Genomic DNA, 57,143 nt, shown 5'->3' on the forward strand with positions numbered 1-57,143 from the left:
GGCTACATCACGTGCCAGGCGATAGCCGTTGGTGGTCACCGCCAGGGTTCGGATCGCTGGGTTTTCGCGCACGGCGGCAATGATGTCGGTAAAATCGCGGCGTAAAGAAGGCTCACCGCCGGTCAGGCGTACCTTTTCGGTACCCAGTTCGGCAAAGGCTCGGCTGACGCGCCGAATTTCATCCAGAGAGAGGAAGGTCTTGGGGCTGCCGCTCGGCTTATAGCCATCCGGCAGACAGTAGGTGCAACGAAAGTTACACACGTCGGTGATCGATAGGCGCAAATAGTAAAATTTGCGCTCAAAAGCATCAATAAGTTGCGGCACCTGTAACACCTTCCAAATACGGGAGATGCGAGCGTTTCCACTCTGCACCCTGGTGGCTGACTTCGCCACGGCCAGGATACCCTATCGCTCCAAAGAACAACGTAGGTACCAAGGCTAGGAGTTTTGATCCCATTCCCGCTACCTCAAGTAGCCGGAACGAAACCGTGGTTTTCCCGAGAATTCTAGCGCTAAACAGCCGCGATAGCCAATGTGGATTCACGCTATATACTTGTGTATACAGCGGTTTTTCACCCTCTCAGGTCTGGATAACCATAATAAACAACCGTTATGCCAGCGAATTGACCAGAATCACGCAAATCGCACTCTTTATCGCGTTTTTGTGCCAAATCCGCTACTTTATGCAGGCAGTCTACCTACCCTGAGTTAAGGAATTTTATGCGCAACCGTACCCTGGCCGATCTTGATCGCGTCGTGGCATTAGGTGGTGGTCACGGCCTTGGCCGTGTGATGTCTTCGCTGTCGTCGTTGGGCTCTCGCCTGACCGGCATTGTCACCACCACCGATAACGGCGGTTCTACCGGCCGCATCCGCCGTTCTGAAGGCGGCATTGCCTGGGGTGACACCCGTAATTGCCTCAATCAGCTGATTACCGAGCCTAGCGTCGCCTCAGCGATGTTTGAATACCGTTTTAGCGGCAACGGGGAGCTGGCGGGGCATAACCTGGGGAATCTGATGCTGAAAGCCTTGGATCATCTGAGCGTGCGCCCGCTGGAGGCGATCAATCTGGTGCGTAGTCTGCTGAAGATCGACGCGGCGCTGATCCCGATGTCGGAACAGCCGGTCGATCTGATGGCCCACGATCATGAGGGGCACCAGGTCTACGGCGAAGTGAATATCGATCAGCTAAGGATCATGCCACAAGAGCTGATGCTCTCGCCGCCGGTACACGCCACCCGTGAAGCGGTTGAGGCGATCGCGCAGGCCGATCTGATCCTGATCGGGCCAGGCAGTTTTCTTACCAGCCTGATGCCACTGTTGCTGCTTGAGGATCTGACTCAGGCTCTGCGACGCAGCAGCGCCAATATGGTGTATATCGGTAATCTGGGCCGCGAACTGAGCGTCGCGGCAGCCGCACTGACGCTGCAAGACAAACTGGCGCTGATGGAAGAGAAGATCGGCCGTAAAATGATTGACGCAGTGATCGTTGGCCCGGCGGTGGATACCAGCGCCATGCAGGATCGCATTGTGGTGCAACAACCGCTGGAAGCCAGCGATATCCCGTATCGCCACGATCGCCTGCTATTACGCCAGGCGCTGGATACCGCGTTGGTGCAGCTAGCTAGCCGCGATTAATCTTGGCCACGGAGCCAAGGATTATCGCTAACGCTGTCGATGTAGAGATCTTCCACCTGCTTGCGTGCCCACGGGGTGCGGCGCAAGAACTTGAGGCTGGATTTGATGCTCGGATCGCTGCTGAAGCAGTTGATGCGAATACGCTCTGCCAGCCCGTTCCAGCCATATTGGGCTACCAGCTTGTTCAGCAGTTGCTCCAGCGTAATACCGTGTAACGGGTCTTTGGATGGGGATGGGGTTGCGGTCATGGCGGCTACTCGTCTCAATACTTGGGGCGCACACCTTAATCAGCAAACGGGCGTACGGCAAGAAAATTTACCGGGGCGCGCATACCACGCCCCTTGGGTTCACTATGATAGCGCGATAAACTGCTCGCGCAGTTGGTGGATTTCATCACGCACCGCAGCGGCCTGTTCGAACTCCAGATTCTGCGCATGGGAATACATCTGTGCCTCCAATTCCTGGATTTTTTGCTCCAGCGCTTTGGGGGTGAGCAGTTTGTATTGCGCCGCGCTCTCTGCCGCTTTGCCCTTCCCTTTGTGCTTGCCACGGCTGCTTGGTTGCCCAAGTTGCAGAATATCCGAAACCTTCTTGTTCAGGCCCTGAGGTACGATACCGTTGGCTTCGTTATGCGCCTGCTGCTTGGCGCGGCGGCGTTCGGTTTCGCCGATTGCCTTGGCCATTGAATCGGTGATCCTGTCACCATACAGGATCGCTTTACCGTTGAGGTTACGCGCCGCTCGGCCAATGGTCTGGATCAGTGAGCGCTCAGAACGCAGGAACCCTTCCTTGTCCGCGTCCAGGATCGCCACCAGCGATACCTCTGGCATGTCCAGGCCTTCCCTTAACAGGTTGATTCCCACCAGCACGTCAAACTCGCCCAGGCGCAAATCACGGATGATTTCGACACGTTCTACCGTATCGATGTCCGAGTGCAGGTAACGCACCCGCTCCCCGTGCTCTTCCAGGTATTCCGTCAGGTCTTCTGCCATACGCTTGGTCAACGTGGTGACCAGTACGCGCTCGTTGATGGCCACGCGCTTGCGGATCTCAGAAAGCAGATCGTCCACCTGAGTGGTCACCGGGCGCACTTCGACGATCGGATCCAGCAGGCCGGTTGGGCGCACCACCTGATCGATAATATCGCCGCCGGATTTCTCCAGCTCATATTTGCCCGGCGTGGCGGACACGTAGATAGTTTGCGGTGCCGCAGCGGCAAACTCTTCAAAACGCATCGGCCGGTTATCCAGCGCCGAAGGCAAACGGAAGCCGTACTCCACCAGCGTCTCTTTACGCGAGCGGTCGCCTTTGAACATACCGCCGATCTGCGGGATGGTGACGTGGGATTCATCCACTACCAGCAATCCGTCTGCGGGCAGGTAGTCGAACAGGGTTGGCGGTGGCTCGCCCTCACCGCGCCCGGAAAGATAGCGCGAGTAGTTTTCGATACCGGAGCAGTAACCCAGCTCGTTCATCATTTCCAGATCGAACTGGGTACGCTGCGTCAAACGCTGTTCTTCCAACAGCTTGTTGTTTTCCAGCAGCACTTTACGCCGCTGGGCCAGTTCTACCTTGATCTCTTCCATCGCCTGCACGATACGTTCACGCGGGGTAACGTAGTGAGATTTGGGGTAGATGGTAAAGCGTGGCACCACCTGCTCAATCTGGCCGGTTAGCGGATCGAACAGCGACAGGCGTTCGACCTCTTCGTCGAACAGCTCAACGCGCAGCGCCAACTCGTCCGATTCTGCCGGGAAAATGTCGATCACTTCGCCACGCACGCGGAAGGTGGCGCGTTGGAAAGCCTGATCGTTGCGGGTATATTGCAGCTCGGCCAGACGGCGCAGGATCGAACGCTGATCGATGATCATGCCCTTGGTCAGGTGCAGCATCATTTTCAGGTACAAATCCGGATCGCCCAGGCCGTAGATCGCGGAAACCGAAGCCACCACCACTACGTCACGCCGCTCCAGCAACGCTTTGGTGGCCGACAGGCGCATCTGCTCGATATGTTCGTTGACCGAGGCGTCTTTCTCGATAAAGGTATCGGAGCTAGGCACATAGGCTTCTGGCTGGTAGTAATCGTAGTAGGAGACAAAATATTCCACCGCATTCTCGGGAAAGAACTCTTTCATCTCGCCATACAGCTGCGCCGCCAGGGTCTTGTTGGGCGCCAGCACCATGGTGGGCCGGTTGAGATCGGCGATCACATTGGCGATGGTAAAGGTTTTACCCGAGCCGGTCACGCCCAGCAGCGTTTGGTGCGCCAGGCCGTCTTCCAGGCCCTCTTCCAGCTTTTGGATGGCTTGCGGCTGATCGCCGGCCGGTTTGAATTCGGAATGCAGTTTGAAATGTTTGCTCATATCCCCATCATCTTTCAGGTTTGCGGCCAGACGGTAGCGGCCTAATTATGGAAAGACCGGAAGATTTCCGCCAGTGCCCATGATACTGGATATAAAACCAGCTTCAAGCGGATTTACGCTATTGCGTCCGTTAACGGGGCGCGAACGCACCGGCAAGGTGACAATACCATGACATTTTTATTGTCAATCACCCTGTTATCCCCAGATTGCGTCACGAATTAACTTTTGGCCGTCAATACGCTAAAAAATCGCCCATCGGTACGTTAACGGTATCCGCTGGCTTGATTTTAATTAACTTATTGATATTAAATATATTTAATAAAAAGACGAGAATGCGGACAACCTGCACACAACCCGCGCCCGCTCTCTGTTCACACCGCTTTTCTAAGTATAATGCACAAGGTTATCCACAGGAATAGTGGATAACTCTCACTACCCCACGGGGGGCGGGAGTTGCGGAAAGAACGCTTTTCCCGATGAAACGTCAACGGAGCCGGTTTTTTAGTTATTTTTTGACAATATTATCGCTTTGGTTATGCCGATTAATGCTAAAAGCCGTGATAACAAAATTCTTCTTTTACCTATTTCGCTTGCCAGGGGTTGCAAGTTGCGGCAACAACCTTTAGGGCTTGCACCAACAGCTTGCCATGCCGCACGGTAACGGTGCAAAAAACGCCCAGGTTAACCTTCTGGCCTTGGCAGAGCCCTCTGAGCACTGGACAAAATCAGTTAACAAAGCAATAACAAACCGCCTTTTTTGTTGCGCAACGCGTGATGGCCTGGGAATTGCATTTCCTGTTTCGGGGCGTTACTTGCAGAAGAACCGGCACATTCTGGCTAAAACCGGCCGGAGCCAGCTCGGTTATCTTCGGCGAAAAAGTTCATTGCATACCAAAAAGCCCCCCTAGAGCCGCCAAACGACCGGTAGCCGCCATTTTCCAATTTTTTAGCCTGAGCCGCGATTAGGGTAATCAGCACAGCATTTGCCACACCCGGGAGAGACACCGCTTGCTGCGGACAACGTTATCCATACGTGAATATCGGTCTTGGAGGAGATGCCAAATGTTAAGCTTACGGGCGGTTAACCAATATTATGGGCAACAGCATACGCTATGGGATGTCAGCCTTGAGTTGCCTCGTGGGCAATGCACCCTGTTGCTTGGCCGTAATGGGGTGGGCAAAACTACGCTGATCAATTGCATCATGGGACACCTGCCGATCGTCAGCGGCAGTATGACCTGGCAGTTGGCGGATGAGCCACCGCAAAACCTGTTGCCACAGCCGGTAGAAAACCGGGCATTACTGGGCATTGGTTACGTGCCACAAGGGCGCCAAATTTTTTCCCAACTGAGCGTAGAAGAGAACCTGCAGGTGGCCTTGCTGGCCGGGCGTGGCAAGGTTCGCCGTATGCCCCCCCTCATTTACAATCTGTTCCCCCGGCTGCAGGCGATGCGTATGCGCCGTGCGGGCGACCTGTGCCAAAGTGAGCAACAGCAGTTGGCCTTAGGCCGCGCTCTGATGCTGGAACCGGAACTGCTGATCCTGGATGAACCCACCGCCGGTATGTCACCTTCCCTGGCGACGGAGATCGGCCTGGTGCTCCGTAAGCTGAATCAGGAGCTGGGCATGACCATTTTGCTGGTTGAGCACCAACTCCCCTTTGCCCGCCATCTGGCTGACCGCTTCTGTCTGATGGATAAAGGCCGTAACGTGGCCAATGGCACGCTGGGGCAGTTGGATGAGGGGCTGATTGATGCCTATCTGACGGACTGATTCTGGCCCCTCCGTGGGCCATCAGGTTAAGGGTTCAACCTGGTTAAATCGAGATACTGTCCCAATGCCTGCTGCTCTACCTGCGGTAAATGTGGGATCTTGCCCAACAGGGGCGCGGGCAATAGGCGGCAAAGAGTGGCAAGGTACTCTTGATGTCGTTTTCCCGGCGGAGTGACGTCATTGGCGATCCAGCCTGCCAGGGTCAGACCTGACTGTTGGATCGCCAGCGCAGTCAATAGAGCATGATTGATGCAGCCCAGCTTGATGCCCACCACCAGGATCACCGGCAGTTGCTCCTGCTGCACCCAGTCGGCAAAGGTTTCATGCTCAGAAAGCGGCGTAAACCACCCGCCTGCGCCCTCGACTAAAAGCCAGTCTGCACGTTGCTCAAGATGACGTAAACCGGTAGAAAGCCGTGTTAGCGAGATGGGCCGCCCTTCGGCCTGGCTGACGATATGCGGCGAGGTCGGTTCTGCAAAGGTGTAAGGGTTCACTACGGCGTAATCCAGCGCTACGCTGCTGTTTCTCTGCAGTGCCAACGCATCGCTGTTACGTAACCCTTCATCGGTCATCTCACTGCCTGACGCTACCGGTTTATAACCAGCACAGCGCCATCCTGCCGCGCGGGCGGCCTGTAGCAAGGCACTGCTGGCCACGGTTTTGCCCACTTCGGTGTCGGTTCCGGTGACGAACCAGCGCTTAATCACGATAAATCACTCCATAAGCCAGATGATAACTGAGAGGAAACTGCCCGTCCCGGCAAGGATAAGCAGCCTGCAACGCGGCAAGCCTTTGGCGTGAAAGCAGGCCAGCCTCGCGCCCTTGATGCAGGTGAGTCGCACCGATGCCCTTTAGCGATCGCATCAGCGTCATCACGTCGGGATAATTAAGCGTTTGCCAATCTGCCGTAAGCTGGTGCCGGTAGGGATGACAGGCGGCGGCGATGTGAGCTGGCGGCAGGAAGTCATTAACATGACGCTCACCATCGACTTGCTGCCAAGCGTCGCCTAACTCGTGTAAAGCCCCTTCAGCCAAAGTAGAAAACAGGATCAGTCCGCCGGGCCGCGTCACCCGATACAACTCTGCCAACGCAAGAGGCAGGTCGCTGCACCACTGCACCACCAGGCTGCTAAAACAGATATCCACCGAGGCGGTCGGCAAAGGGATGTGCTCGATATCCCCCAGCAGATAGCGATCCGCCGCTTGCTGCTGGCGGGCAAAAGCCAGCATGCCCGGAGCCAGATCCAGCGCGCTGACCTGCTTGCCCAGCTCGCGCCAACGACGGCTGAAATAGCCCGTGCCGCAACCGGCATCCAATACCTGTTGGCCTGGATGAGACAGCCCCATCCCCAGTAAGCGTTCACCAACCTCCCGTTGCAGCACCGCTGCGGTATCGTAGCTCGCCGCTGCCCGGCTGAAGGCCGCCGCCACCGCCTGCTTGTTCACCGTATCAATGGCAGACGTCATGCAATACCTCCAGCAAGCGATCGATATCCTGTGGCTGGTGTGCCGCAGTGAGCGTAATGCGTAACCGCGCGCCCCCCGGTGGTACCGTCGGTGGACGGATGGCGCTGACCCACAACCCCTGCTCTCGCAGGCGCTGCGCCAAATCCAGCGCCTGTTGGTTATCCCCCACCAACAACGGTTGGATAGCGGTATCCGACGCGGTTAGCGTTAACGGCAGACCCGCCACTCCGGCACGAAAATGCTGAATGTGTTTTTGCAGCCGACTACGTAATTCATCCCCTTGCTGAATACAGCTTAAGGCCGCTTGCAAGGCACAGGCTTGAGCGGGCGGCATCGCGGTGCTGTAAATCAGATGACGGGCGAATTGCAGCAGATACTCAGCCAACGGTTCATCGCAGAGGATCGCCGCACCGCTGACGCCGAATGCCTTGCCAAAGGTGACGACCAACACCTCCGGGCGTACACCTTGCTGCCAGCAACTGCCGCGCCCTTGCTCGCCACGAACACCAATCCCGTGCGCATCATCCACCATCAGCCAGGCACCTGCCTGCTGCGTCAACCGATGGAGTTCGGCCAGCGGTGCGCTATCACCGTCCATGCTGAACACCCCTTCGGTGATCGCCAACTGTTGGCCTGCACACTCTTTTTGCAGCAAGGTGGCCAATGCCTGGGGCTGGTTATGGCGAAAACGCCGCAGTTGCGCCGGTGAGTGAGTGGCCGCTTCCAATATAGAGGCGTGGCTGAGCTTATCCGCCAGAATGCGATCGTCGGCCTGTATCAGGGCAGCCAACAATGCCTGATTGGCCGCATAGCCGGAGATAAACAGCAACGCACGCGGGTAACCGAGCCACTCCGCCAGTTGCTGCTCCAGCTCATGATGAGCGTGGCAAAAACCGGTGACGTGGCCAGAACCGCCGCTGCCAACACCATAGCGCTGTGCCCCCTGCTGCCAGGCGGCGATCACCTCAGGATGTTGGCTCAGGCCCAGATAGTCGTTGCCGGAAAAATTCACATAGCGCTGGCCGTCAAGCTGCAGATAACGGCCATTACCGCCTTGATTCACTTGACGTTGCCGATAAGCAGCAGCTCCTCGCCGCTCCTCCAGCGCCTGTTCGATCCGTTGCTGCCAGCTCATTACAGCGCCGCGTTGTAGAATTCGGCGGTATCGGCGTGCAGCAACTGCTCGGTCAGCACCTGCTGTTGCTGATTGTCGCCCTGTTCGGTGGCGGTTTGCTGCGGATTCAGGCCCAGCTTGCGGAACAGTTGCAGATCCTTGTCCTCTTCCGGGTTGGGCGTGGTTAACAGCTTGCAGCCATAGAAGATGGAGTTGGCTCCGGCCATAAAGCACATCGCCTGAGTCTGCTCGCTCATCTGTTCACGGCCTGCCGAAAGGCGGACGTAGGACGTTGGCATCATGATGCGGGCAATGGCAATGGTGCGGATAAAGTCGAACGGATCGACGTCGTCATTATCGGCCAATGGCGTACCTTTCACCTTCACCAGCATATTGATCGGCACGCTCTCCGGCGGCTTGGGCAGATTGGCCAATTGCACCAACAGCCCAGCGCGATCACGTACCGTTTCGCCCAGCCCGACAATCCCACCGGAGCAGACTTTGATCCCGGCGTTACGCACCTTATCCAAGGTATCCAGGCGTTCCTGATAGCTGCGGGTAGTGATGATGTTGCCGTAGAATTCCGGCGAGGTGTCCAGGTTATGGTTGTAATAATCCAGCCCCGCTTCGGCCAGCCGTTCGGCCTGCGCACCATCCAGCGTGCCCAGCGTCATGCAGGTTTCCATCCCCATAGCCTTGACGCCCTGCACCATCTGTTGCAGATAAGGCATATCGCGCTCGTGCGGGTTTTTCCAGGCAGCCCCCATACAGAAACGGCTCGAACCGGCCGCTTTAGCCTTGCGCGCCGATTCCAGCACTTGTTCCACCTGCATTAGCCGTTCGGATTCCAGGCCAGTTTTATAGCGCGAGCTTTGCGGGCAGTACTTACAGTCTTCCGGGCAGGCACCGGTTTTGATCGACAGCAGCGTGCTGACCTGCACCTGTTGCGGATCAAAATGTTGGCGGTGAACGGTCTGTGCTTCGAACAGCAGTTCGAGTAAGGGTTTATCAAACAGGGCCTGGGCTTGCCCCACTGTCCAGCGAATGCGATCGGCCATTTACGGCGTCTCCAAAAGGGAAAAAAGTGTCGTCAGTGTAAAGTTTGCGATTATACTGTCAACCATTCCATTAAAATTTGGTTTACGGTTAATGTCTGTCTCTCCCTGCGATATTGAATTCGATCGACGCCACATCTGGCATCCTTACACCTCCATGACCCAACCCTTGCCTTGCTATCCGGTGGTGTCCGCCAGCGGTGTCGAGCTGCAACTGGACGATGGCCGCCTGCTGGTGGATGGCATGTCTTCCTGGTGGGCGGCGATCCACGGTTACAATCATCCGCACCTGAATCAGGCCGCCGTGCAGCAGTTGGAGAAAATGTCGCACGTGATGTTCGGCGGCATCACTCATCCCGCCGCTATTGAACTGTGCCGCAAGCTGGTAACGATGACGCCGGAAGCTTTGCAGTGCGTATTCCTGGCAGATTCTGGCTCGGTGGCGGTTGAAGTGGCGTTAAAAATGGCGCTGCAATATTGGCAGTCCCGTGGCGAACGGCGGCAGCGCATCCTGACCTTACGCCATGGCTATCATGGCGATACCTTTGGCGCAATGTCGGTCTGCGATCCGGACAACTCCATGCACAGTCTGTATCAGGGCTATTTGGCCACCCACCTGTTTGCCACCGCGCCGCAGTGCCGTTTTGACCAGCCTTGGGACGAACAGGACATTGTTCCGTTTGCCGAATTACTGGAGCAGCACGCCGGGGAAATTGCCGCCGTGATCCTGGAGCCGGTGGTGCAAGGAGCCGGTGGGATGCGCATCTATCATCCAACCTATCTGCAACGCGTGCGGGAACTGTGCGATCGCTACCAGATCCTGCTGATCGCCGACGAGATCGCCACCGGTTTTGGCCGCACCGGCAAACTGTTTGCCTGTGAACATGCCGACGTGGTGCCGGATATTCTCTGCCTGGGCAAAGCGCTAACCGGTGGCTATATGACCCTTTCCGCCACCCTGACCACGCGCCACATTGCAGAAACGATCAGTAACGGGGCCGCAGGCTGCTTTATGCATGGTCCAACCTTTATGGGTAACCCGCTGGCCTGTGCCGTCGCCTGCGCCAGCCTGTCCTTGCTGGAGGAAAATCGCTGGCAACATCAGGTCGCCGCCATTGAAGCACAGCTTAAACAGCAGCTCTTACCGCTGGTAGTTTCACCCAAAGTGGCCGACGTGCGGGTGCTTGGGGCAATTGGCGTGGTGGAAATGCATCAGCCGGTGGATGTGGCGTTGCTGCAACGCGGATTTGTCGAACGCGGCGTGTGGATCCGGCCCTTCGGTAAACTGATCTACCTGATGCCGCCTTATGTCATCACGCCAGAACAGCTCACCCGGCTAACGGCAGCGATCGCCGCGGCGGTGGAGTAACGGTTTTAAGGTTGTATTGTGCCGGCAAACCGATCTAGCTTAGGGGTTCGGTATTTCAGACAACTGGGAGTCATTATGGCTTTTCGTTTGTACAGCAACGATCTGCAAGACGGCGCAAAAATGCCTGAGCGGCAGGTATTTAACGGCATGGGCTACCACGGGGACAACCTCTCCCCTCATCTGGCCTGGGAAGATGCACCTGCGGGCACCAAGAGCTTTGCCATCACGGTTTACGATCCCGATGCCCCTACCGGCTCCGGCTGGTGGCACTGGGTGGTCGCCAATATCCCGGCAAACGTGCATGAACTGCCGCAAGGTGCGGGTTCCGGCAAACCGGGGCTACCTGCTGGCGCAGTGCAAACCCGTACCGATTTCGGTAAAGCCGGTTACGGTGGCGCGGCTCCGCCGCAGGGGGAAAGCCATCGTTATCAGTTCACCGTGCATGCGTTGGACGTGGAAAGCATTCCAGTGGACGCAGAGGCGAGCGGCGCAATGGTCGGTTTTAACATCCACTTCCATAGCCTTGGCAAAGCGACGTTGACGGTAAAATACAGCTGAGAATCCTTGAGGGGCGAAGCGCTTCGCCCCATTTTTTAACCCACTATTTTGCCAGCACGCTCACCCACATAGGGCCTTTACCCACCGGGTAACGCGCCACGTCCGTCAGCTCACCGCTGTCTTGGTCAATCTGATACACACCGATATGGCCAGATTTCTGCCCTGCCGCAATCACGAAGCGACCGCTGTGATCGATATTGAAACCACGCGGCTGTTCTTCTGTGGCATGGTGGCCAACCACCGCAATCTTGCCGCCGTCTTCCGAGACGCTGAATACGGTCAGGATGCTGGCGGTGCGATCGCTGGTATACAGGAAACGGCCGTTTGGCGTGAGGTGGATATCCGCCGCCCAACGGGTGCCGGTGAAATCGGCAGGCATCATGTCCAGGCTTTGCACCAGCGTATATTTGCCACCGTTGGCTTCGATGGCGAATACGTCCACCGTGCCATCCAATTCATTAACGCAGTAAGCAAATTTATCGTTGCCATGGAATGCCATATGGCGCGGGCCCGCTCCGCTTGCCGTCGCTACGGCTTCTTGGCCGTGTGGCGTCAGTTGGCCCTGCTGGCTCAGATTAAACAGGCGGATGCGGTCCTCTTTCAAGCACGGCACCAGCAGCAATTGATTGGTAGGGTCAATATTGGCTGAATGCGGCGCGGTCAGGCCATCGATCTGCTGGGTAGGCGCCAGCACTACGCCATCATGGCCAATCGGGCTGATGCTGGCACAGTTGCCGCTGTAAGACGCCGAGAACAGATAACGCCCCTGCAAATCGGTGGAAATATGGGTTGGGCTGCCTGGCAAAGGTGCCATCCCTGCCTCATGCAACGTGCCATCTTCCGCGATACGGTAGCTGACAATGCCAAACGCCGGGCGTACCCCAACATACAGATGGGTGTTATCCGGATGGATCGCCATCGGCTGTACCTGCCCCGCCACCTCGACCGTTTGCAGCAGTGTCAGTGCGCCCTTGTCGTCTAACTGCCATACGTGGATCTGCTGGCTCTCCGGGCTGGCGACATAAACGATTTGCTTCATTTGCTCTCCTTAATGAGAAAGGGTAACCGGTTTCAGTTTGTTCTAGCTTACGCGACATTTGTGACATGGCAACCCTAGGCTGCGTCCCTCAACGCGGTTTTATCGAATGGTTATCCGGTGTACCATCGAGGTAATTTTCTTGCTAACTATAATGAGACCGCTATGAGCTACCGTGTTATTGCCCTCGATTTAGACGGCACTTTGCTAGACAACCAGAAACGTATCTTACCGCAGTCGCTAGCCGCGCTGGAGGAAGCCCGTGCCGCCGGAGTGAAAGTCGTGGTGGTCACCGGCCGCCATCACGTGGCTATCCACCCGTTCTATCAGGCGCTGCAAATCGATACGCCAGCCATTTGTTGTAACGGCACCTATCTGTATGACTTCCAGCAGAAAAAGGTACTGGCCTCCGATCCGCTGGCAAAAGAGCAGGCCAAGCAGGTACTGCAACTGCTCAAGCAAAACGATATTCACGGCCTGATGTATGTGGACGACGCCATGCTGTATCAGGAGACAAGCGGTCATGTGAGCCGTTCTCTAGCCTGGTCAGAGACTTTGCCGGTAGCCCAGCGCCCAACATTGTTGCAGGTCAACAGCCTGATGCAGGCGGCGGATGAGGCGCAGGCCATCTGGAAGTTTGCCACTTCACATAGCGATCTCCCGGCGCTACGCAGCTTTGCCGAAATGGTAGAAAAAGAGCTGGGCCTGGCCTGTGAATGGTCCTGGCACGATCAGGTGGACATTGCCAAAGGCGGCAACAGCAAGGGTAAACGCCTGCAGCAGTGGGTGGAGTCACAGGGATTGAGCATGGATCAGGTGGTCGCCTTTGGTGACAACTACAACGACCTGAGCATGCTTGAAGCCGTTGGGCTGGGCGTTGCCATGGGTAATGCCGATAATGCCATCAAGGAACGTGCTGATCTGGTGATTGCCGATCACCTGCAGCCGGGGATTGCCGAGGTGATCCGTTCTCGCGTGCTGAATTAGAAAGATACCCCTCACCCTAACCCTCTCCCACAGGGAGAGGGAACCGATCGAGTGGGCTGAAAGTATCGTGATTCTTCATGAGCACCGGCAGATTCAGCTTGGTTGAGAAGGCGATCGAGTTTGCTGAGGTGACCTCTTTATTTCCAAAAGAGCAGGGGCTAATAGCTCCCTCTCCTTTTTGGGAACCGATCGAGCTTGCTGAGGTGACCTCTTTACTTCCAAAAGAGCAGGGGCTAATAGCTCCCTCTCCTTTTGGGAACCGATCGAGCTTGCTGAGGTGACCTCTTTACTTCCAAAAGAGCAGGGGCTAATAGCTCCCTCTCCTTTTTGGGGGCCGATCGAGCTTGCTGAGGTGACCTCTTTACTTCCAAAAGAGCAGGGGCTAATAGCTCCCTCTCCCTGTGGGAGAGGGTTGGGGTGAGGGGCCATCGCGGCTGATCGACACGCTCTTGACCTGTGCATACAGCCACTGGCCGGGCCTGATAGCCAGATCGTCACGAGCCCATGGGGTGATCCGCGCCCAGAGAATGTTTTCCCCGACCGTCAGCTTCACCTCAACCTGCCCTGCTACATCGAGACACTCCACCACCTTGGCGGGCAGAATATTACGGATGCTGCTGTTGGCTGGCGGTTGTAGCACTAAAGAAACGTCGGCGGCGTTGATACGAATACGCATTTGGCTGCCCACCGGCGCCTCAATACCGCCGACCCACAGCCGCTGATCGCCCAGTGCCAGCGCGGTCATGGCATAGCGCGGGTGATGCTCAATCACGCTTACACTCAACACGCTGCTCTGATCTTCACGCTGTAGCCAAGGCCGCAGCGCGCTGCTGGCCCAAACCTCCTCCAACCCACCGTACGCCCGCACCTGGCCGTGATCCAACACCATCACTTGCTCTGCAAGGCGCAAGATCTCGTCCATGCTGTGGCTGACATAGAGGATGGGGATGTTGACGTCCTGCGCCAGTCGCTCCAGATATGGCAGCAGTTCACGCTTGCGCGGCATATCGAGTGAGGCCAGCGGCTCATCCATCAGCAACAGTTCCGGCGCTGTCAGCAGCGCCCGACCAATCGCGACGCGCTGTTTCTCACCGCCGGACAGGGTCAAAGGCAAGCGGTTCAGCAAAGGCGCAATCCCTAACAGCTCGACAATGCTGTCAAACTGGCCGCGCATACTGGCCGCCATGCCGTATTGCAGGTTGCCGCGTACGCGATAATGCGGGAACAGGCGCGCATCCTGGAAAACATAGCCAACCCGGCGTTTTTCCGGTGGCAAACAGACACCGCTGGCGGTATCCACCAGCGTGCGGCCATTCAGCACAATACGCCCCTGCTGCACCAGCGTCAGGCCACCGATGGCATTGATCAAGGAGGTTTTGCCGGCCCCGGAAAGCCCGAAGATCGCCGTGATCCCCTGAGCCGGCAGATTAGCCTGCACATTGAGATTGAGATCGCCAAGCTGCTGGGAGAAATCCAGTTCTAACATCTATAAGCCCATACGCTTGCGGCCCCAGCGGGCCAGCCATTCAGAAACCATCAGGGCAGCCAGTGCCAGCACGATGGCAATCACGCACAAACGCGCTGCCGCCGATTCGGCCCCTGGCGTTTCGATCAGGGTGTACATTGCCAGCGGGATGGTACGGGTTTCACCGGGGATATTGGAAACAAAGGTGATAGTAGCGCCAAACTCGCCCAAAGAGCGGGCAAAGGCCAGCACCACGCCAACGATCACGCCGGGCAGCGAAAGCGGTAAGGTGATGGTGAAAAACACCCGCCACGGGTTGGCGCCCAAGGTGCGGGCCGCCTGTTCCAAACGGGTATCCACCGCTTCCAGCGACATGCGGATAGCCCGCACCATCAGCGGGAATGCCACCACCGCCGAAGCCAAGGCAGCACCACGCCAGCTGAAACTGAAGCTGAAACCAAACCAGTTGTACAGCCATTCGCCGATAAAGCCGCGCCGCCCCATGGCGATCAGCAGCAGATAGCCCACCACCACCGGTGGCAGGACTAACGGCAGATGAATAATGCTATCCAACAACGATTTACCGGGAAAATTGCAGCGAACCAGGATCCAGGCCATCAAAATACCCAGCGGCAAACTGCAGATCACCGCCAGGCTGGACACTTTCAGGCTCAGTTCAACCGCCTGCCATTCATACTCACTTAATATCATTTACGCGGGGTGAATCCATAACGTTCGAAGATAGCCGCAGCGGCTGGGGTCTTCAGGTAATCGTAGAAAGCCGTCACGGCTGGCGTCTGGTGATCTTTAACGATGGCCATTGGATACTCAACCGGCTTGTGGCTGTCTTCCGGGAAGATGGCAATCACTTTGACCTTGTCGCTGGCCACGGCGTCAGAGCCGTAAACGATGCCCAACGGGGCTTCTTCACGCTCAACCATGGCCATGGCGCTACGCACATTATTAGCCCGCGCCAGCTGAGGTTCCAGCGTGGTCCATGCCCCCAGGTTCTGCAACGCTTCTTTGGCGTAGATGCCCGCAGGTACATGATCCGGATCGCCTACGGACAGGCGGCCACCGTTGAGCAATTTGGCCCAGTCGGTTTGCTTGTTGATAGTGATTTTATCTTGTTTGGCTGCTTTGGCGGCGATCAGCACCAGTTCGTTTCCCAACAGGGTATAACGGGTGTCTTTCACCATCTGCTGCTTATCGATGGCGTAATCCATCCATTGCTGATCGGCAGAGATAAACATGTCCGCAGGCGCCCCTTGCTCAATCTGGCGTGCCAGCGTTGAGGAGGAAGCAAAAGAGGAGACGACTTCGACGTCTTTGCCTTTCTGGTATTCGGTGGCGATATCCTGTAAGGCGTTGGTCAGCGAAGCCGCGGCAAACACGGTGATTTTCTCTGCCGCAGAAACCTGTGCCACCAGCCCGCAAGCCAATGCCACACCGCCAACCCAGTTAATCCATTGCTGTTTCATTGTTTTCTCCGCAAGTTAACTCTCATCACATCGCTATGTAAAAAATAATATAACGCAGCGAGAACGATTGTCATGCGGTTTATCGGCAAAGCGAGAGATAACTTGAGAAATACCCGCCAAGAGAGCTCAGCGGGCATTTGGGAGGGGGATTAGCTGCGGTTTTCTTTAGGATGGCCAACTTTGGAGAAGATGTTGAACACCTCGCCCAAGCCATAAATCAAGCCTAAAATAATGGCCATCACTACTGGCACCATTACCACGGCAAACAACAGACTTTTCAATAATTCTAACATCGTAGCCTCACTTGACTGCTTTAAACCGCTGCGTAGGTTTCACTGTAAACCAAAACGCAGGCGAAAACGCGGTTATTTTACCGACTGCGGGAAATTTGTAACCGGCTAAACGTGCTCAGTTGGCGCTTTGCGGCAAATCGGCGACAATAGCCTGACTTACTGCCTTATAAGGACCCATCATGCAGGCCGAGATCCTCCTTACCTTAAAGCTGCAGCAGAAACTGTTCGCTGACCCACGCCGCATCGCGCTGCTCAAGCAAGTGGTGCATACCGGCTCGATCAGCCAGGGAGCCAAGCTGGCGGGGATCAGCTACAAAAGCGCCTGGGATGCCATCAACGAGATGAATCAGCTGGCCGAGCAAACGGTGGTCGAACGCGCTACCGGCGGCAAAGGCGGCGGTGGCGCGCAGGTGACCCGTTATGGCCTGCGGCTGATCCAACTTTACGATCTGCTGGGCCAAATCCAGCAGAAGGCCTTTGACGTGTTGCAGCAAGACAATTTGCCGTTGGACAGCCTGTTGGCCGCCATCGCCCGTTTCTCGTTGCAAACCAGCGCCCGCAACCAGTTTTTCGGCACCGTGATTGAACGCGACCACCAGCAGGTCCAACAGCATATCAGCCTGCTGCTGGCCGACGGCCACACCCGCCTGACCGCTGCCGTCACTCAGCAAAGCGCCGACCGGTTACAGCTGACGCCGGGCAAAGAGGTGTTGGCCCTGATTAAAGCGCCTTGGGTGAAACTCAGTACCGATCCGGCGTCGACCGGCCTGGCCGATAACGCGCTGCCGGGTTGCATTGCCAGCATTCAGCCGGGTAGCGATCACAGTGAGGTTCTGGTGACGCTCAACGGCGGAGAAACGCTGTGCGCCACCGTCAGCAACCAGGAACTGGCGCAGTTGAAACTGAGCGTCGGCACGCCGGTACACGCCCTGTTCAACGCCGATCGGGTGATTGTCGCGACGTTGTGTTAAACGCAACGTCACGTTGCAGTATTGCCGATTGACATCTTTTACGCTTGCGCCTATTTCTAAAGCGAAACATTGCAGAATAGGGATTAGAAGATGTCGTCGTTGCACATTTCGCAAGGTTCATTTCGTTTAAGCGATACCCGCACGCTGGAGCTGGATCGGCTTGATATTCAGTCCGGCGATAGCTGGGCGTTCGTCGGGGCTAACGGCAGTGGGAAATCTGCGCTAGCCCGGGCGCTGGCCGGTGAGCTGACGTTGCTGAAAGGCGAGCGCCACAGTGATTTTCGCCACGTAGTACGGATCTCCTTTGAGCAGTTGCAAAAGCTGGTCAGCGATGAATGGCAGCGCAACAATACCGATCTGCTCAGCGTGGACGAAGACGACACCGGCCGCACCACGGCAGAAATCATTCAGGAAGAGCTCAACGATCCCGCTCGCTGCACGCAGTTGGCCGAGCAGTTTGGCATCACGCCCCTGCTTACGCGCCGTTTCAAATATCTCTCTACCGGTGAGACCCGCAAAACCCTGCTGTGCCGTGCCCTGATGGCCCAACCCGATTTATTGATCCTCGATGAGCCGTTCGACGGACTAGACGTCAATTCACGTGCTCAGCTCGCCACCCTGCTTGGCGAACTATCACAGCAGGGTTATACCTTGGTCCTGGTACTCAACCGGTTTGATGAAATTCCAGGCTTCATTGAGCAGGTCGGCGTGCTGGCCGATTGTACCCTCACCAGCCAAGGGCCACGGGAGCAGGTGATGGCCGACGCGCTGGTCGCTCAACTGGCGCACAGTGAAAATCTCAACGGCTTGACGTTGCCAGAAACCGAAGATCCCACCCAGGTCATCAGGCTGCCGGACGATCGGCCACTGATCGTCCTGCGTGATGGCGTAGTAAGCTATAACGATCGCCCCATCCTCAACCAACTCAGTTGGCAGGTTAACCCCGGTGAACACTGGCAGATCGTCGGCCCGAATGGGGCGGGAAAATCCACCCTGCTCAGCCTGATCACCGGCGATCATCCGCAAGGCTACAGCAACGATCTGACGCTGTTTGGCCGCCGACGCGGCAGCGGGGAAACCATCTGGGATATCAAACGCCATATCGGCTACGTCAGCAGCAGCCTGCATCTGGACTACCGTGTCAGCTCCAGCGTGCGTAACGTGATCCTGTCCGGTTTCTTTGATTCGATAGGCATTTATCAGGCGGTTTCCGATCGTCAGCATCAGTTGACGTCGCAATGGCTGGCTCTGCTCGGGCTTGGCGCTATGGGCGATGCTCCCTTCCATAGCTTGTCCTGGGGCCAGCAACGCTTGGCTCTTATCGCCCGGGCGTTAGTCAAACATCCGGCGCTGCTGATCCTCGATGAGCCACTGCAGGGCCTGGATCCGCTAAACCGCCAGTTGGTAAGGCGCTTCGTGGATGTGCTGATCCAACAGGGCTCGACGCAGTTGCTGTTTGTTTCACACCACGCAGAAGATGCGCCGCAATGCATCACCCACCGTTTCTCCTTCATCCCTGAAGGCGATGGCTACCGTTATCAGCAAGACGTTTTGGCTTAACCTACTCGGGATGAGTGCTACAGCGCTCATCCTGGGGACATATCCGGCAACACTTCCTTCACAACGCATCACATTTGGCCTTTTATCATTAAAGGGTACAGAGACGTTTTTGGAGAAGGTATGTCCGCCGCGTTGATTATTATTGACCTGATTGAAGATCTGGCTGGCCCTAAAGGGCGGGCGAATCACTGCCGCGAACACATCGTAACGCGTGATGTGATCGCGCACGTCAATGCTGCTGCGGCCTACGCTCGGGTGCGTAAAATCCCGGTGATTTGGTTACGCACCGGTTTTGCCGACAATTACCACGATATTCCCCGACACTCGCCACTGTTCAATCAGCTCAAACATATCGGTGCGCTGCGCTTAAGTAACGGGGGATGTCATTGGCTGGCCGGTCTGGAGGTAAAAACCGAGGATTTGTGCCTGGAAAAGAAAGGGCTTAGCGCCTTTGCCGGTAACAATTTGTTAACCTGGTTACAGCAGCATCGCTGCCACCACCTGCTATTGGGCGGGATCAGCACCCCGCTAGCCATTGAGAGCACCGCCCGGCAGGCGCACGATGCAGGTTTACAGGTAACGGTGCTACAAGATTTATGCGCCGCCCCAACGGACGAGATCCACCAGCAAAGCCTGGAAACCTTGCAGAACCTCGGGGAGGTTATGCGTTCGCAAGCCTGGATGAAGGGTTAAAACCGTTTCCGCACGATTAACTACTGTCCCGACCTTTAAATTCACCCTGTTGTGCTACTATCCCAATTAGTGCTCGTTTAACCAGACATTAACACGCCGGATTTCCGGCATTGAGCGCCGTGTATCTATTTAAAGGGATAGCTATTATGTGGGGCGTACTTTCGGCTTCGTTGTTTTTTTTGCCATTTAACCGGCTGATTGCCTCGGTAGTATTGGCTGCGGCCGCCGCAATGGGGGTTTACCATCATGTCCTGACGCCCGTTGGGCTGGGTTATCTGGCGGTTATCGCCATTGCCATCTGGCTTCATCAGCACTATCGCCAGCAGCGCAGCATCGCGCTAGCGCTGGAAGTGTTTTTAGTCGCCTGCTCAATCGCGCTGTTTTATCACCTGATACCGGGCTTCAATAACCAATTGATGGTCGATCAGGACAAAGTGGGCCCGAAGAGCTCGCTGTATTCCATGTATTACAACTTCGATAAGGCACTGGTGCCCTTTCTGCTGTTAGCCTGCCTGCCAACGCTGTTTAACGCTGGCAAGCCTGACAAGCAAGTCGGCGTCAGCGCCTGGCTGATCCTGGTGCTCTGCATCCCTGCGGTGCTGCTGTTGGCGGTGGCGCTCGGTGGGCTGAAAGTTGAGCTGCACCTGCCCTCCTGGATCCTGGCTTTCATTATGGCCAACCTGTTTTTTGTTTCGATGGCCGAAGAAGCGCTGTTCCGTGGCTATTTGCAGCAGCGTCTGCGCCAGTGGCTGGGGGCTTATCCGGCACTGATTATCACCGCCCTGCTGTTTGGTGCCGCCCACTTTGCCGGTGGCACGTTGATGATGGCATTTGCCACGCTGGCGGGGGTTATTTATGGCCTGGCCTGGATGTGGAGCGGCCGCCTGTGGGTGCCCATTCTCTTCCACTTTGGGCTAAATCTGGTCCATTTGCTGTTCTTTACCTACCCGGCTTACCAATATTAGTCCCCCTCCAGGCCGGTAGATTGCTCTGCCGGCCTGCGTAGTGTAACCGCTACCACTTAACACACCCCATCGCCTTCCCTATCTCAACCGGATTATAGCCTCAATCGATGTAAGCGATTCCATTTTTCGCGCTAGATCACCTTTTTCTCACCGCGACCATGCTATCTTCTAGCCATTATTTTCCAAATGCACTCGGCTATAGTCGGTCACGCAGCAAGTGAAAGCGATTACAATTAGCCCCGTTGCGAGATAAAGGAAGCGCAATGCCTGATTTCAATCCTATCGATCATCCACATCGCCGTTTTAATCCCCTTACCGGGCAATGGGTGCTGGTATCTCCGCACCGGGCCAAACGCCCGTGGCAAGGCCAGCAGGAATCCCCCGCTCAGGAAACACTGCCAGCCCACGATCCCGACTGCTTCCTTTGCCCTGGCAACACGCGCGTGACCGGTGATAAAAACCCTGACTTTCCGGGCACCTACGTGTTCACCAATGATTTTGCCGCCCTGATGCAGGATACCCCGCAGGCGCCGGAAAGTGACGATCCACTGATGCGTTGCCAAAGCGCCCGTGGCACCAGCCGGGTGATCTGCTTCTCCCCCGACCACAGTAAAACGCTACCGCAGCTGACACTACCCGCGCTGGAACAGGTGATCGCCGCCTGGCAGGAACAGACCGCCGATCTGGGGCGCAGCTACCCCTGGGTGCAGGTGTTTGAAAATAAAGGTGCCGCGATGGGCTGTTCCAATCCTCACCCACACGGTCAGGTATGGGCCAACAGCTTCCTACCGAATGAAGCCGAACGAGAAGATCGCCTGCAACAGGAGTATTTCAGCCAGCATCAGTCCGCCATGCTGGTGGACTATGCTCAGCGCGAGCAGGCCGACGGCAGCCGTACGGTGGTGGAAACCGAGCACTGGTTGGCGATTGTTCCTTACTGGGCAGCCTGGCCGTTTGAAACGCTGCTGCTGCCAAAAGCGCCGGTACAACGACTGACCGAGCTTAGTGCAGCACAAAGCCGCGATCTGGCCATCGCGCTGAAGAAACTCACCAGCCGCTATGACAACCTGTTCCAATGCTCTTTCCCTTATTCCATGGGCTGGCACGGCGCGCCCTTCAACCAGGCCGATAACCGCCACTGGCAACTGCATGCCCACTTCTATCCGCCGTTACTGCGCAGCGCCACGGTACGCAAATTTATGGTGGGTTATGAAATGCTGGCGGAAACCCAACGCGACCTGACCGCAGAACAAGCCGCTGAACGCCTGCGTGCGGTCAGTGATATCCATTACCGCGAAGCCGGAGTGAAATAATGAGTCTGAAGCAACTTACCCAAGCCCTGTTTACCGAACACTTTGGCTACGCACCCGCCCTGACGATCCAGGCGCCGGGACGAGTCAATCTGATCGGTGAGCACACCGATTACAACGACGGCTTCGTCCTTCCCTGCGCCATTGATTATCAAACCGTGATCAGCGGGGCTCCACGTAACGATCGCCAGATCCGCGTATTGGCCGCCGATTACGAGAACCAGCAGGATCAGTTTTCGCTGGATGAGCCGATCGTCAGCCACGCCAATCTGCGCTGGGCCGATTATGTACGCGGCGTGGTGAAACACCTGCAGACCCGCGATGCCAGTTTTGGCGGTGCCGATCTGGTGATCAGCGGCAACGTCCCGCAGGGCGCCGGGCTTAGCTCTTCAGCCTCACTGGAAGTGGCTGTCGGACAGGTGTTGCAGGCACTCTATCAACTGCCGCTGGACGGCGTAGCGCTGGCGCTGAATGGCCAGGAAGCGGAAAACCAGTTTGTCGGCTGCAACTGCGGCATTATGGATCAGCTGATTTCTGCGTTGGGCAAGAAAGATCACGCCCTGCTGATTGACTGCCGATCTCTGGAAACGCGCGCAGTGCCGATGCCAGCCGATGTCGCGGTGGTGATCATCAACTCCAACGTTAAACGCGGCCTGGTCGACAGCGAATACAACACCCGCCGGCAACAGTGCGAAGCGGCGGCTCGCTTCTTCGGCGTCAAGGCGCTGCGCGACGTCAGTCCGGATCTGTTTTTCCCGATCCTGCATGAGCTGGATCCGATCGTGGCCAAACGGGCGCGCCATGTGATCACCGAAAACGATCGCACCTTGGCCGCTGCCGATGCCTTGGCCGCTGGCAACCTGAAGCTGATGGGCAAACTGATGGCGGAATCGCACGCGTCAATGCGTGATGACTTTGCCATCACCGTGCCCCCTATCGATACGCTGGTCGAGATTGTTAAAGAGGTCATTGGCGAACGTGGCGGTGTGCGCATGACCGGAGGGGGCTTCGGGGGGTGCATCGTGGCCCTGATGCCGCAGGATCTGGTAGAGTCGGTACGTACGGCGGTAGCTCGCGAGTATCCACTGCGGACCAACGGCCTGCAAGAAACCTTCTACGTCTGCAAAGCTTCACAAGGATCCGGTCTATGCTGAGCGATAACTCCGCCGTTGCCCCAGACGGCCAGCCCTTTATTCTCACCACCCTGCGAAATGCCGCGGGAATGACGGTCACGTTTATGGATTGGGGCGCAACCTGGCTTTCCGCCTTGCTGCCCTTGAAATCAGGGGAACAACGTGAGCTGCTGCTGGGGTGCCAAACTCCGCAGGACTATCTGCACCAAGGGGCCTATCTGGGGGCCACGGTCGGGCGCTATGCCAACCGTATTGCACATGCCAGCCTGAACATCGCTGGCAAGCCACACCCGCTGATCGCCAATCAAGGGGAGCATCAACTGCACGGCGGGCCAAACGGCTTCCACGCTCGCCGCTGGCAGATTGTGAAGCAGGATGAGCAGCAGGTGATTTATCAGCTCCATTCGCCAGATGGCGACCAGGGCTTCCCTGGCAACCTCGACGTGACGCTGAGCTACCGGCTAACCGCCGATCACCGGCTGGAGATTGAGTATCAGGCACAGACCGATCGCGCCTGCCCGGTCAATCTGACCAACCATGCTTATTTCAATCTGGATGGCGCAGGCCACGACGCCCGACAACAGCGCTTGCAGCTGTTCGCCGACCGTTATCTGCCCGTGGACGGCGATGGCATTCCCAGTGCCGATCTGACGGCGGTTGCCGGTACCGGGATGGATTTCCGCCAGCCGAAAACCCTGCAGCAAGATTTATTGCGCGATCGCGATCAGCAACGGGTTAAGGGTTACGACCATGCTTACCTGTTGCACGATACCTGCCACGGATTGGCAAGCCCGGCGGCTCACCTGTGGTCTGCCGATGGCAAGGTCGCGATGACGGTGTTCACCACCGCGCCAGCACTCCAGCTTTACAGCGGTAATTATCTGGGTGGCACACCGGCACGCGACGGCGGTAGTTACCAAAATTATGCAGGCGTGGCGCTGGAAAGCGAGTTCCTGCCGGACAGCCCGAACCACCCCGAATGGCCACAGCCGGATTGTTGGCTACAGCCTGGTCAGCGTTATCAGAGCGCAACGCACTATCAGCTTATTCCTATCTGAGCCGCCACGCCCCTTGTCATGCGGTAAGGGGCGTGATTGTTATAATTGCTTACATTGCACCCCCAGGCCGTTACCTTTCCTTATTGCCAACCCCGCACTAGAATCAGGCTACCGTGGTATGCACAAGCCCGTGAGTGATATCACAATTTTCGGCCTGCTGGCCGTTCAATAGCTGAAGGAACACCTAATGCGTCTGATCACTGCACTTCCATTACTGGCAGGTTTACTGCTGAGCACCAACCTGATGGCTGCCGACACCGCAGCAAAAACGCCTTCTCCGGCGCAGGCTGCCCAGCAAAAACGCATGACCGATTGTAATCAACAGGCTACCACCCAATCGCTGAAAGGTTCTGACCGCACCACCTTCATGAGCACCTGCCTGAAGGCCGAAGGCCACCATACCGAGAAGGCCCTGACGCCACAGCAGCAGAAGATGAAAGACTGTAATGCCGACGCTGCTAAAAAGAGCCTGAAAGGTGACGAGCGCAAAACCTTTATGAGTAGCTGCCTGAAAAAAACCGCCTGATCGCCTTAACGCTGTGGCGCGAGTGAATAGCTCTCATTCGCGCCCTTCGACCAGCCTGAACGATTCAGCTTTTTCCTTTGCGCCCCTCTTACCTTGCAGCCAAAAATTGGCTATGGTTAACACTATGCCCAGTGGCAGTAAGGGTTAGACAATGTCGCGCGTCGTACGAAACCCTCGACTTTTAGTGGATATATTCACGGGTATATCGATTGCCGAGTGAGTAGCAGCGGAATATAATGATATTCGTTATCATTAAACCTTCAGATTATTAAGGAGTTAAGCTATGGCTGTAACTAAGCTGGTTCTGGTGCGCCACGGCGAAAGCCAGTGGAACAACGAAAACCGCTTCACCGGTTGGTATGATGTCGATCTGTCCGACAAAGGCCGTACCGAAGCAAAAGCAGCGGGCAAGCTGTTGAAAGACGAAGGGTTCTCTTTCGATTTCGCTTACACCTCCGTACTGAAGCGTGCTATCCACACTCTGTGGAACATTCTGGACGAGTTGGACCAGGCCTGGCTGCCTACCGAAAAGTCCTGGAAGCTGAACGAGCGCCATTATGGCGCGCTGCAGGGTCTGAACAAGGCTGAAACCGCAGAAAAATACGGTGACGAGCAGGTCAAACAATGGCGCCGCGGCTTCGCAGTCACTCCACCAGAGCTGACCAAAGAAGATGAGCGCTACCCGGGCCACGATCCGCGTTATTCAGCGCTGAGCGATAAAGAGTTGCCGCTGACCGAAAGCCTGGCGTTGACCATCGATCGCGTTATCCCTTACTGGGACGAAGAGATCCTGCCACGCATCAAGAGCGGCGAACGCGTGATCGTCGCGGCTCACGGTAACTCCCTGCGTGCGCTGGTGAAATATCTGGATAACCTGAGCGAAGACGAAATCCTCGAGCTGAACATCCCAACCGGCGTGCCGTTGGTGTATGAGTTCGATGAGAACTTCAAGCCAATCAAACGTTACTACCTGGGTAATGCCGATGAGATCGCAGCCAAAGCTGCCGCCGTCGCCAACCAAGGTAAAGCGAAGTAAGTTTTCGCCCCTGATAAGCAACAAGCCCCCGGTGTTGAGCCGGGGGCTTTTTTATTACTCTTTGATCCTGGCCGCTTCGATAGCCTGCAAACGCGCCTGCATCTCTGGATGGGTGCTTAACCATTCCGGCACTTCCAGTGCCACGGTTGACGTGCTTGCCGCCTGTTGCAATGCGCGGTAAAGATCTTCCATCGCCAATAACGAACGCCCCTGGCGCTGCATTTCTGCGATTGCCCAGTCGTCCGCCTCACTTTCCACGCTGCGTGAGAACTGCATTTCATGCACAAATGAGGCTGATTGCAGCAAGGTATCGCCGATGCCGCTGACATCACCTGTCATCCACATAAACGTCAGTGCCACCAGGGATGAACGCACCACCATGCGCATGGGATGACGGTAAGCATGATGCCCCATTTCATGGAGCATCACCGCGGCCAGGCCGTCGTCATTGGTTGCCAACTTGGCCAGATCGTCGGTGATCACCAAAGTCCCGTCAGGTAACATGAACGCATTGGCAACCTCTGGCACCGCCAGCAATTTCAACTTGAGCGGAGTGCGCTCTTGCCGCATCTGCTCCGGCATCACCTGTAAGAACAGCTTCTGTATCGCTTGCTGTTTCTCAGCGGGCAATTGCGACGGCTTGAAGCCACTGGTTTGCAGGAAATCGAGCGTATGCTTACCCAGCTTCTGTTCGGCCACAGTAGGAATGCGCATGGCGATTTCACTGCTCACCCAAGGGAGTAGCAGGAAAACATAGGCCAGGGTCAACAGAACGGTTAGCAACAACGTCAGCAACACGCCACGCTTATATCGCTCTAAGCGGTGCACCAGCCCCGGTGAACGGCGTTGATAAAACCACTGGCGGAATGACGCATCATCGGCAGGCACAAACCGGCCACCGTCTGGGAAGGTCAGGGTCAGCGGAATGCGGCCCAATGACTCGGAAACGGTAATTTGCGCTAAAGAAAAATAGCGATGTTCGCCATCATATTGCAGCGTTACTCCATCGCCCATATCGTTTAACAGCAGCCGGGCCGCCTGTTGGGCGGCCCGGCCAGGGCACTGATAGTGTCCTTCAAGGATCATCAGTCTTTACTCAAAAACTGGTGCCCAGATCGAGCGCCTGTACGGCTTCTTCAGCGATAGCGGTATTAGCCGTATCGTGATGAGCCTGTACCGACAACAGCGACAGATCGCCTTCAACCTGAGTTGACTCAGCAATATAGCGAGCATGGCGTACGTGGGCCACCGGAGCTGCAAGGCCCAATGAGAAGACGGTGATCAGGCTGTTGGTGATCAACAGTCCCATATACGGCAGAGTCTGCATGGAAGAACGCAGTTTAACCTCACCTTGCAAGGTGGTTTGGTTAAACACGTAGTTACGCTGAGCGACAACCATATAACTGCTGGAAACCATCACACCTAGCAATAGCACCAACATCATCATGAACAGGCTACCAATATTACTTGCCATCTGGGCTTGCAACATTGCATCTGACATACCGCCAAACAGCGCCATTTGGAATAAGCTGACAAAGAACGAGCCAACCAATACCAAGGCGATGACCAGGAATGGCAAGAAGATCAGCAGGCTGAACAGTGCAATCTTAATGAACTCCGCTTTCTTGAATTGGGCGACAAATGGTGAAGTGCCAAAACGCAGGTTGTTCACATACAGATCATGTTGCAGGGTAGCCAGGATTCCATTGATCGCGGCCAGCATCGGCACAAACAGGATGACCGTAATCGCTGCCAGCACAACGATCGCAGTTGGGCTGCCCAAACTGCTGCCAATCGCACCCAATACGATCATAACCGCATACAAGCCAATCACTAGCAGTATCGGGCAGAACAGTAATACCCAGTAGGCGCGCCCGGTTTGGCATAAGTAATTGAAGCGAACACCACGATAGCTAGACATAATAGCGTTATAACGCCAGCTACGGATAATAATCCAAGGGATCAACGCAAGGAGTGCCAGCATGGCAATCATGCCAAGCAATGGGTTGATAAATAGAAGAATATAGAACAGGATCACAGCGCCGATCACCAGCAGACGGCCCTTGAGGATTTGCATTGGCTGCGCGTGGTAATCAAAGCGGTCGCCATTCAGTTCGGTATTGCCATAAAAATAACGACGGCGACGCACCGTTGCCCAGGCTGAGTATATTCCCAACGTAATAGCCGTCAGTAATATGTTAACCAGCCAGATTGCGAAATACTCCCCACCCGTACCACGAAAATAAATTTGATGCCGAGAACTATTGTTTTCCATCAGCTATTCATCCTGAAATTAAAGTCATTCACCATCATGCCCTTATTTTTAGATTGGGTATTTTGGTTGTAAAAAACGCATCATCATAATCATACCGCGCGTCAAGAGCAAATTGTGTTTAAGTAGTAACAGTTGCGCGAGATGAAAAGCAGCGGTGGGCCAAATAAGATGTTTCCTGGAAATAAAAGTATGGCCGGCAACACCAACTTATTATCATCAGAAAAGGCCCAGCAGAACGAGGAAAGCTCTACGAAATTAGTATAATGTCAGATTTTATTCTGGTGTTATTGTTGCAGGAGTCAATTCTTAAAATAACCCTAAGGGTTGGGCCCCACAGCACTACTGCAGGGCCACAAACACGGGTAGCTTATCGGCTACGGCGCGCCTTCACCGCTGCGGCCAGATCGCGCAGTACGGTTTCGGTATCTTCCCAGCCAATACAGGCATCGGTCACGCTTTTGCCGTAAACCAGCGGCTCGCCGCTTTCCAGGTTTTGATTTCCTTCCACCAGGTGGCTTTCGATCATCACCCCGATAATGGCTTTTTCACCACCACGCAGCTGCTGGCAAACGTCCGCGTTCACCTCCAGCTGTTTTTTAAACTGCTTGCTGCTGTTGGCGTGGCTGAAGTCGATCATCACCTGTGCAGGCAGGCCCGCTTTGGCCAGCCCCTCTTTCACTTCTTTCACATGGGCAGCACTGTAGTTTGGCTCTTTGCCGCCACGCAGAATAATGTGGCAATCGCCATTGCCGCTGGTGTTAACAATCGCGGAATGACCCCATTTGGTGACGGACAGGAAACAATGCGGTGCGCCAGCGGCATTGATAGCATCGATCGCCACCTTGATGGTACCGTCGGTGCCGTTTTTGAAGCCCACCGGGCAAGACAGGCCAGAGGCCAGTTCACGATGCACCTGGGATTCCGTGGTGCGTGCGCCGATCGCTCCCCAGCTCATCAAATCTGCCAGGTATTGCGGAGTGATCATATCAAGGAACTCGCCCGCAGCAGGCAACCCGCCGTCATTGATATCCAACAGCAGCTTACGCGCCAGGCGCAGGCCTTCGTTAATCTGGAAGCTGTTATCCATCTGCGGATCGTTGATCAGCCCTTTCCAGCCAACGGTGGTACGTGGCTTTTCGAAATAGACCCGCATCACCACTTCCAGCTCACCGTTGAGCTCCTGGCGCAGGGTCATCAGGCGCGCAGCATACTCTTTCGCCGCTTTGGTATCGTGAATGGAACAAGGCCCAATCACCACCAACAGGCGATCGTCATTGCCACGCAGGATGTTGTGGATCGATTGGCGAGCCTGTGACACCGTCTCTGCTGCCTGAGCCGAAGCCGGAAACTTTTCCAACAGGGCCACCGGCGGCAGGAGTTCCTTGATTTCTTTAATACGTAAGTCGTCGTTTTGGTAATTCATCACTTTTCCATTCGGTATCGGGTGTATCGCACAGCGCGTAGAGTAGATTTTACCAATCTAGCCTGTGAGGCTGGCGCTGTAAATCACCTTTAGATCCCATAATCACCATCGGCAAATATTCAGCTCTCTAGCAAGGCCGCCTATAATGAGCTAAGTAACGGCCAAACTTAGACTTTGGCACCCGACAAATTTTGCAAAAGGATAAGTAATGTCTGGAGCTTCTCATGTCCATCAGCCTAAAGACGGCAACAGTAAGCGCCTACTAGCCGCATTTTTAGTCACTACCCTCTTCATGGTTGTCGAGGCCGTGGGCGGATTACTTTCTGGCTCACTGGCGCTGCTGGCAGACGCCGGGCATATGCTGACGGATTCCGCCGCCCTGCTCGTCGCGCTGATGGCGGTGCACTTCTCACAGCGTAAACCCAACGCCCGCCATACTTTTGGCTATCTGCGCCTGACCACGTTGGCCGCCTTTATCAATGCGGCCGCATTACTGCTGATCGTCGTATTCATCCTGTGGGAGGCCGTACGGCGTTTCTTCGAACCACAGCCAGTGATGGGTACCCCAATGCTGGTGATCGCCGTAGCGGGTCTGCTGGCTAACCTGTTCGCCTTCTGGCTGCTGCACCGTGGCAATGAAGAGAAAAATATCAACGTACGTGCCGCCGCCCTACATGTTCTTGGCGACCTACTCGGCTCAGTCGGTGCGATCGCAGCAGCCATCATCATTCTCACTACCGGCTGGACCCCCATCGATCCGATACTCTCGGTCCTGGTTTCCTGCCTGGTGTTGCGCAGCGCCTGGCGCCTGCTGAAGGAGAGTTTCCATGAACTGCTGGAGGGAACGCCACAGGAGATAGATATCACTAAACTGCAAAAGGATCTGTGCCTGAATATTCCGGAAGTGCGTAACATCCATCATGTGCATGTCTGGCAGATTGGCGAACAAAGGCTGATGACGCTCCACGCCCAAGTGATCCCACCCCACGATCATGACGGGCTATTACGCCGCATCCAGGCCTATTTGCTGGAGCATTACCAGATTGGCCATGCGACGATCCAGATGGAGTACCAGCATTGTGATACCCCTGACTGCGGCATTGCGAGTGACCACTCACACTCCAATCATCTGGGGCATCATCATTAACATCCAAGGGCGCTTGTTACGCCCCTCGGTACTAAGGTGCTGAAGAAAGCGGTTGGGAGTGATTCTTCGAGGCACTGCGTATCCATAGCCAAGAGCCATTGAGAGCAATCAGCGTCAAGATGACGTATTCCAGCGCCATGGCATAGACGCCCTGGTAAGCAAAGATCGCCACGCTGATCACATCAATCACTACCCATAGCAGCCAGTTTTCAACGTACTTGCGCGTCATCAGGATCATGGCGACGATAGACAGCACCATCATGGCGGAATCCCAGAACGGGAACGCGTCCGGTTGCAGTTCTGGCATCTGTACGTTAAGACCCAACCCCTGCATGACCGCCACCGCTATTTGTGTCAGGTAGGCAAATACCCGGTCGATATTAAACGTCATCAACGCGATACCAATCACGCACACCGCCCCCCATGCCAAAGCTTTAGGCAGTGGCAACCAACGGATCTGCAATTCGGCCTGATTATCCTGCGTCTGGCGGCTCCAGGCATACCAGCCGTAAATATTGGCCACGAAGAAAAACAGTTGCAGCAACAGGCTGGCGTAGAGTTGGATCTGAAAGAAGATCACCGCAAACAGCGTGACGTTGATCAGGCCAAACAGGTAGTTGATGATTTTCTCTTTGCTGGCATACCAGATACAGAGTAAACCAAACAGCGTACCGATGGCCTCAATCCACGACAGGTCATAACCCCCTGCACCAATCGGAATGTGGACCAGAATGTTGCCGGTGCTGAAAAAGCTCATATGTCTTCCTTATAAAAACGTCAGCCTGGATTCAGGCGTTGCCTTTAACCTGCATTTTCAACTGCGCTGCAAAGTCCAGCATGCGGTTGAGCGGAATAAGCGCCTGATCACGCAGTGCGCCATCAACAAAAATCTCATGCTGTGAACCCCCTTGTTCCAGCCCTTCGGCAATAGCCTTCAGGCCGTTCATCGCCATCCATGGGCAGTGGGCGCAACTACGACAGGTGGCACCCTCACCGGCAGTAGGGGCTTCAAACAGTTCTTTATCCGGACAAGCTTGCTGCATCTTGTAGAAGATACCGCGATCGGTGGCCACGATCAGTTGCCGGTTAGGCAAGGTTACCGCCGCCTGGATCAGTTGGCTGGTCGAACCGACGGCATCAGCAAGATCGACGATCGCCTGCGGTGACTCTGGATGCACCAGTATCGCGGCCTCCGGATATAGGGCTTTCATACGTATCAGCGCCTGGGTTTTAAACTCGTCATGGACGATGCAGGCCCCTTGCCAGCACAGCACGTCTGCACCGGTCTGTTTCTGCACATAGTTGCCCAGATGGCGATCCGGCGCCCAGATGATTTTCTCCCCCAGGCTATCGAGATGTTCAATCAGCTCAACGGCAATGCTGGAAGTGACCACCCAATCGGCACGCGCTTTGACGGCTGCTGAGGTATTGGCGTAAACCACCACTGTCCGATCAGGATGGCTGTCGCAGAATGCGGCAAACTCCGCCTCGGGACAACCGAGGTCCAGAGAGCACTCGGCATGCAGCGTTGGCATCAACACCTGTTTTTCTGGGCTAAGGATTTTGGCCGTCTCCCCCATAAAACGCACGCCAGCAACCAGCAATGTCGACGCAGGATGTTGGCTACCGAAACGTGCCATCTCCAGTGAATCGGCGACACAACCGCCCGTCTCTTCGGCCAGTGCCTGGATTTCCGGATCAGTGTAGTAATGAGCCACCAGGACCGCATCACGCTGCTTGAGCAAGGTTTTGATCTTCTGCCGATAAAAAGCCTTTTCTGCGACGTCTAACGGCACCGGTTTCGGCGGGAATGGGTATATCGCCGCATTGACATCAAACATTTCACTCATCACTGTTATCTCTATGCTAGGCTGTGGGTCTGCTTTTAGGCCGTATCCTGCCGCTTGCTCAACCACCTCGTTTTATATACTAAACAAAATACCTAATTTTTAGCTAAAAGTCGCTGAACATTTCTTGATACGGGCAGATTTGTTTAATGGGCTGAAATTTTGGTTGAAATGAAGGGGAGAGATTGGATACAAACCTATGAATTGGGTGAGATTGTAATCGATAGGTTCAAAGGCAAGGTTAGGGAGGACTATGAGCGAGACGCGATGGTCTGGCAGGATGACCGGCTGACGCCGTTGTCTCGCAAGCGAGACTCGAACCTGAACGCAGGCTCTCACCCGCACGACTGGTGCAATATGGTGCGCTGGAGTTTGGAATTTAGTATTTTGGAATTTTTAAGATGGTGGGTCTGGCAGGATGACCGGCTGCCGCCGTTGTCTCGCAAGCGAGACTCGAACCTGAACGCAGGATCTCACCCGCACGACTGGTGCAATATGGTGCGCTGGAGTTTGGAATTTAGTACTTTGGAATTTTTAAGATGGTGGGTCGTGCAGGATTCGAACCTGCGACCAATTGATTAAAAGTCAACTGCTCTACCAACTGAGCTAACGACCCACTGATGTGGTTTACTGCTTAACCGCGTTAGCAACGAGAGGGGCTCGGCTGCAATTTTTACCAATTCATCAAGAATTGGTGGGTCGTGCAGGATTCGAACCTGCGACCAATTGATTAAAAGTCAACTGCTCTACCAACTGAGCTAACGACCCACTGACGTGGTTTACTTCTTAATACGAGAGCAACGAGGAAGGACTCGACTGCACATAATGGTGGTTCTGGCAGGATTAACGGCTATTACCGTTGTCTTGCTTCGCTCGGTTCGAACCTTTAACGGTTCTCATCCTCACGATTCTAGCTTTACCAACCCATTAAGAATTGGTGGGTCGTGCAGGATTCGAACCTGCGACCAATTGATTAAAAGTCAACTGCTCTACCAACTGAGCTAACGACCCACTGTCGTGGTGGGTGATGACGGGCTCGAACCGCCGACCCCCTCCGTGTAAAGGAGATGCTCTACCAACTGAGCTAATCACCCACTGTCGTGGTTACTGCTCCACTCTTTACCAATTCACTATGAATTGGTGGGTCGTGCAGGATTAGCGGCCATGCCGTGGTCTCCCTACGGTCGGCTCGAACCTTTGACGGTTCTCATCCTTCACGATTCCAGCTTTACCAACCCATTAAGAATTGGTGGGTCGTGCAGGATTCGAACCTGCGACCAATTGATTAAAAGTCAACTGCTCTACCAACTGAGCTAACGACCCACTGTCGTGGTTTACTACTAATTTCCTAGCTGCTTTAACATCTTGCAAGTTGTCTTGGCAACGGCGGCATATATTACTAATTTATCTCAGCAGCGCAACCTAAATTTTGGCGCAATAGGTTCAACTGCTTGTTCTTCACGCGAATGAGCCCAGAATTCGGTCAAATCGACTAACTTCTGGGCTCAGTTTTTACTTACAAACTCGCTTCGCGTTTCTTGGCCTGCTTGGCCGCATCGCTGGTCGGGTACGATTTGATCACCTGCTGGTAAACGGCTTTGGCTTTATCAGCCTGCCCTTTTTCCTGCATGATCACCCCAACTTTATACATTGCGTCCGGCGCCTTGGGTGATTTTGGGTAACTCTTAACCACCACTGCATAATAGTATGCCGCGTCTTCCTTCTTACCCTTGTTGTAGTACAACTGGCCCAGCCAATAGTTGGCATTAGGCAGGTAAGTGGATTTCGGATACTGCTTTATGAAAGCCTGAAAAGCGGAGATCGCCTGGTCATACTGCTTTTTTTCCAGCGCCAGTGAAACAGCGGCGTTGTAGTCGCTGTTTTCATCGCCCGTACTAGCCGCAGCGGCTGTCGCACCCGCAGGAGCGCTGCCAGCGCCGTCAGAGGACGCCGCGGCGGCTGTACCACCTGCGGCCCCTGCTGCTGCACCAGCGGAATTCTGTGCGCCACCCTGGCTAAGGCTATCCATCTGTTGATAGATCTGTTTCTGGCGTTCAACCACCTGATTCAACTGATACTGACTTTCCTGGATCTGCCCACGGAGCGTATCGATATCGCGTTGGTTGTCAGAGAGTTGTTGCTGGAGTTGGTTCAAAAGCTGGCCCTGAGCATTACTGATACGCTCAAGTGATGTGACACGGTCTTCGACCGAGCCGGACCCGACATTACTGATTGGCGCTTGGGCAGTAGCGGCCCATGGGACCGCTACGCCAACCAGTAACGCCAGACTCAACAGGTGACGTCTGAAGTTACTGTTCATGCGATTCTCTTAGTAAACCAGAACGGCACGACGGTTTTTAGCATAGGCTGCTTCGTCGTGGCCCAGTACTGCTGGTTTTTCTTTACCGTAAGAAACGATAGAGATTTGGTCAGCAGAAACGCCTTTGCCTTGCAGGTACATTTTAACTGCGTTAGCACGACGCTCACCCAGAGCGATGTTGTATTCTGGCGTGCCACGCTCATCCGTATGACCTTCAACAGTCACTTTGTAGGATGGGTTGTTACGCAGGAAAGCAGCATGCGCATCCAGCATCTGAGCGAACTCAGAGCTGACGTCATATTTGTCCAGGCCGAAGTAAACAATGTTGTTACGTTGCAGTTCTTGCATCTGCAGACGTGCTTGTTCTTCAGAAGACAGGTTGCTGCTGCCGTTTTCTGTACCAGTGCCAGCGCCCATACCGGATTGATCGTTATTAGCGCTTTTGTTAGAACTACAAGCTGCTACAGCCAGAACTGGCAGTGCCAGCAGAAGCCCTTTCAGCACTTTGTTCAGTTGCATTTCTTTGATCCTTTTATAGTTTTTGCCATACATATTTTAAACATGCATCACAGATACGGCGACCAGGAAGGGGATTTTACCTGTCCATCAGTTGCCGGAAGACGCGCTTTGAAGCGCCCATCAGTCGATACCAACTGCAGCACGGAGCCCATACCTTGCGTGGAGCTATAGATCACCATGGTGCCGTTTGGTGCGATACTAGGCGATTCATCCAGGAACGTGTCCGTTAATACTTGAACGGCTCCCGATCCGAGATCTTGTTTGGCGATATGCTGAGCCCCATTATTGGAGCTTACCATCACCAGGAATTTACCATCAGAACTCACAGTGGCATTCTGATTCTGGGCACCTTCCCAGGTCAGACGTTGTGATGCACCACCATTGGCACTGATTTTATAAATCTGAGGACGCCCGCCCTGGTCAGAGGTAAAGGCCAGAGACTGGCTGTCCGGGAACCAGGAAGGTTCGGTATTATTGTTGCGACCATCGGTAATCTGAGAGATCTGGCCAGAAGCCAGATTCATCACATACAGGTTCATGCTACCGCTTTTAGACAAGGCGAAAGCCAAACGAGTACCGTCTGGAGAGAAGGAAGGCGCACCATTGTGACGTGGGAATGAAGCCACCTGACGGATTGCACCATCAGACAGATTCTGGATCACCAGCGCTGATTTACCGCTCTCAAAAGTCACGTAGGCCAGTTTGCTGCCATCCGGCGACCAGGCTGGTGACATCAGTGGCTCTGGTGAACGATGTACTGGAACCTGGTTATAGCCGTCGTAATCCGATACGCGCAGTTCGTACGGGAATTTCCCGCCGTTGGTCTGCACCACGTAAGCGATGCGGGTACGGAATGCGCCCTTGATGCCGGTCAGCTTCTCAAATACGCCATCGCTGGCGGTATGAGCCGCATAACGCAGCCACTGTTTGGTCACTTTAAACTGGTTTTGGGCCAATATTGTGCCAGGCGAACCTGAAGTATCGACCAGTTGGTAGGAAACCAGGTAGCTGCCGTCGGCACCAGGTTGAACCTGACCAACCACTACGGCGTCGATGCCCAGCGCAGTCCAGGCCGCCGGCGTCACTTCAGACGCGGTGGTTGGCTGCTGCGGCATACGTGCCACATCAATCGGGTTGAATTTGCCACTATTACGGAGATCTGCGCCAACGATCTGGCCAACATCTTCCGGAGGCGTGCCTGGGCCCGCCCATTTAAAAGGCACCACACCAATCGGGCGAGCAGAGTCGACCCCTTGGGTGATTTCAATGCGAACTTCCGCGTGCAGCACGGATGCCCAGAGAACAATAAGACCTAACGCTACTCGAAATGCCTGCTTCATCTCATCTCCCTTATCCAGGCGGTATGCCTGCGATAATTTAGCAGAATTTTAACAAACCAACGCCAACAACACTACATATTCCCTGTTGGTTACCTTGGTACATCCATGCATTTTACTCGGTTTAAGACAATCACTATTGAGGCTTAAATGTAAGAGGAGCATTCTTAAATGCCTAATACACTGTCCGATAAGCAATCACCGAGGATTAAAGTCAATTGGCGCATTTTTATATGCCTCGTAAACTTCCTTACTTGGCGGCTTAGGTATTTTCGCCTGTCGAGCTGCTGCTTCAGCTGCTTGACAAAGTGCTGGATCCCCCCCTTCGATTTTCACATCGATAACGAGGCCATCTGGAGCAAGATTGATCCTCAAGGTACAGGTACGCCCCTTGTACGAGGTCCAATCGTAAAATTTATTCTTCACGGCATTCTGTATCTGGATACCATAGCTGGCCAAATCGGCACCGCTTGCCCCCGCAGTTTTGGCATTACCCTGCCCTGCCGGTTTACCGTCACCTTTAGCCTTGGCACCGCCACCTTTCGGCGCGTTTTTACCATCGGCCAAGCTACCGAATAAGTCATCTACATCAGCAGACTGTTTAGCTGCTTCAGCTGCGGCCTTCTTCTTGGCATCTGCGGCTTTCTTGGCGGCAGCAGCCTTCTCGGCAGCGGCGGCTTTTTTCGCTTCTTCTGCGGCCGCTTTCTTCTCGGCGTCAGCAGCGGCTTTCTTCTCTGCGGCTTCAGCAGCCTTCCGTTCAGCGGCCGCGGCGGCTTCTTTCTTCGCCTCTTCCGCCTGCTTTTTAGCAGCGGCGGCAGCGGCAGCTTCTTTCTTGGCTTCCGCTTCGGCTTTCTTCTGCGCGTCTGCCTGCGCCTTGGCTATTTTATCCGCCTCGGCTTTGGCTTTCGCCGCAGCTTGCTCGGCTGCCTTCTGTTGTTCTTTGGCCTTCGCCGCAGCGGCTTCTGCTGCTTTTTGCTGCTCAGCGGCCTGCTGTTGCTGCTCAGCGGCTTTCTTCTGCTGTTCGGCCTGTGCCTTGGCGTCCTGCGCGGCTTTTTCCTGCGCGGCCAAACGCTCTTGTTCCAGTTCTTTCAGGCGCTGCTGTTCCGCAGCCTGCTTCTGCTGCAGCTCTTCAGCCTGCTGCTCCGCCTTCTTCTGGCGCTGCTTTTCTGCACGCTGTGCATCGCTACTCTGTTGCTGCTGGCGGTTGTACTGCTCTACCACCGCCCCTGGATCGACCATCACGGCCCCGACCACGGAACCATCACCGCCGCCGCCTGCACTACTCATTTCAGTATTTTCGTACAGCGAACCCCAAATCAACAGGGCAATCAATAGAATGTGCAGAACCACCGAAACAATCACGGAACGGTTCAGCTTATCATTTTGCTCAGTTGCCTTTACCAAAATAGAATCCCAAAAACTGCTGCTTAAACGGGGTTCCTGCACCACAGTGCAGGAACCGGGTTGCCACTGACCTTACGGTTAGATTGGCTGGGTCATTAACCCTACGGAAGCGACACCCGCCTGATGCAGAATATTCAATGCCTTGATAATCTCATCGTACGGTACTTCCTTGGCCCCACCGATCAAAAACACCGTCTTCGGATTAGCTGCCAGACGCGACTTGGCTTCGGCCGCCACCTGCTCAGGCGGCAACAGCTCCATACGGTTGTGATCAACCACCAGGGTGTACTGACCTACGCCGGAAACTTCCAGGATCACCGGTGGATTATCGTCGCTGGACACCGTCTTGGAATCGGTGGCATCAGGCAAATCAACTTCAACGCTTTGGGTAATGATTGGCGCGGTTGCCATAAAGATCAGCAACAGCACCAACAAGACGTCCAGCAGCGGAACAATGTTGATTTCCGACTTCAGCTCACGCTTGTTACGACCACGAACTTTCGCCATGCTACCCTCCTACTTCCTATTTGCTGTCGCTGGAGAAGGCCTGACGATGCAGAATAGCGGTGAACTCTTCCATAAAGTTGTCGTAATTCTGCTCAAGCTTGTTAACGCGCTGGTTTAGACGGTTATAGGCCATAACGGCAGGGATCGCGGCAAACAGACCGATGGCCGTGGCGATCAACGCTTCGGCGATACCCGGAGCGACCATCTGCAAGGTGGCTTGTTTTACCGCGCCCAGGGCGATAAAGGCGTGCATGATCCCCCAAACGGTACCAAACAGGCCGATATACGGGCTGATGGATCCCACGGTGCCGAGGAAAGGAATGTGGTTTTCCAGCGTTTCCAGCTCACGATTCATCGAAATACGCATCGCACGCGTTGCCCCTTCGATCACCGACTCCGGCGCATGGCTGTTAGCGCGGTGCAAACGGGCAAACTCTTTGAAACCGGAATGGAAAATCTGCTCTGAGCCAGTCAGGCTATCGCGACGCGCCTGGCTTTCCTGATACAGACGGGAAAGCTCGATACCAGACCAGAATTTGTCTTCGAAGGCTTCGGCGTCGCGAGTGGCCGCATTGAGGATGCGGGTCCGCTGGATGATAATCGCCCAAGAAGCCACTGAAAAGCATATCAAAATCAGCATGATAAACTTGACCAGCAGGCTCGCCTTCAAGAATAGATCTAGGATGTTCATGTCAGTCACTGCTTAAACTCCGCGACAATAGACTTAGGAAGCGCTATCGGCTTCATTTGGTGTGGATCAATGCATGCAATCAATACATCGGCCTGACTCAAGAGAGTACCGTCAGAATTAACAATGCGTTGAGCAAACGTAAGAGAAGCCCCGCGTATTGAGGTGATTTTGCTCTGCACTTCCAGCAGATCGTCAAGACGAGCTGGTGACAGATAATCCACCGTCATACGCCGGACAGCGAAAGCGACATGTTCTTCACTGAGCAGCTGCTGTTGATGAAAGTTATGTTGACGCAGCATCTCGGTGCGCGCTCTTTCATAAAAAGCGACGTAACGGGCATGGTAGACCACACCACCGGCATCGGTGTCTTCAAAGTAAACACGAACCGGCCATCGAAACAACTTATTACTCACGAGACTTCCAAACCAAGGCAATTGAACGCTTGCTACTATACGCAAGACGGATCGGGTTGGGAATGGGTTACTGAATGGGAATGAAAATAATTATGGGCCTGAACGGCCCATAACAGGGGGGATGCGTAATAGATTATAAAGAAACGTAAAGTAATCCTGCGGCCAGGATCACAATTGCAGGTAATGGCGCGAAAAATGCACGCCAAAACGTGCTCTGATGCCGAAAGCCGACACCGTGAATGATGCCCGCACACACCGCCCAGATCAGCAAGATGCCCTGCCAGATCTCTAACGAGCTGGTACGTGCTGCAAAACGGCTAGGATCCCAGAAGATACATCCCGCCAAAATCACCGCCAACACCAATGAAAGGGCCCGAACCGGGCCCTTGTCGGTGATAGCGTACAGCTTATCCACCAGTGACGAACTCATCACTTACCGTCTTGCTGCGCTTTTGAATCTTCACTGTGCTCAAGCGCCAGCGCCGTGATGATACCGAAGGCACAGGCAAGAAGCGTTCCGAGGATCCAGGCAAAATACCACATGGTTTAGCTCCTTTTGCTTAATACAGCGAATGCTTATTTTTTTCGATGAAGTTCTTATCCAGGCGACCAAACATTTTGTAGTACGCCCAAGCGGTGTACGCCAGAACGATTGGCACGAAGATAATGGCAACAACGGTCATCACCTGCAGCGTGAACAGGCTGGAAGTCGCATCCCACATGGTCAGGCTGACGTTAGGCACGGTGCTGGATGGCATAACGAACGGGAACATGGTTACCCCAGCCGTCAGGATCACACAGGCAATCGTCAGTGATGAACTCAGGAACGCCATCGCAGCCTTGTCCAAACGGGCAAACAGGATAGTGAACAGTGGCAGAACCACGCCCAACGCCGGCAGTGCCCACAGGATTGGATACTTGTTGAAGTTGATCAACCAGGCACCCGCCTGATGAGCGACTTCTTTACGCAGTGGGTTGGATTCCGCTGCCGTATCCAGTGCTGAGGTGATCACGAAACCGTCGATACCTTTCACCAGCCAGATACCCGCCAACAGGAAGCATACGCCCATCACCAGCGCAGAAATCTGCGCCGCAGCGCGTGAGCGCAGGTGAATCTCGGCAGTGGTACGCATCTGCAGGTAGGTTGCCCCCTGGGTCACCAGCATGGTCAGGCTGACAATACCGGCCAGCAAACCAAACGGGTTCAACAGTTGGAAGAAGTTGCCGGTATAGAACAGACGCAGATATTCATCGATATGGAACGGTACGCCCTGTAACAGGTTACCGAACGCCACGCCGAATACCACCGCAGGCACGAAGCTACCGACAAAGATGCCCCAGTCCCACATGTTACGCCAGGTGCTGTTTTCCAGCTTCGAGCGGTAGTCAAAACCGACCGGGCGGAAGAACAAGGCAGCCAGCACCAGGATCATGGCCACATAGAAACCAGAGAACGCGGCAGCGTAGACCATTGGCCAGGCGGCGAACAATGCGCCACCGGCGGTAATCAGCCACACCTGGTTACCGTCCCAGTGCGGGGCAATGGCGTTGATCATTACCCGGCGCTCGGTATCGGTTTTACCGATGATGCGCATCAGAATACCGACACCCATATCGAAACCATCGGTGACGGCGAAACCGATCAGCAGGACGCCAACCAGGAGCCACCAGATAAATCGCAGAACTTCGTAATCAAACATATCTTGGACTCCTGTTTAGCGCGCTTCCTGCACGGCGGCAGTCGGTTGTTCAAAGTGGTAGCGGCCAGTTTTCAGGCTGCTTGGACCCAGACGTGCAAACTTGAACATCAGGTACATTTCAGCCACCAGGAACAGGGTGTACAAGCCGCATATCAGCCCCATCGAGAACAGAATGTCGCCTGCGGTCAGCGAAGAGGTGGCGACTGCGGTTGGCAGTACCTCACCTATCGCCCACGGCTGACGGCCATACTCCGCCACGAACCAGCCCGCTTCAACGGCAATCCAAGGTAATGGCAGGCCGAACAGCGCAGCACGAAGCAGCCATTTCTTCTGACCGATACGACCACGTACTACGCTCAAGAATGACAGGCCGATAATAAACAGCATCAGCACACCACAGGCCACCATGATACGGAAGGCGAAGTACAGTGGAGCAACGCGCGGAATAGAATCTTTGGTTGCCTGCTGGATCTGCGCTTCCGTTGCGTCGGTGACGTTTTCGGTATAGCGCTTGAGCAGCATGCCGTAGCCAAGATCCTGTTTGGTATCGTTGAATGCGGTACGCACTGCAGGATCGGTATTACCGCCACGCAGCTCTTCCAGCAGTTGGTAAGCCTTCATACCGTTACGGATACGCACCTGGTGCTGTGCCATCAGATCGCGTAGGCCGATAACCGGGGTGTCGATAGAACGGGTAGCAATCAGGCCGAGCGCCCAAGGAATTTGAATCGCGAAGGAGTTCTCCATTTTCTCCTGGTTCGGAATACCGAACAGGGTAAATGCGGCCGGAGCCGGTTGAGTTTCCCATTCGGCTTCAATGGCAGCCAGTTTGGTTTTCTGCACGTCCCCCATTTCGTAACCGGATTCATCACCCAGCACGATAACGGAAAGGATAGCAGCCATACCGAAGCTGGCAGCAATGGCGAACGAACGCTTGGCAAAAGCAACGTCACGCCCTTTCAGCAGATAGTAAGAGCTGATACCCAGCACGAACATCGCGCCGGTGGTGTAGCCAGAAGCTACGGTGTGAACGAACTTCACCTGTGCAACCGGGTTGAAGACCAGCTCGGAGAAGCTGAGCATCTCCATACGCATGGTTTCAAAGTTGAAATCGGAAGCGATTGGGTTTTGCATCCAGCCGTTGGCGACCAGGATCCACAACGCAGACAGGTTTGAGCCGAGGGCAACAAACCAGGTGACCGTCATGTGCTGGATCTTGCTCAGGCGATCCCAGCCGAAGAAGAACAGACCGACCAGCGTCGATTCCAGGAAGAACGCCATCAGACCTTCGATAGCCAGCGGGGCCCCGAAGATGTCACCGACGTAATGAGAGAAGTACGACCAGTTGGTCCCGAACTGGAACTCCATGGTCAACCCGGTGGCCACACCCAGAGCAAAGTTGATTGCAAATAACTTGCCCCAGAATTTGGTCATATCTTTATAAATTTGTTTGCCGGACAGCACATATACGGTTTCCATAATTGCCAGCAAAAACGCCATACCCAGCGTTAATGGGACAAATAGGAAGTGGTACATCGCCGTTAAAGCAAACTGTAAGCGCGACAGTTCGACAATATCAAACATCTTGACTCCTTGCTCCTCGCAGGAAGACTCCGACTTGCGGTTATCGGTATTACTCCCGAAAGAGTAGCCGGTAACGCCCCGCAGTGAATGCCCTTAAACACAACAAAATTTGATCCAGCCTCTCCGCTTTCAACCGTACGTTCAGAGCCAGACCACCAGGGGGCGGGAGCAAAACGCACCAATGAAAACCGACAGCGGGTAACAAATGCAACAAGATCAACCATCCATAATTACACAATGGCATGATACTCGCCAAAGCCCATACAATAAATAGGTATTTGCGTGACGCAGGTTGGACTTTTGGCTACAGGTCAAAAATCAGCCTAAATAGGTAGCTAGGCCTATATTGATCTAAAACAATTTAAGCCTATCTGCATATTATTGCTAGGCTCATTACACATTTTACTGTAATTTCCCAGCGCCTATGTTAAGCAATGGTTTAATTGTTTTTTATTGATATCTTTGTGTTAAATAAATGTAATTTAAAATACCCCCAATTGTATTACTTCAGCATTACCATTCGATAGATATTAACTTTTTATTTTCAATGGCGATTGCAGTGAGTTAACTCACAAATCTGCTTTTTGCTAAGTAATCATAGACCATGTTGCGAGGTTGATCCCAGAACCTGCAAATACTGAGTGGTCAGCTCGCACCTCCTGCAACAATGCCTTGCAAAACTCCCTTCCCTCTCAGTGACATATAAAAAAAGGCCGCCCAAAGGCGGCCAAACATGTCGAGATATTATTATTTGCTATAGGGTACTAACGATTCAGGATCGCCTTCACTGCATCACCGATATCAGCCAGGCTGCGTACGGTTTTCACCCCTGCCGCTTCCAGAGCCGCGAACTTCTCATCCGCAGTCCCTTTGCCGCCGGCAATGATGGCGCCAGCATGGCCCATACGCTTGCCTTTAGGTGCAGTAACACCGGCGATATAGCCCACCACCGGCTTGGTGACGTGCTCTTTGATATAGGCCGCCGCTTCTTCTTCCGCGCTGCCGCCAATTTCACCGATCATGACGATGGCTTCGGTCTGCGGATCTTCCTGGAACAACTTCAGGATATCGATAAAGTTGGAACCCGGGATCGGGTCACCACCGATACCGACGCAGGTAGACTGCCCCAGACCGGCGTCAGTGGTTTGTTTTACCGCTTCATAGGTCAGGGTACCTGAACGGGAAACGATGCCCACCTTGCCTGGCAGGTGGATATGGCCAGGCATGATACCGATCTTGCATTCGCCCGGGGTGATTACACCTGGGCAGTTCGGGCCGATCATGCGCACACCGGCTTCATCCAGCTTCACTTTCACGGTCAGCATATCCAGAGTTGGGATACCTTCGGTGATGGTGATGATCAGTTTGATGCCTGCATCGATGGCTTCCAGAATGGAGTCTTTGCAGAATGGCGCTGGCACGTAGATAACAGACGCGGTAGCGCCAGTTGCTTCAACCGCTTCACGCACGGTATTGAACACAGGCAGACCCAGGTGCTGAGTACCGCCTTTGCCTGGAGTCACGCCACCAACCATTTTGGTGCCGTAAGCGATAGCTTGTTCGGAGTGGAAGGTCCCTTGGCTACCGGTGAAACCCTGGCAGATTACTTTGGTGTTCTTATCGATTAAAATGGACATTATTTACCCTCCACTGCCGCAACAACTTGCTGAGCCGCATCAGTCAGGCTGGTCGCAGCAATGATATTCAAACCGCTGTCCGCCAGTTTCTTGGCGCCCAGTTCGGCGTTGTTCCCTTCCAAGCGCACGACGACCGGGACGTTAACGCCCACTTCGGCTACCGCGCCAATGATACCGTCGGCGATCAGATCGCAACGCACGATGCCACCGAAGATGTTAACCAGTACCGCTTTCACCTTGTCGTCAGACAGGATGATTTTGAAGGCTTCGGTCACGCGTTCTTTGGTTGCGCCACCGCCCACATCCAGGAAGTTGGCTGGTTCGCCACCGTGCAGTTTCACGATGTCCATGGTACCCATCGCCAGACCGGCACCGTTCACCATGCAACCGATGTTACCGTCGAGGGCAACATAGTTCAGTTCCCACTGGGCCGCACGGGATTCACGCTCATCTTCCTGAGAAGGGTCACGCATTTCACGCAGTTCGGACTGGCGGAACAGGGCGTTACCATCGGCACCCAGCTTACCATCCAGGCAGATCAGATCGCCCTGCTTGGTCACGACCAGCGGGTTGATCTCAACCATCGCCAGATCGCGCTCCAGGAACAGCGTTGCCAGACCCATAAAGATTTTGGCAAACTGGCCGACTTGCTTGCCGGTCAGGCCCAGTTTGAATGCCAGCTCACGCCCCTGGTAAGGCTGTGGGCCTGCCAGCGGGTCGATGGTCATTTTGTGGATCAGTTCCGGGGTCTCTTCCGCAACTTTCTCAATTTCAACGCCGCCTTCGGTGGAAGCCATAAACACTACGCGACGGCTGGCACGGTCAACTACCGCCCCCAGATACAGCTCTTTATCGATGTCGGTGGCCGCTTCTACCAGGATCTGGTGAACCGGCTGGCCCAGCGCATCGGTCTGATAGGTCACCAGGCGTTTACCCAGCCAGGCTTCGGCAAAAGCACGGATATCTTCTTTGCTGTTAACGACTTTAACGCCACCAGCTTTACCACGGCCGCCAGCATGAACCTGACATTTTACCACCCACGGGCCGGAGCCGATTTTAGATGCGGCTTCTTCTGCTTCACGCGGAGTGGTACAGGCGTAACCGGTTGGTGCTGGCATGCCATACCGAGCAAACAGCTGTTTTGCCTGATATTCGTGTAAATTCATGATGTTCTATCCATTCAGGTCAGAAAGTTTTAGCCGGGTCACTTTCGCGGTATTCCGCATGACTTATCGGCCACATAGCACAGGGTGTGGGCGCGGCAAAAACCGCGCCCATGCAGGGATTAAACGTCCAGCAGCAGACGAGCCGGATCTTCCAGCATGTCTTTCACCGTCACCAGATAACTCACCGACTCTTTGCCATCGATCAGACGATGATCGTAAGACAGAGCCAGATACATCATCGGCTGGATCACAACCTGACCATTGACCGCCATTGGGCGATCCTTGATGGCGTGCATACCCAGGATGGCGCTCTGCGGTGGGTTGATAATCGGGGTAGACATCAATGAACCGAAGACGCCGCCGTTGGTAATGGTGAAGTTACCGCCGGTCAGCTCTTCCACGGTCAATTTGCCGTCACGGCCTTTGATTGCCAGCTCTTTGATTTTCTTCTCGATGTCCGCCATGCTCATGGAGTCGACGTCACGCAGTACCGGGGTTACCAGGCCACGTGGAGTCGATACCGCAATGCTGATATCGAAGTAGTTGTGGTAAACCACGTCGCTACCGTCGATAGAGGCGTTCACTTCCGGGAAGCGTTTCAGCGCTTCGACTACCGCTTTGATGTAGAAGGACATAAAGCCCAGACGTACACCGTGGCGTTTTTCGAAGGCTTCGCCGTACTGCTTGCGCAGATCCATGATCGGCTGCATGTTGATTTCGTTGAAGGTGGTCAGCATCGCGGTGCTGTTCTTCGCTTCCAACAGGCGCTCGGCCACGCGTTTGCGCAGGCGGGTCATAGGAACACGTTTTTCGCTACGGCCGCCCAAGGCTGGCTGAGGTGCCGCCGCTGCGGCAGCCGGTGCCGCTTTCTTGCTGGCAGCCAGGTGCGCTTCTACGTCTTCACGCGTGATACGTCCACCCACGCCGCTGCCTTTGATGGCGGCAGCATCGAGATCGTGTTCGGCAATCAGGCGGCGGATCGCCGGGCTGAGTGCGTCGTTGTTCTCTTCTTCCAGGCTGGCGGTTGCACGCTGTGCCGGAGTTGATTCAACGCTCTGAGCTTTCGCTTCGGTCGGCTTGCCAGAGCTGTCACCCTGACGGATACGCCCGAGAAGCTGACGTGAAGTCACGGTTGCGCCTTCGTCTTCCAGGATCGCTTCCAGTACACCGGCTTCGCTGGCCGGCACTTCCAATACAACTTTGTCGGTTTCAATTTCAACCAGCACTTCGTCACGCTGAACGGTGTCACCCGGTTTTTTATGCCAGGTGGCGACGGTCGCATCGGCAACGGATTCAGGGAGGTCAGGAACCAGAATATCTACGCTACTCATTAGCTTTCCTTTAAATTTTTTCTTCAATATTCAGCGCGTCATTCACCAGAGCCTGTTGCTGCTTCTGGTGTACGGACATATAACCCACCGCCGGAGAGGCAGAGGCTGGACGTCCTGCGTAACGTAAAGAGGCCCCAAATGGGATCACTTCACGGAAATTGTGTTGGCTGCAATACCAGGCGCCCTGGTTCAACGGCTCTTCCTGACACCAGACGAAATCATGCACGTGGGCATACTGTTCCAATACCGCCTGCACGGCCTGATGCGGGAACGGATACAGCTGCTCGATACGTACGATGGCCACGTCTTTCTGGTCGTTCTTGCGGCGTTGCTCCAGCAGATCGTAATAAACCTTACCAGAACACAGCACCACGCGTTTCACCGCTTTGGCATCCAGCTCGTCAATTTCGCCGATGGCTGGTTGGAAGGTGCCGTTTGCCAGTTCTTCCAGGGAAGAGACTGCCAGCGGATGACGCAGCAAGGACTTCGGTGACATCACCACCAGCGGACGGCGCATACCGCGCAACGCCTGACGGCGCAGCATGTGGTAGACCTGTGCCGGAGTGGATGGGATGCACACCTGCATGTTCTGTTCTGCACACAGCTGCAGGTAACGTTCCAGACGCGCAGAGGAGTGCTCTGGGCCCTGGCCTTCGTAACCGTGCGGCAGCAGCATCACCAGGCCACACATACGGCCCCACTTCTGCTCACCGGAGCTGATGAACTGGTCGATCACTACCTGAGCACCGTTGGCAAAGTCACCAAACTGCGCTTCCCAGATGGTCAGGGTGCGCGGTTCTGCGGTGGCGTAGCCATATTCAAATGCCAGAACGGCTTCTTCAGACAGCACTGAGTCCCAGACTTTGAATTCGCCCTGGCCGCTGTGGATATTAGCCAGCGGAACATAGACAGAACCATTTTTCTGGTTGTGCACCACCGCATGACGGTGGAAGAAGGTGCCACGGCCAGCATCTTCACCGGAAATACGGATCGGGATGCCTTCATCAGCCATGGTGGCGTAAGCCAGCGTTTCCGCTGCGCCCCAGTCGAACGGTTTGTTGCCTGCGGCCATCTCGGCACGATCGCCGTAGATTTTCGCGACGCGCGACTGCATTTCGATCGCTTCCGGTACGCTGCTGATGCGGCGAGCCAGTTCCTGCAGGCGCTTCATCTCAACCTTGCTTGGGTACTCTTCGTCCCACTCATGGTTCAGGTATGGCGACCAGGTAAAGGAGTGCAGGTTCATCGGACGCCACTCTTCAACCACGCAGTCACCGCGATCGAGAGCATCGCGATACAGGTTGACCATTTCCGTGGCATCTTCCAGGCTGGCAACCTTCTGTTCGGTCAGCACGTCAGCGTAGAGCTTGCGTGGCGTTGGGTGTTTCTTGATCTTCTGGTACATCACCGGCTGGGTAGCACTTGGCTCATCGGCCTCGTTATGCCCATGGCGACGGTAGCAGACCAGATCGATCATCACGTCACGTTTAAAGGTGTTACGGAAATCCAACGCCAGACGGGTGACAAAGGCCACCGCTTCCGGATCATCGGCATTCACGTGGAAGATAGGAGCCTGCACCATCTTGGCAATATCGGTACAGTATTGGGTGGAACGCGCGTCCAACGGGTTGGAAGTAGTGAAACCAACCTGGTTGTTGATGACGATACGCACCGTACCGCCAACTTCATAACCGCGAGCCTGCGACATGTTCAGGGTTTCCTGAACCACGCCCTGCCCGGTGATTGCCGCGTCACCATGAATGGTGATTGGCAGCACCATGTTGCTGCGCGCTTCGTCCAGACGGTCGCGGCGGGCACGTACAGAACCCATGACAACCGGGCTGACGATTTCCAGGTGCGACGGGTTAAACGCCAGCGCCAGGTGAACCATGCCGCCTTCGGTTTCCACGTCGGAAGAGAAGCCCTGGTGATATTTCACGTCACCGGTGCCCAGGTGTTCTTTATGTTTGCCGGCAAACTCGTCGAACAGGTCAGCCGGTTTTTTACCCAGCACGTTGATCAACACGTTCAGACGGCCACGGTGGGCCATACCCAGCACCACTTCACGCGTGCCGTTTTTGCCCGCGTGACGCACCATTTCTTTCAGCATCGGCACCAACGCGTCGCCACCTTCCAGCGAGAAGCGTTTGGCCCCAGGGAATTTTGCACCCAGGTAACGCTCCAGCCCTTCGGCTGCCGTCAGTTCGCTCAGGAAACGGCGTTTCTCATCGGTGGTGAAGCTGGCACGCCCCGCGACCGATTCAATGCGCTGCTGGATCCAGCGTTTCTCTTCGGTGTTGGTGATGTGCATATACTCGGCACCGATCGAGCCGCAGTAGGTCTGCTTCAGCGCCGCGTACAGATCGCTCAGCTTCATGGTTTCTTTGCCGATGGCAAAAGAACCCACGTTGAAGGTTTCCTGGAAGTCGGCTTCGGTCAGGTTGTGGTACGCCGGATCGAGATCGGGAACGCGCTCCTGTTTCCACAGATCTAACGGGTCGAGGTTGGCGTGCTGATGCCCACGGAAACGGAAGGCGTTGATCAGCTGCAATACCTTGACCTGCTTGGCATCGGTTTCAGGATCGTTGATGGTGGTGTTATAACGAGCAGAATCTTTCGCCAGGCGGCGGAAGTAATCTCGCGTTTGGGAGTGGAGCTGATCGGGTTTGACACCCGCAGTTGGTAGTTGCTGGAAAATGGAACGCCAACTATCTTCAACGGAGCTCGGATCGGTTAAAAAGTCTTCATAGAGCTGCTCTATGTAGGACTGGTTCGCGCCCGCCAGATAGGAGGAATCCAGCCAGGCCTTCATTGCGCCGTTCTGCATTTTGATCCCTTAAGCTTTAAAGCTTCAGTTTTCGCCGTGGTTAACATAATTACCGTAATGGTACGCTTAACGGTTCACTAGACGTGCTTATACCTAAGTGCACGTTCTGTTTTGGACCTTGCGGCCCCTTACAAGGAACCTCTAAAAACCGGCGGGACAAACCTGATTGCCTTTAACCACAATCACGGGTCAGTTTTTAGAGATCCCCTCTTGGGATGTGCGCCGGTAAAGCCCCCGGCGCAGCATCTCGTTCTGTTTATGCGCCGCGTTGCAGCAGCATAGACTTGATATGACCAATTGCACGGGTCGGATTCAAGCCCTTAGGACATACACTGACACAATTCATAATGCTATGGCAGCGGAAAACACTGAAAGCGTCGTTCAGATCGTCCAATCGTGCTTCAGTTTCCGTATCACGGCTGTCGATCAGGAAGCGGTACGCCGCTAACAGACCGGCCGGGCCAACAAACTTGTCAGGATTCCACCAGAACGATGGGCAAGAGGTGGAGCAACAGGCACAGAGAATACATTCGTACAATCCATCCAGTTTTTCCCGCTGATCCGGCGTTTGCAGGTGCTCACGCGCCGGAGGATTCTTGCCATCATTAATCAGGAACGGCTTGATCTTTTCATACTGGGTATAGAACTGCCCCATATCCACCACCAGATCGCGCACCACCGGTAAACCCGGCAGCGGGCGGATCACAATCTTGTTGTTGCCTTTACGCAACGACGAGACCGGGGTGATACAGGCCAGACCGTTCTTACCGTTCATATTGATGCCGTCTGAACCGCACACGCCTTCACGGCAAGAGCGGCGGAAAGATAAGGTCGGGTCCTTTTCTTTCAGCTGGATCAACGCATCCAGCAGCATCATGTCACGGCCTTCTTCCGCTTCCAGGCTGTAGTCCTGCATATGCGGGGCGCTATCGACATCCGGATTGTAGCGATAGATAGAGAATTCAAGTTTCATCAATCGAGCTCCGCAATTAGTAAGAACGCACTTTCGGCGGGAATGCCGCGCGCAGCTTCGGTTGCATGTTCACTTCACGACGCGTCATGCTTTCCGATTGCGGCAGATACAGCGAATGGCACAGCCAGTTGGCATCGTCACGCTCCGGGAAGTCGAAGCGGCTATGCGCGCCACGGCTCTCGGTACGGAAGTTGGCCGACACGGCGGTGGAATACGCGGTCTCCATCAGGTTATCCAACTCCAGGCATTCGATGCGCTGGGTGTTGAATTCGCTGGAGGTATCATCCAGGCGTGCGTTCTTCAGACGTTCACGGATCACTTTCAGCTCTTCCAACCCTTTCGCCATCGCATCACCTTCACGGAACACCGAGAAGTTATGCTGCATACAGGATTGCAGTGCCTTACGGATCTCCACCGGATCTTCACCAGAACGGGTGTTGTTCCAACGGTTCAGACGATCCAGCGAAGCTTCGACGTCCGATTCACTGGCTTCGCGGCTTTCGCCCTGCTCTGCCAACGACTCTTGCAGGTGCATACCGGCAGAGCGACCAAATACCACCAGATCCAGCAACGAGTTGCCACCCAGACGGTTGGCGCCGTGTACCGATACGCAGGCAATTTCGCCTACCGCGAACAGACCCGGGATCACCACGTCTTCGCCTTTCTCGTTCACGGTCAGCGCCTGGCCGGTCACTTTGGTCGGAATACCGCCCATCATATAGTGGCAGGTAGGAATGACCGGGATCGGCTCTTTCACCGGATCGACGTGGGCGAAGGTACGGGACAGCTCCAGAATACCCGGCAGGCGGGACTCCAGCACTTCTTTGCCCAGGTGATCCAGCTTCAGCTTGGCATGTGGGCCCCATGGACCGTCACAGCCGCGGCCTTCACGGATCTCAATCATGATCGAACGTGCCACAACGTCACGGCCCGCCAGATCTTTGGCATTTGGCGCGTAACGTTCCATGAAACGTTCGCCATGTTTGTTCAGCAGGTAACCACCTTCACCGCGACAACCTTCGGTGACCAGTACGCCAGCCCCGGCAATACCGGTTGGGTGGAACTGCCACATTTCCATATCCTGCACCGGTACACCGGCACGCAGCGCCATACCGACACCGTCACCGGTATTGATGTGGGCGTTGGTGGTGGATTGGTAAATACGGCCTGCCCCACCGGTAGCCAGAATAGTTGCCTTGGCTTTGAAGTACACAACCTCACCGGTTTCAATACAGATAGCGGTGGTACCGACTACCGCACCGTCCTGATTTTTCACCAGATCCAGCGCATACCACTCGGAGAAGATGGTGGTGTGGTTTTTCAGGTTCTGTTGATAAAGGGTGTGCAACAACGCGTGGCCGGTACGGTCTGCCGCCGCAGCGGTACGGGCCGCCTGCTCGCCACCAAAGTTCAGTGACTGGCCGCCAAACGGGCGTTGATAAATGCGGCCATCGTCCAGACGGGAGAACGGCAGGCCCATGTGTTCCAGTTCCAGAATCGCTTCCGGGCCGGTTTTACACATATATTCAATGGCGTCCTGGTCACCGATGTAGTCGGAACCCTTCACCGTGTCGTACATATGCCATTCCCAGTTGTCTTCGTGATTATTGCCCAAGGCTACGGTAATGCCGCCTTGTGCAGACACGGTATGGGAACGGGTCGGGAATACTTTGGAAAGCAGGGCACAGGTTGAGCCCGCCTGGGAAATCTGCAGCGCCGCGCGCATACCTGCGCCACCCGCACCGATAACAACTGCATCAAACTCTCTGATTGGCAGTTTCATTTATGCACCCCACACTACGATTGTTCCGTACAGTAAATAGACCAGCAACGTGACGACAATCGCCAGTTGCAGCACCAGGCGTAACGCCAGTGGCTTGATATAGTCCGTCAGCACCTGCCACATTCCCACCCAGGCATGAACCAGGATCGACAGCAATGTCAGCAAGGTGAATACTTTCGTAATGGAGGTGGCGAAGAAGCCGCGCCAGATTTCATAGGTGATGTCCGGAGCCGTAACCACGAAGCCCAGGATATAGAGAACATACAGGGTGATGACGATAGCGGAAGCACGCAGTAACAACCAGTCGTGTACGCCGTTACGTCCTAATGCAGAAACGTTGCTTACCATACGAGGACTCCAGCCAGAATTGACAGCACGACGGTCAGACCGAACGCCACCTGGGCAGAACGGGTACCTGCGGCTAAACTCTCTTCGATATAGCCAAAATCCATTAACAAGTGACGAATGCCACCGCAAATGTGATAGGCCAACGCGGTGAGGATCCCCCAGAAAATGAATTTCACGAAGAAGCTATTCATGATGGCGGCAGCGTGCAGGAAGCCCTCTTGAGAAGAGAGAGAGATACCCAGCAGCCAGAGGAGAATGCCCACGGCAACGAAAGTAATTACGCCAGAGACTCGGTGTAAGATGGACGCTATCGCAGTTACAGGAAACCGGATCGTTTGCAGATCCAGATTGACAGGTCTTTGTTTTTTCACGGTTTTGCCCACACAGCTCTTATTATTTTCCTTCCTCCGGACCTGGGTGGGGATCAGACAGCGTCCAAGAGTTTTCACTCTTACACCTCACGCGCTCAAACATCGACATCCTAGTGCTTAAACGGCGCGTAGTGATAACGCTGGGTGCTCCTACTTCAGGGTAATCCGGAGACCTGGCGGCAGTATAGGAGGTTCACATTCTTATTACAATTCCCATACAATCCCTTTGGTCACATTTCCCCAGAACAGTGATTTAGATCACGATTATTACATTTAGCACTAAATTAATTATCTGATTTGACAAGAGATCAACATTTCCATTACAAATAGGGCAGCAATCAACCCTATGATGCACTAGCGGTCACCGGATACACTTCCCCCTAAGCACAAGTTATGCAAGAGTGTAGCGATAGTGTATGTGGTTAACATTCCAAACAGATCGTAGGTAATGATTAAAAGAAAATAACGAATCCCGATGAATCGTTAACGGCTGCTAACCCGTCTTGTTCGCCTGGTGCAAACTCTGTCCCCTACCGGCGCAAATGCGCTGTCGCTCACAGAGTTAGCGTTCGCTCGACTTTAATGCGGGCAACCTGCGGAGATTTAAGGTATTTCAGTTGTTAGAGGTTTTTAAAATAAGGCGTTAAGGAGACTGTAAATGACTGATAAGAAAGCGACGCTAAGCATCAACAACGGCGAAGCTCCGATCGAACTGGGCGTACTCACCCCTTCACTGGGTCCTGATGTGATTGACGTACGCGCCCTGGGCTCCAAAGGTTATTTCACATTTGATCCCGGCTTTACTTCTACCGCTTCCTGTGAATCCAAAATCACGTTCATCGACGGCGACAAAGGTATCCTGCTGCACCGCGGCTTCCCGATTGAGCAGTTGGCAAAAGAGTCCTCCTACCTGGAGGTGTGCTACATCCTGCTGTACGGCGAAACCCCGAGTGCTGAAGAGTTCGAAACCTTCAAAACCACGGTAACCCGTCACACCATGATCCACGACCAGATCACCCATCTGTTCCGTGGTTTCCGCCGTGACTCGCACCCAATGGCGGTGCTGTGCGGGGTAACAGGTGCCCTGGCTGCGTTCTATCACGATGCGCTGGACGTCAACAATGAACGTCACCGTGAGATCACCGCGTTCCGCCTGCTGTCCAAAATGCCTACCGTGGCAGCGATGTGTTACAAATATTCTCTCGGCCAGCCGTTTGTTTATCCACGCAACGACCTGTCCTATGCCGGTAACTTCCTGCGCATGATGTTTGCTACACCTTGCGAAGAGTACGTGGTGAACCCGGTGCTGGAACGCGCCATGGATCGTATTCTGATCCTGCATGCCGACCATGAGCAGAACGCGTCCACCTCTACCGTGCGTACCGCCGGTTCATCCGGTGCCAACCCGTTTGCCTGTATCGCGGCCGGTATCGCTTCCCTGTGGGGGCCAGCGCACGGCGGTGCCAACGAAGCAGCACTGAAGATGCTCGAAGAGATCAAAACCGTTGAGCACATCCCTGAGTTCATCAAGCGCGCCAAAGACAAGAATGACTCGTTCCGTCTGATGGGCTTTGGCCACCGCGTGTACAAAAACTACGATCCACGCGCCACCGTGATGCGTGAAACCTGTCACGAAGTGCTGAAAGAACTGAACAAGAAAGACGACAACCTGCTGCAGGTCGCGATGGAACTGGAACACATCGCGTTGAACGACCCGTACTTCATCGAGAAGAAACTGTACCCGAACGTCGATTTCTATTCAGGTATCATCCTGAAAGCAATGGGTATTCCTTCTTCCATGTTTACGGTGATCTTCGCGATTGCCCGTACCATTGGCTGGATTGCCCACTGGAACGAAATGCACGACGAAGGCATCAAGATCGCTCGCCCACGTCAGCTGTATACCGGCTATGCCGAGCGTGAGTTCAAGTCTCAGGTTAAGAAGTAAGCTTTAGCAGGGGCGTCATATTCGCCCCAACTCGGCTAATGACCCTATCGACTTAACGCTGCCCCACTGGCAGCGTTTTTTTATGGGTTACTTCTGGCAAACCGGGCACCAATAGAACGGTCGCGAAGATAGCGCCGTTTTCTCGATCATTGCCCCACAGCGTGGGCAAGGCTCACCACTGCGATGAAACACCTTGAAGCTGAACAGCGTGCCATGATGGCGATTTTCATCTACCTGACCACGGGTCTGGTATGAAATACGTGGAATATCCAACAGCGCCTGCGCCAACTGATGCAGCGCATCAGGGGTGAGATCCTGCGGTTTATGCTTGGGTGCCAGTTCTGCCTGCCACAAAATCTCGGCTCGCAGGTAATTGCCCAGACCTGCCAGAAAAGACTGATCCAGCAGCATCCCGCCTAACTGGCGCTTACAAAACGCCGGCGATAACAGCCGCTGTTCCACCTGCTGTACGGTCAAAGCCATATCCAGCACATCAGGGCCAATACGCTTTAAGAACGGGTGTTGCTCAATCTCACCGCGCGGCGCAATGGTGATATCCGAAGCGCTGTACAACAAGATCGCCCACTCGGCAGTCTCCAGTCGTACGCGCAGATCGCGCTTGGTTTCTGGCGTTTCGCCCGCTCGCACCACCTTCCACACGCCGTAAAGCTGGTTGTGGCTGTACATGGTCAAACCGTTGGAAAAATCGGTTAACAAGGCTTTACCACGCGGTTCAATGACAGTGATACGTTCACCGACCAGCTCGCCCTGATAGTGTTTCAATTGCGGGAAAGCAAACCAGACTTCGGTCAGTGGCTGATCGATCATCACCGCCGCCAGCTTATCTGCCGCCCGGCGGATCTCCGGCCCTTCTGGCATGGACAACTCCTTGATTGAAAAGGGTCCGGCAAGCCGAACCCTAAGGTTAACATGGAGGTAGCATAAATCACCTCAATGCGTGGCGCCACCCACCACTTTCAAGTCATGCTCTACCTGCAAGGCAATCGAAATCGCCATTTCCAAAGCAAACAGCACCGTCTGTGCTGCCATACTCGGCGCACCAGGATGCTGTGCTGCCTGCTCAGGCAGGTAAGGGATATGGATAAAACCGCCCTTCACCACCTGCTGCCCGCTTAAGCGGTGTAACAGACCGTACATCACATGGTTACAGACATAGGTCCCGGCGGTTTGTGATACCGAGGCCGGAATGCCAGCCTCACGCATCGCATTTACCACCGCCTTGATCGGCAAGGTGCTGAAATAGGCCGCCGGGCCGTCAGCCACAATGGCCTGGTCGATCGGCTGCTGTCCCTGATTATCGGGAATACGCGCGTCATCGACGTTAATAGCGACGCGCTCCAGCGTGATGTCGGTGCGCCCCCCCGCCTGGCCGATCGCCAACACCATCGCTGGCTGAACTTCGTCAATGGCCGCGTTCAACACCGTCAACGCCTCACCGAAGACGCAAGGTAGCTGGCGTGCAATAATGTGCGCCCCGCCAAGCTCCAGATCGTTAAGCTGCTTCACTACCTCCCAGGATGGGTTGACACGCTCGCCGTCAAACGGCTCAAAGCCGGTAATCAATACTTTCTGCATGCGTTCTCCTAGAGGAACATCAGGAAATAAAGCAGGAATACGTTAACCAATAGCAACGTGACCCCGGTCGGTATCTGCGCCTTGATGACCGCATTCTTGTCCGGCAACTCCAGTAACGCCGCCGGTACAATATTAAAGTTAGCAG

Annotated in this window: 55 protein-coding genes, 5 tRNA genes and 1 riboswitch (2 of these 61 running past the window's edge); of the genes, 16 read left to right on the forward strand and 44 right to left on the reverse strand. The window is 54.8% G+C overall.

What is annotated here, in order from left to right; translation table 11 throughout:
- A protein-coding gene (moaA, locus tag IMQ33_RS21595) for a GTP 3',8-cyclase MoaA (RefSeq protein ID WP_196062003.1) crosses the window boundary here: on the reverse strand, nt 1-324 show its 5' portion. 660 nt of this gene lie to the left of the window's left edge; 324 of the gene's 984 nt are visible here — the first part of the coding sequence; the start codon lies at nt 322-324; its stop codon lies off the left edge, out of view.
- Nucleotides 315-457: riboswitch (molybdenum cofactor riboswitch) on the reverse strand. Its footprint overlaps the gene before it by 10 nt.
- 263 nt (nt 458-720) lie before the next feature.
- Here moaA and yvcK point away from each other — a divergent pair.
- Entirely contained in the window at nt 721-1,638 is a 918-nt protein-coding gene (gene yvcK / locus IMQ33_RS21600; protein WP_065686747.1) for a uridine diphosphate-N-acetylglucosamine-binding protein YvcK, read from the forward strand.
- On the opposite strand, the gene IMQ33_RS21605 is transcribed toward yvcK, so the two are convergent.
- Both IMQ33_RS21605 and uvrB read right to left on the reverse strand, forming a co-directional pair.
- Nucleotides 1,635-1,886 carry a VF530 family DNA-binding protein gene (locus IMQ33_RS21605; protein WP_098928179.1) on the reverse strand — a complete coding sequence of 84 codons (252 nt, stop codon included), beginning with the start codon at nt 1,884-1,886 and terminating at the stop codon, nt 1,635-1,637. The two genes, yvcK and IMQ33_RS21605, sit on opposite strands and share 4 nt — an antisense overlap.
- A gap of 102 nt (nt 1,887-1,988) precedes the next feature.
- Nucleotides 1,989-4,001, reverse strand: a complete 2,013-nt coding sequence (gene uvrB / locus IMQ33_RS21610) for an excinuclease ABC subunit UvrB (RefSeq protein ID WP_024530550.1) — start codon at nt 3,999-4,001, stop codon at nt 1,989-1,991.
- A 1,062-nt stretch (nt 4,002-5,063) separates the two neighbouring features.
- Between uvrB and IMQ33_RS21615 the strand changes: the two genes are divergently transcribed.
- Nucleotides 5,064-5,774: an ABC transporter ATP-binding protein gene (locus IMQ33_RS21615; RefSeq protein ID WP_098928181.1), complete on the forward strand. Its 711-nt coding sequence runs from the start codon at nt 5,064-5,066 to the stop codon at nt 5,772-5,774.
- A 26-nt stretch (nt 5,775-5,800) separates the two neighbouring features.
- On the opposite strand, the gene bioD is transcribed toward IMQ33_RS21615, so the two are convergent.
- Genes bioD through bioB form a run of 4 tightly spaced genes read right to left on the reverse strand, consistent with a single transcriptional unit; the run spans nt 5,801 to nt 9,413 of the window.
- The gene (gene bioD / locus IMQ33_RS21620) at nt 5,801-6,481 is read right to left on the reverse strand and encodes a dethiobiotin synthase (RefSeq protein WP_196062004.1); all 681 of its coding nucleotides are present in this window, start codon (nt 6,479-6,481) and stop codon (nt 5,801-5,803) included.
- Nucleotides 6,474-7,241: a malonyl-ACP O-methyltransferase BioC gene (gene bioC, locus IMQ33_RS21625; RefSeq protein ID WP_065686744.1), complete on the reverse strand. Its 768-nt coding sequence runs from the start codon at nt 7,239-7,241 to the stop codon at nt 6,474-6,476. Before bioC ends, bioD begins: the two co-directional genes overlap by 8 nt.
- A complete protein-coding gene (gene bioF / locus IMQ33_RS21630) occupies nt 7,225-8,376 on the reverse strand; it encodes an 8-amino-7-oxononanoate synthase (protein WP_161711870.1) in 1,152 nt (383 codons plus the stop codon). The genes bioC and bioF overlap by 17 nt, the downstream gene beginning before the upstream one ends.
- Entirely contained in the window at nt 8,376-9,413 is a 1,038-nt protein-coding gene (gene bioB, locus IMQ33_RS21635) for a biotin synthase BioB (RefSeq protein WP_024530545.1), read from the reverse strand. Before bioB ends, bioF begins: the two co-directional genes overlap by 1 nt.
- A gap of 91 nt (nt 9,414-9,504) precedes the next feature.
- On the opposite strand from bioB, the gene bioA reads away from it, so the two are divergent.
- Nucleotides 9,505-10,779, forward strand: coding sequence for an adenosylmethionine--8-amino-7-oxononanoate transaminase (gene bioA / locus IMQ33_RS21640; protein ID WP_196062005.1), 1,275 nt, complete (start codon nt 9,505-9,507; stop codon nt 10,777-10,779).
- A 75-nt stretch (nt 10,780-10,854) separates the two neighbouring features.
- Nucleotides 10,855-11,337: a kinase inhibitor gene (locus tag IMQ33_RS21645; protein ID WP_024530543.1), complete on the forward strand. Its 483-nt coding sequence runs from the start codon at nt 10,855-10,857 to the stop codon at nt 11,335-11,337.
- Nucleotides 11,338-11,380: 43 nt separating this feature from the next.
- Here IMQ33_RS21645 and pgl read toward each other — a convergent pair whose 3' ends face one another.
- Nucleotides 11,381-12,376 (reverse strand): 6-phosphogluconolactonase, encoded by a 996-nt coding sequence (gene pgl, locus IMQ33_RS21650; RefSeq protein WP_196062006.1) that lies wholly within the window; start codon nt 12,374-12,376, stop codon nt 11,381-11,383.
- A 162-nt stretch (nt 12,377-12,538) separates the two neighbouring features.
- On the opposite strand from pgl, the gene IMQ33_RS21655 reads away from it, so the two are divergent.
- Complete coding sequence (locus tag IMQ33_RS21655; RefSeq protein WP_186581160.1) at nt 12,539-13,360, forward strand: pyridoxal phosphatase; 822 nt, start codon at nt 12,539-12,541, stop codon at nt 13,358-13,360.
- A 382-nt stretch (nt 13,361-13,742) separates the two neighbouring features.
- Here the strand turns inward: IMQ33_RS21655 and modC are convergent, their stop codons facing one another.
- From modC to IMQ33_RS21675, 4 genes are all read right to left on the reverse strand, one after another.
- Nucleotides 13,743-14,846 carry a molybdenum ABC transporter ATP-binding protein ModC gene (gene modC / locus IMQ33_RS21660; protein ID WP_024530540.1) on the reverse strand — a complete coding sequence of 368 codons (1,104 nt, stop codon included), beginning with the start codon at nt 14,844-14,846 and terminating at the stop codon, nt 13,743-13,745.
- Nucleotides 14,847-15,536 carry a molybdate ABC transporter permease subunit gene (modB, locus tag IMQ33_RS21665; RefSeq protein ID WP_065686458.1) on the reverse strand — a complete coding sequence of 230 codons (690 nt, stop codon included), beginning with the start codon at nt 15,534-15,536 and terminating at the stop codon, nt 14,847-14,849.
- Nucleotides 15,533-16,306 (reverse strand): molybdate ABC transporter substrate-binding protein, encoded by a 774-nt coding sequence (gene modA, locus IMQ33_RS21670; protein WP_065686457.1) that lies wholly within the window; start codon nt 16,304-16,306, stop codon nt 15,533-15,535. Before modA ends, modB begins: the two co-directional genes overlap by 4 nt.
- Before the next feature lie 149 nt (nt 16,307-16,455).
- The gene (locus tag IMQ33_RS21675; protein ID WP_021180335.1) at nt 16,456-16,599 is read right to left on the reverse strand and encodes an AcrZ family multidrug efflux pump-associated protein; all 144 of its coding nucleotides are present in this window, start codon (nt 16,597-16,599) and stop codon (nt 16,456-16,458) included.
- 179 nt (nt 16,600-16,778) lie between these two features.
- Here IMQ33_RS21675 and modE point away from each other — a divergent pair, with 179 nt between their 5' ends.
- The 9 genes from modE (at nt 16,779) to gpmA (ending at nt 25,851) form a co-directional block, all read left to right on the forward strand.
- The gene (gene modE, locus IMQ33_RS21680) at nt 16,779-17,570 is read left to right on the forward strand and encodes a molybdenum-dependent transcriptional regulator (RefSeq protein WP_065686456.1); all 792 of its coding nucleotides are present in this window, start codon (nt 16,779-16,781) and stop codon (nt 17,568-17,570) included.
- Between the two features lie 90 nt (nt 17,571-17,660).
- Nucleotides 17,661-19,130 (forward strand): molybdate ABC transporter ATP-binding protein ModF, encoded by a 1,470-nt coding sequence (gene modF / locus IMQ33_RS21685; protein WP_196062007.1) that lies wholly within the window; start codon nt 17,661-17,663, stop codon nt 19,128-19,130.
- A 120-nt stretch (nt 19,131-19,250) separates the two neighbouring features.
- Nucleotides 19,251-19,823, forward strand: a complete 573-nt coding sequence (locus tag IMQ33_RS21690) for a cysteine hydrolase family protein (RefSeq protein WP_065686454.1) — start codon at nt 19,251-19,253, stop codon at nt 19,821-19,823.
- Between the two features lie 146 nt (nt 19,824-19,969).
- Nucleotides 19,970-20,788, forward strand: a complete 819-nt coding sequence (locus IMQ33_RS21695) for a CPBP family intramembrane glutamic endopeptidase (protein ID WP_161712452.1) — start codon at nt 19,970-19,972, stop codon at nt 20,786-20,788.
- A gap of 263 nt (nt 20,789-21,051) precedes the next feature.
- Nucleotides 21,052-22,101 (forward strand): galactose-1-phosphate uridylyltransferase, encoded by a 1,050-nt coding sequence (gene galT / locus IMQ33_RS21700; protein ID WP_196062008.1) that lies wholly within the window; start codon nt 21,052-21,054, stop codon nt 22,099-22,101.
- Complete coding sequence (gene galK, locus IMQ33_RS21705) at nt 22,101-23,252, forward strand: galactokinase (RefSeq protein WP_065686451.1); 1,152 nt, start codon at nt 22,101-22,103, stop codon at nt 23,250-23,252. Before galT ends, galK begins: the two co-directional genes overlap by 1 nt.
- A complete protein-coding gene (gene galM, locus IMQ33_RS21710; RefSeq protein WP_161712455.1) occupies nt 23,246-24,289 on the forward strand; it encodes a galactose-1-epimerase in 1,044 nt (347 codons plus the stop codon). The genes galK and galM overlap by 7 nt, the downstream gene beginning before the upstream one ends.
- Nucleotides 24,290-24,476: 187 nt before the next feature.
- Entirely contained in the window at nt 24,477-24,815 is a 339-nt protein-coding gene (locus tag IMQ33_RS21715; protein WP_024483131.1) for a PsiF family protein, read from the forward strand.
- A 283-nt stretch (nt 24,816-25,098) separates the two neighbouring features.
- Nucleotides 25,099-25,851 carry a 2,3-diphosphoglycerate-dependent phosphoglycerate mutase gene (gene gpmA, locus IMQ33_RS21720; protein ID WP_024483132.1) on the forward strand — a complete coding sequence of 251 codons (753 nt, stop codon included), beginning with the start codon at nt 25,099-25,101 and terminating at the stop codon, nt 25,849-25,851.
- A gap of 54 nt (nt 25,852-25,905) precedes the next feature.
- Here the strand turns inward: gpmA and IMQ33_RS21725 are convergent, their stop codons facing one another.
- The 3 genes from IMQ33_RS21725 to aroG form a co-directional block, all read right to left on the reverse strand.
- Nucleotides 25,906-26,937, reverse strand: coding sequence for a M48 family metallopeptidase (locus IMQ33_RS21725; protein WP_186486076.1), 1,032 nt, complete (start codon nt 26,935-26,937; stop codon nt 25,906-25,908).
- Between the two features lie 10 nt (nt 26,938-26,947).
- The gene (locus IMQ33_RS21730) at nt 26,948-28,126 is read right to left on the reverse strand and encodes a YjgN family protein (RefSeq protein WP_196062009.1); all 1,179 of its coding nucleotides are present in this window, start codon (nt 28,124-28,126) and stop codon (nt 26,948-26,950) included.
- A 367-nt stretch (nt 28,127-28,493) separates the two neighbouring features.
- A complete protein-coding gene (gene aroG / locus IMQ33_RS21735) occupies nt 28,494-29,549 on the reverse strand; it encodes a 3-deoxy-7-phosphoheptulonate synthase AroG (protein ID WP_065686447.1) in 1,056 nt (351 codons plus the stop codon).
- Between the two features lie 208 nt (nt 29,550-29,757).
- Here aroG and zitB point away from each other — a divergent pair, with 208 nt between their 5' ends.
- The gene (zitB, locus tag IMQ33_RS21740) at nt 29,758-30,696 is read left to right on the forward strand and encodes a CDF family zinc transporter ZitB (protein ID WP_196062010.1); all 939 of its coding nucleotides are present in this window, start codon (nt 29,758-29,760) and stop codon (nt 30,694-30,696) included.
- 31 nt (nt 30,697-30,727) lie between these two features.
- Here zitB and pnuC read toward each other — a convergent pair whose 3' ends face one another.
- The 26 genes from pnuC to sdhC all read right to left on the reverse strand — a co-directional run bounded on the left by pnuC (nt 30,728) and on the right by sdhC (nt 53,466).
- A complete protein-coding gene (gene pnuC / locus IMQ33_RS21745; protein WP_196062011.1) occupies nt 30,728-31,453 on the reverse strand; it encodes a nicotinamide riboside transporter PnuC in 726 nt (241 codons plus the stop codon).
- 31 nt (nt 31,454-31,484) lie between these two features.
- Nucleotides 31,485-32,546, reverse strand: coding sequence for a quinolinate synthase NadA (nadA, locus tag IMQ33_RS21750; RefSeq protein WP_037375120.1), 1,062 nt, complete (start codon nt 32,544-32,546; stop codon nt 31,485-31,487).
- A gap of 537 nt (nt 32,547-33,083) precedes the next feature.
- Nucleotides 33,084-33,159 (reverse strand) — tRNA-Lys (locus IMQ33_RS21755).
- A 76-nt stretch (nt 33,160-33,235) separates the two neighbouring features.
- A tRNA-Lys gene (locus tag IMQ33_RS21760) sits at nt 33,236-33,311 on the reverse strand.
- 167 nt (nt 33,312-33,478) lie between these two features.
- Nucleotides 33,479-33,554: transfer RNA gene (locus IMQ33_RS21765), tRNA-Lys, on the reverse strand.
- A gap of 7 nt (nt 33,555-33,561) precedes the next feature.
- Nucleotides 33,562-33,637 (reverse strand) — tRNA-Val (locus tag IMQ33_RS21770).
- Between the two features lie 153 nt (nt 33,638-33,790).
- Nucleotides 33,791-33,866: transfer RNA gene (locus tag IMQ33_RS21775), tRNA-Lys, on the reverse strand.
- 193 nt (nt 33,867-34,059) lie between these two features.
- Nucleotides 34,060-34,863: a cell division protein CpoB gene (cpoB, locus tag IMQ33_RS21780; RefSeq protein WP_021805256.1), complete on the reverse strand. Its 804-nt coding sequence runs from the start codon at nt 34,861-34,863 to the stop codon at nt 34,060-34,062.
- 9 nt (nt 34,864-34,872) lie between these two features.
- The gene (pal, locus tag IMQ33_RS21785; RefSeq protein WP_065686444.1) at nt 34,873-35,382 is read right to left on the reverse strand and encodes a peptidoglycan-associated lipoprotein Pal; all 510 of its coding nucleotides are present in this window, start codon (nt 35,380-35,382) and stop codon (nt 34,873-34,875) included.
- A gap of 47 nt (nt 35,383-35,429) precedes the next feature.
- Nucleotides 35,430-36,722, reverse strand: coding sequence for a Tol-Pal system beta propeller repeat protein TolB (tolB, locus tag IMQ33_RS21790; protein ID WP_065686443.1), 1,293 nt, complete (start codon nt 36,720-36,722; stop codon nt 35,430-35,432).
- Between the two features lie 195 nt (nt 36,723-36,917).
- A complete protein-coding gene (tolA, locus tag IMQ33_RS21795; protein WP_196062012.1) occupies nt 36,918-38,123 on the reverse strand; it encodes a cell envelope integrity protein TolA in 1,206 nt (401 codons plus the stop codon).
- Nucleotides 38,124-38,201: 78 nt separating this feature from the next.
- Nucleotides 38,202-38,630 carry a colicin uptake protein TolR gene (gene tolR / locus IMQ33_RS21800; protein ID WP_024529347.1) on the reverse strand — a complete coding sequence of 143 codons (429 nt, stop codon included), beginning with the start codon at nt 38,628-38,630 and terminating at the stop codon, nt 38,202-38,204.
- Nucleotides 38,631-38,646: 16 nt separating this feature from the next.
- The gene (gene tolQ / locus IMQ33_RS21805; protein WP_024483139.1) at nt 38,647-39,330 is read right to left on the reverse strand and encodes a Tol-Pal system protein TolQ; all 684 of its coding nucleotides are present in this window, start codon (nt 39,328-39,330) and stop codon (nt 38,647-38,649) included.
- Entirely contained in the window at nt 39,327-39,734 is a 408-nt protein-coding gene (ybgC, locus tag IMQ33_RS21810) for a tol-pal system-associated acyl-CoA thioesterase (RefSeq protein ID WP_021805263.1), read from the reverse strand. Before ybgC ends, tolQ begins: the two co-directional genes overlap by 4 nt.
- 133 nt (nt 39,735-39,867) lie before the next feature.
- Entirely contained in the window at nt 39,868-40,164 is a 297-nt protein-coding gene (gene ybgE / locus IMQ33_RS21815; RefSeq protein WP_024529346.1) for a cyd operon protein YbgE, read from the reverse strand.
- Nucleotides 40,164-40,277, reverse strand: a complete 114-nt coding sequence (cydX, locus tag IMQ33_RS21820; protein WP_021805265.1) for a cytochrome bd-I oxidase subunit CydX — start codon at nt 40,275-40,277, stop codon at nt 40,164-40,166. The genes ybgE and cydX overlap by 1 nt, the downstream gene beginning before the upstream one ends.
- A 17-nt stretch (nt 40,278-40,294) precedes the next feature.
- Nucleotides 40,295-41,434: a cytochrome d ubiquinol oxidase subunit II gene (gene cydB / locus IMQ33_RS21825; RefSeq protein ID WP_065686442.1), complete on the reverse strand. Its 1,140-nt coding sequence runs from the start codon at nt 41,432-41,434 to the stop codon at nt 40,295-40,297.
- A 15-nt stretch (nt 41,435-41,449) separates the two neighbouring features.
- A complete protein-coding gene (gene cydA / locus IMQ33_RS21830; protein ID WP_065686441.1) occupies nt 41,450-43,018 on the reverse strand; it encodes a cytochrome ubiquinol oxidase subunit I in 1,569 nt (522 codons plus the stop codon).
- 764 nt (nt 43,019-43,782) lie between these two features.
- Nucleotides 43,783-44,655, reverse strand: coding sequence for a succinate--CoA ligase subunit alpha (gene sucD, locus IMQ33_RS21835; RefSeq protein ID WP_024483143.1), 873 nt, complete (start codon nt 44,653-44,655; stop codon nt 43,783-43,785).
- Nucleotides 44,655-45,821, reverse strand: coding sequence for an ADP-forming succinate--CoA ligase subunit beta (gene sucC, locus IMQ33_RS21840; RefSeq protein WP_004949756.1), 1,167 nt, complete (start codon nt 45,819-45,821; stop codon nt 44,655-44,657). Before sucC ends, sucD begins: the two co-directional genes overlap by 1 nt.
- A gap of 119 nt (nt 45,822-45,940) precedes the next feature.
- Complete coding sequence (gene odhB, locus IMQ33_RS21845) at nt 45,941-47,152, reverse strand: 2-oxoglutarate dehydrogenase complex dihydrolipoyllysine-residue succinyltransferase (RefSeq protein ID WP_196062013.1); 1,212 nt, start codon at nt 47,150-47,152, stop codon at nt 45,941-45,943.
- A 10-nt stretch (nt 47,153-47,162) separates the two neighbouring features.
- A complete protein-coding gene (sucA, locus tag IMQ33_RS21850) occupies nt 47,163-49,979 on the reverse strand; it encodes a 2-oxoglutarate dehydrogenase E1 component (RefSeq protein ID WP_024483146.1) in 2,817 nt (938 codons plus the stop codon).
- Between the two features lie 256 nt (nt 49,980-50,235).
- Nucleotides 50,236-50,952, reverse strand: coding sequence for a succinate dehydrogenase iron-sulfur subunit (locus IMQ33_RS21855; protein WP_021805271.1), 717 nt, complete (start codon nt 50,950-50,952; stop codon nt 50,236-50,238).
- Between the two features lie 16 nt (nt 50,953-50,968).
- Nucleotides 50,969-52,735: a succinate dehydrogenase flavoprotein subunit gene (sdhA, locus tag IMQ33_RS21860; protein WP_024529344.1), complete on the reverse strand. Its 1,767-nt coding sequence runs from the start codon at nt 52,733-52,735 to the stop codon at nt 50,969-50,971.
- Nucleotides 52,736-53,083, reverse strand: coding sequence for a succinate dehydrogenase membrane anchor subunit (gene sdhD / locus IMQ33_RS21865; RefSeq protein WP_021805273.1), 348 nt, complete (start codon nt 53,081-53,083; stop codon nt 52,736-52,738).
- Nucleotides 53,077-53,466 (reverse strand): succinate dehydrogenase cytochrome b556 subunit, encoded by a 390-nt coding sequence (sdhC, locus tag IMQ33_RS21870; RefSeq protein WP_024483149.1) that lies wholly within the window; start codon nt 53,464-53,466, stop codon nt 53,077-53,079. Before sdhC ends, sdhD begins: the two co-directional genes overlap by 7 nt.
- A gap of 646 nt (nt 53,467-54,112) precedes the next feature.
- Here sdhC and IMQ33_RS21875 point away from each other — a divergent pair.
- Entirely contained in the window at nt 54,113-55,402 is a 1,290-nt protein-coding gene (locus tag IMQ33_RS21875) for a citrate synthase (protein ID WP_021805275.1), read from the forward strand.
- An 87-nt stretch (nt 55,403-55,489) separates the two neighbouring features.
- Here IMQ33_RS21875 and nei read toward each other — a convergent pair whose 3' ends face one another.
- The 3 genes from nei to IMQ33_RS21890 form a co-directional block, all read right to left on the reverse strand.
- Nucleotides 55,490-56,281 (reverse strand): endonuclease VIII, encoded by a 792-nt coding sequence (nei, locus tag IMQ33_RS21880; protein WP_196062014.1) that lies wholly within the window; start codon nt 56,279-56,281, stop codon nt 55,490-55,492.
- A gap of 72 nt (nt 56,282-56,353) precedes the next feature.
- The gene (gene pcp, locus IMQ33_RS21885) at nt 56,354-56,998 is read right to left on the reverse strand and encodes a pyroglutamyl-peptidase I (protein WP_065686437.1); all 645 of its coding nucleotides are present in this window, start codon (nt 56,996-56,998) and stop codon (nt 56,354-56,356) included.
- 8 nt (nt 56,999-57,006) lie between these two features.
- Nucleotides 57,007-57,143 carry the 3' portion of a DUF979 domain-containing protein gene (locus IMQ33_RS21890; protein ID WP_024483152.1) on the reverse strand. The gene runs 871 nt beyond the window's last position, so the window shows 137 of its 1,008 coding nt (coding positions 872-1,008); the start codon falls outside the window, past its right edge; the stop codon is at nt 57,007-57,009.

Origin of the sequence: Serratia sp. Res13-Sevr-LER1-36-b (genome assembly GCF_015673035.1) — a bacterium.
Lineage (GTDB): Bacteria > Pseudomonadota > Gammaproteobacteria > Enterobacterales > Enterobacteriaceae > Chania > Chania fonticola_C.

Excerpts from the sequence above, each read along its gene's own strand:
- IMQ33_RS21725 (WP_186486076.1), bottom strand. The coding sequence starts at position 26,937 with ATGATCCTTGAAGGACACTATCAGTGCCCTGGCCGGGCCGCCCAACAG.
- uvrB (WP_024530550.1), bottom strand. The coding sequence starts at position 4,001 with ATGAGCAAACATTTCAAACTGCATTCCGAATTCAAACCGGCCGGCGAT.
- modB (WP_065686458.1), bottom strand. The coding sequence starts at position 15,536 with ATGATATTAAGTGAGTATGAATGGCAGGCGGTTGAACTGAGCCTGAAA.
- IMQ33_RS21675 (WP_021180335.1), bottom strand. The coding sequence starts at position 16,599 with ATGTTAGAATTATTGAAAAGTCTGTTGTTTGCCGTGGTAATGGTGCCA.
- IMQ33_RS21690 (WP_065686454.1), top strand. The coding sequence starts at position 19,251 with ATGTCCGCCGCGTTGATTATTATTGACCTGATTGAAGATCTGGCTGGC.
- bioA (WP_196062005.1), top strand. The coding sequence starts at position 9,505 with ATGTCTGTCTCTCCCTGCGATATTGAATTCGATCGACGCCACATCTGG.
- cpoB (WP_021805256.1), bottom strand. The coding sequence starts at position 34,863 with ATGAACAGTAACTTCAGACGTCACCTGTTGAGTCTGGCGTTACTGGTT.
- cydB (WP_065686442.1), bottom strand. The coding sequence starts at position 41,434 with ATGTTTGATTACGAAGTTCTGCGATTTATCTGGTGGCTCCTGGTTGGC.
- gpmA (WP_024483132.1), top strand. The coding sequence starts at position 25,099 with ATGGCTGTAACTAAGCTGGTTCTGGTGCGCCACGGCGAAAGCCAGTGG.
- pgl (WP_196062006.1), bottom strand. The coding sequence starts at position 12,376 with ATGAAGCAAATCGTTTATGTCGCCAGCCCGGAGAGCCAGCAGATCCAC.
- yvcK (WP_065686747.1), top strand. The coding sequence starts at position 721 with ATGCGCAACCGTACCCTGGCCGATCTTGATCGCGTCGTGGCATTAGGT.
- cydX (WP_021805265.1), bottom strand. The coding sequence starts at position 40,277 with ATGTGGTATTTTGCCTGGATCCTCGGAACGCTTCTTGCCTGTGCCTTC.
- IMQ33_RS21605 (WP_098928179.1), bottom strand. The coding sequence starts at position 1,886 with ATGACCGCAACCCCATCCCCATCCAAAGACCCGTTACACGGTATTACG.
- sucA (WP_024483146.1), bottom strand. The coding sequence starts at position 49,979 with ATGCAGAACGGCGCAATGAAGGCCTGGCTGGATTCCTCCTATCTGGCG.
- sucD (WP_024483143.1), bottom strand. The coding sequence starts at position 44,655 with ATGTCCATTTTAATCGATAAGAACACCAAAGTAATCTGCCAGGGTTTC.
- modC (WP_024530540.1), bottom strand. The coding sequence starts at position 14,846 with ATGTTAGAACTGGATTTCTCCCAGCAGCTTGGCGATCTCAATCTCAAT.
- nadA (WP_037375120.1), bottom strand. The coding sequence starts at position 32,546 with ATGAGTGAAATGTTTGATGTCAATGCGGCGATATACCCATTCCCGCCG.
- IMQ33_RS21875 (WP_021805275.1), top strand. The coding sequence starts at position 54,113 with ATGACTGATAAGAAAGCGACGCTAAGCATCAACAACGGCGAAGCTCCG.
- bioF (WP_161711870.1), bottom strand. The coding sequence starts at position 8,376 with ATGAGCTGGCAGCAACGGATCGAACAGGCGCTGGAGGAGCGGCGAGGA.
- modF (WP_196062007.1), top strand. The coding sequence starts at position 17,661 with ATGTCGTCGTTGCACATTTCGCAAGGTTCATTTCGTTTAAGCGATACC.
- aroG (WP_065686447.1), bottom strand. The coding sequence starts at position 29,549 with ATGAATTACCAAAACGACGACTTACGTATTAAAGAAATCAAGGAACTC.
- odhB (WP_196062013.1), bottom strand. The coding sequence starts at position 47,152 with ATGAGTAGCGTAGATATTCTGGTTCCTGACCTCCCTGAATCCGTTGCC.
- pal (WP_065686444.1), bottom strand. The coding sequence starts at position 35,382 with ATGCAACTGAACAAAGTGCTGAAAGGGCTTCTGCTGGCACTGCCAGTT.
- pcp (WP_065686437.1), bottom strand. The coding sequence starts at position 56,998 with ATGCAGAAAGTATTGATTACCGGCTTTGAGCCGTTTGACGGCGAGCGT.
- IMQ33_RS21615 (WP_098928181.1), top strand. The coding sequence starts at position 5,064 with ATGTTAAGCTTACGGGCGGTTAACCAATATTATGGGCAACAGCATACG.
- IMQ33_RS21730 (WP_196062009.1), bottom strand. The coding sequence starts at position 28,126 with ATGGAAAACAATAGTTCTCGGCATCAAATTTATTTTCGTGGTACGGGT.
- sdhA (WP_024529344.1), bottom strand. The coding sequence starts at position 52,735 with ATGAAACTGCCAATCAGAGAGTTTGATGCAGTTGTTATCGGTGCGGGT.
- modE (WP_065686456.1), top strand. The coding sequence starts at position 16,779 with ATGCAGGCCGAGATCCTCCTTACCTTAAAGCTGCAGCAGAAACTGTTC.
- IMQ33_RS21855 (WP_021805271.1), bottom strand. The coding sequence starts at position 50,952 with ATGAAACTTGAATTCTCTATCTATCGCTACAATCCGGATGTCGATAGC.
- galM (WP_161712455.1), top strand. The coding sequence starts at position 23,246 with ATGCTGAGCGATAACTCCGCCGTTGCCCCAGACGGCCAGCCCTTTATT.
- cydA (WP_065686441.1), bottom strand. The coding sequence starts at position 43,018 with ATGTTTGATATTGTCGAACTGTCGCGCTTACAGTTTGCTTTAACGGCG.
- tolB (WP_065686443.1), bottom strand. The coding sequence starts at position 36,722 with ATGAAGCAGGCATTTCGAGTAGCGTTAGGTCTTATTGTTCTCTGGGCA.
- modA (WP_065686457.1), bottom strand. The coding sequence starts at position 16,306 with ATGAAACAGCAATGGATTAACTGGGTTGGCGGTGTGGCATTGGCTTGC.
- IMQ33_RS21655 (WP_186581160.1), top strand. The coding sequence starts at position 12,539 with ATGAGCTACCGTGTTATTGCCCTCGATTTAGACGGCACTTTGCTAGAC.
- zitB (WP_196062010.1), top strand. The coding sequence starts at position 29,758 with ATGTCTGGAGCTTCTCATGTCCATCAGCCTAAAGACGGCAACAGTAAG.
- IMQ33_RS21695 (WP_161712452.1), top strand. The coding sequence starts at position 19,970 with ATGTGGGGCGTACTTTCGGCTTCGTTGTTTTTTTTGCCATTTAACCGG.
- bioC (WP_065686744.1), bottom strand. The coding sequence starts at position 7,241 with ATGACGTCTGCCATTGATACGGTGAACAAGCAGGCGGTGGCGGCGGCC.
- nei (WP_196062014.1), bottom strand. The coding sequence starts at position 56,281 with ATGCCAGAAGGGCCGGAGATCCGCCGGGCGGCAGATAAGCTGGCGGCG.
- IMQ33_RS21715 (WP_024483131.1), top strand. The coding sequence starts at position 24,477 with ATGCGTCTGATCACTGCACTTCCATTACTGGCAGGTTTACTGCTGAGC.
- tolR (WP_024529347.1), bottom strand. The coding sequence starts at position 38,630 with ATGGCGAAAGTTCGTGGTCGTAACAAGCGTGAGCTGAAGTCGGAAATC.
- galK (WP_065686451.1), top strand. The coding sequence starts at position 22,101 with ATGAGTCTGAAGCAACTTACCCAAGCCCTGTTTACCGAACACTTTGGC.
- ybgE (WP_024529346.1), bottom strand. The coding sequence starts at position 40,164 with ATGAGTTCGTCACTGGTGGATAAGCTGTACGCTATCACCGACAAGGGC.
- galT (WP_196062008.1), top strand. The coding sequence starts at position 21,052 with ATGCCTGATTTCAATCCTATCGATCATCCACATCGCCGTTTTAATCCC.
- bioB (WP_024530545.1), bottom strand. The coding sequence starts at position 9,413 with ATGGCCGATCGCATTCGCTGGACAGTGGGGCAAGCCCAGGCCCTGTTT.
- sucC (WP_004949756.1), bottom strand. The coding sequence starts at position 45,821 with ATGAATTTACACGAATATCAGGCAAAACAGCTGTTTGCTCGGTATGGC.
- pnuC (WP_196062011.1), bottom strand. The coding sequence starts at position 31,453 with ATGAGCTTTTTCAGCACCGGCAACATTCTGGTCCACATTCCGATTGGT.
- sdhD (WP_021805273.1), bottom strand. The coding sequence starts at position 53,083 with ATGGTAAGCAACGTTTCTGCATTAGGACGTAACGGCGTACACGACTGG.
- IMQ33_RS21645 (WP_024530543.1), top strand. The coding sequence starts at position 10,855 with ATGGCTTTTCGTTTGTACAGCAACGATCTGCAAGACGGCGCAAAAATG.